The sequence below is a fragment of the Pseudonocardia sediminis genome (assembly GCF_004217185.1).
Classification (GTDB): Bacteria; Actinomycetota; Actinomycetes; order Mycobacteriales; family Pseudonocardiaceae; genus Pseudonocardia; species Pseudonocardia sediminis.
In genome coordinates this window covers 1,180,302-1,237,213 of sequence record NZ_SHKL01000001.1, presented here as the reverse complement: position 1 = coordinate 1,237,213, position 56,912 = coordinate 1,180,302, and the positions used below count along the sequence as shown (strand labels likewise).

General features: G+C 74.2%; 54 protein-coding genes, 2 tRNA genes and 1 pseudogene (2 of these 57 cut by a window edge). 26 read left to right on the top strand and 31 right to left on the bottom strand.

Features of this window, described 5'->3' with window-relative positions:
* Together EV383_RS06040 and EV383_RS06035 are read left to right on the top strand one after the other, a co-directional pair.
* Positions 1-2,024, top strand: the 3' end of a protein-coding gene (locus tag EV383_RS06040) for an ATP-binding protein (RefSeq protein WP_130288986.1). Its footprint begins 3,589 nt before the window's first position; 2,024 of the gene's 5,613 nt are visible here — the last part of the coding sequence; the start codon falls outside the window, past its left edge; the stop codon is at positions 2,022-2,024.
* Positions 2,021-2,782, top strand: coding sequence for a 3-oxoacyl-ACP reductase family protein (locus EV383_RS06035; protein ID WP_130288985.1), 762 nt, complete (start codon positions 2,021-2,023; stop codon positions 2,780-2,782). The genes EV383_RS06040 and EV383_RS06035 overlap by 4 nt, the downstream gene beginning before the upstream one ends.
* Positions 2,783-2,849: 67 nt before the next feature.
* Here the strand turns inward: EV383_RS06035 and EV383_RS06030 are convergent, their stop codons facing one another.
* Together EV383_RS06030 and EV383_RS06025 are read right to left on the bottom strand one after the other, a co-directional pair.
* Positions 2,850-4,076: a glycoside hydrolase family 3 N-terminal domain-containing protein gene (locus EV383_RS06030; protein WP_130288984.1), complete on the bottom strand. Its 1,227-nt coding sequence runs from the start codon at positions 4,074-4,076 to the stop codon at positions 2,850-2,852.
* A gap of 70 nt (positions 4,077-4,146) precedes the next feature.
* On the bottom strand, positions 4,147-5,145 hold the full coding sequence (locus EV383_RS06025; RefSeq protein WP_130288983.1) for a glutathione S-transferase family protein: 999 nt from the start codon (positions 5,143-5,145) through the stop codon (positions 4,147-4,149).
* A gap of 52 nt (positions 5,146-5,197) precedes the next feature.
* On the opposite strand from EV383_RS06025, the gene EV383_RS06020 reads away from it, so the two are divergent.
* Positions 5,198-6,379 (top strand): acetyl-CoA hydrolase/transferase C-terminal domain-containing protein, encoded by a 1,182-nt coding sequence (locus EV383_RS06020; protein WP_130288982.1) that lies wholly within the window; start codon positions 5,198-5,200, stop codon positions 6,377-6,379.
* A gap of 387 nt (positions 6,380-6,766) precedes the next feature.
* A pseudogene (locus EV383_RS33045) lies at positions 6,767-8,445 on the top strand (glycine/sarcosine N-methyltransferase).
* Positions 8,446-8,529: 84 nt separating this feature from the next.
* Here EV383_RS33045 and EV383_RS06010 read toward each other — a convergent pair.
* From EV383_RS06010 to EV383_RS05985, 6 genes are all read right to left on the bottom strand, one after another.
* Positions 8,530-8,736: a hypothetical protein gene (locus EV383_RS06010; protein WP_130288981.1), complete on the bottom strand. Its 207-nt coding sequence runs from the start codon at positions 8,734-8,736 to the stop codon at positions 8,530-8,532.
* A 67-nt stretch (positions 8,737-8,803) separates the two neighbouring features.
* A complete protein-coding gene (locus EV383_RS06005; RefSeq protein WP_130288980.1) occupies positions 8,804-9,712 on the bottom strand; it encodes an alpha/beta fold hydrolase in 909 nt (302 codons plus the stop codon).
* Position 9,713: 1 nt separating this feature from the next.
* Positions 9,714-10,238 carry a GtrA family protein gene (locus EV383_RS06000; protein WP_130288979.1) on the bottom strand — a complete coding sequence of 175 codons (525 nt, stop codon included), beginning with the start codon at positions 10,236-10,238 and terminating at the stop codon, positions 9,714-9,716.
* 195 nt (positions 10,239-10,433) lie between these two features.
* On the bottom strand, positions 10,434-11,009 hold the full coding sequence (pcaG, locus tag EV383_RS05995; RefSeq protein ID WP_130288978.1) for a protocatechuate 3,4-dioxygenase subunit alpha: 576 nt from the start codon (positions 11,007-11,009) through the stop codon (positions 10,434-10,436).
* Positions 11,006-11,737, bottom strand: a complete 732-nt coding sequence (gene pcaH, locus EV383_RS05990; protein ID WP_130288977.1) for a protocatechuate 3,4-dioxygenase subunit beta — start codon at positions 11,735-11,737, stop codon at positions 11,006-11,008. The genes pcaG and pcaH overlap by 4 nt, the downstream gene beginning before the upstream one ends.
* A gap of 11 nt (positions 11,738-11,748) precedes the next feature.
* Entirely contained in the window at positions 11,749-12,981 is a 1,233-nt protein-coding gene (locus tag EV383_RS05985; protein WP_130288976.1) for a 4-hydroxybenzoate 3-monooxygenase, read from the bottom strand.
* A gap of 69 nt (positions 12,982-13,050) precedes the next feature.
* Between EV383_RS05985 and EV383_RS05980 the strand changes: the two genes are divergently transcribed.
* Positions 13,051-13,797 carry an IclR family transcriptional regulator gene (locus EV383_RS05980; protein ID WP_130288975.1) on the top strand — a complete coding sequence of 249 codons (747 nt, stop codon included), beginning with the start codon at positions 13,051-13,053 and terminating at the stop codon, positions 13,795-13,797.
* A gap of 171 nt (positions 13,798-13,968) precedes the next feature.
* Positions 13,969-15,099: an epoxide hydrolase family protein gene (locus EV383_RS05975; RefSeq protein ID WP_130288974.1), complete on the top strand. Its 1,131-nt coding sequence runs from the start codon at positions 13,969-13,971 to the stop codon at positions 15,097-15,099.
* Between the two features lie 56 nt (positions 15,100-15,155).
* Here EV383_RS05975 and EV383_RS05970 read toward each other — a convergent pair whose 3' ends face one another.
* Positions 15,156-16,382, bottom strand: a complete 1,227-nt coding sequence (locus EV383_RS05970) for an FIST signal transduction protein (RefSeq protein WP_130288973.1) — start codon at positions 16,380-16,382, stop codon at positions 15,156-15,158.
* A 137-nt stretch (positions 16,383-16,519) separates the two neighbouring features.
* A complete protein-coding gene (locus tag EV383_RS05965; RefSeq protein ID WP_278044813.1) occupies positions 16,520-16,837 on the bottom strand; it encodes a S26 family signal peptidase in 318 nt (105 codons plus the stop codon).
* A gap of 107 nt (positions 16,838-16,944) precedes the next feature.
* Between EV383_RS05965 and sodN the strand changes: the two genes are divergently transcribed.
* From sodN to EV383_RS05950, 3 genes are all read left to right on the top strand, one after another.
* The gene (gene sodN / locus EV383_RS05960; RefSeq protein WP_130288972.1) at positions 16,945-17,355 is read left to right on the top strand and encodes a superoxide dismutase, Ni; all 411 of its coding nucleotides are present in this window, start codon (positions 16,945-16,947) and stop codon (positions 17,353-17,355) included.
* Positions 17,356-17,637: 282 nt separating this feature from the next.
* The gene (locus EV383_RS05955; protein ID WP_130288971.1) at positions 17,638-18,048 is read left to right on the top strand and encodes a GlcG/HbpS family heme-binding protein; all 411 of its coding nucleotides are present in this window, start codon (positions 17,638-17,640) and stop codon (positions 18,046-18,048) included.
* Positions 18,049-18,303: 255 nt separating this feature from the next.
* Positions 18,304-18,909, top strand: coding sequence for a superoxide dismutase (locus EV383_RS05950; protein WP_130288970.1), 606 nt, complete (start codon positions 18,304-18,306; stop codon positions 18,907-18,909).
* 76 nt (positions 18,910-18,985) lie between these two features.
* On the opposite strand, the gene EV383_RS05945 is transcribed toward EV383_RS05950, so the two are convergent.
* A complete protein-coding gene (locus EV383_RS05945; protein WP_130288969.1) occupies positions 18,986-20,299 on the bottom strand; it encodes a competence/damage-inducible protein A in 1,314 nt (437 codons plus the stop codon).
* Positions 20,300-20,337: 38 nt separating this feature from the next.
* On the bottom strand, positions 20,338-21,192 hold the full coding sequence (locus EV383_RS05940; RefSeq protein ID WP_278044812.1) for a patatin-like phospholipase family protein: 855 nt from the start codon (positions 21,190-21,192) through the stop codon (positions 20,338-20,340).
* Positions 21,193-21,473: 281 nt separating this feature from the next.
* Between EV383_RS05940 and EV383_RS05935 the strand changes: the two genes are divergently transcribed.
* Positions 21,474-22,730 (top strand): glycosyltransferase family 2 protein, encoded by a 1,257-nt coding sequence (locus tag EV383_RS05935; RefSeq protein WP_130288967.1) that lies wholly within the window; start codon positions 21,474-21,476, stop codon positions 22,728-22,730.
* Here the strand turns inward: EV383_RS05935 and EV383_RS05930 are convergent.
* Entirely contained in the window at positions 22,720-23,190 is a 471-nt protein-coding gene (locus tag EV383_RS05930; protein ID WP_130288966.1) for an acyl-CoA thioesterase, read from the bottom strand. The genes EV383_RS05935 and EV383_RS05930 overlap by 11 nt on opposite strands.
* A 239-nt stretch (positions 23,191-23,429) precedes the next feature.
* Here EV383_RS05930 and EV383_RS05925 point away from each other — a divergent pair, with 239 nt between their 5' ends.
* The 3 genes from EV383_RS05925 (at position 23,430) to EV383_RS05915 (ending at position 25,314) form a co-directional block, all read left to right on the top strand.
* Positions 23,430-23,825, top strand: coding sequence for an STAS domain-containing protein (locus tag EV383_RS05925; protein WP_165438248.1), 396 nt, complete (start codon positions 23,430-23,432; stop codon positions 23,823-23,825).
* 10 nt (positions 23,826-23,835) lie between these two features.
* Positions 23,836-23,928 (top strand) — tRNA-Sec (locus EV383_RS05920).
* A 60-nt stretch (positions 23,929-23,988) separates the two neighbouring features.
* Positions 23,989-25,314: an amidase family protein gene (locus tag EV383_RS05915; RefSeq protein ID WP_165438247.1), complete on the top strand. Its 1,326-nt coding sequence runs from the start codon at positions 23,989-23,991 to the stop codon at positions 25,312-25,314.
* Between the two features lie 3 nt (positions 25,315-25,317).
* On the opposite strand, the gene cds1 is transcribed toward EV383_RS05915, so the two are convergent.
* On the bottom strand, positions 25,318-26,361 hold the full coding sequence (gene cds1, locus EV383_RS05910; protein ID WP_130293968.1) for an L-cysteine desulfhydrase Cds1: 1,044 nt from the start codon (positions 26,359-26,361) through the stop codon (positions 25,318-25,320).
* A gap of 117 nt (positions 26,362-26,478) precedes the next feature.
* Positions 26,479-27,522: a selenide, water dikinase SelD gene (gene selD / locus EV383_RS05905; RefSeq protein ID WP_130288964.1), complete on the bottom strand. Its 1,044-nt coding sequence runs from the start codon at positions 27,520-27,522 to the stop codon at positions 26,479-26,481.
* Positions 27,523-27,629: 107 nt separating this feature from the next.
* Here selD and EV383_RS05900 point away from each other — a divergent pair, with 107 nt between their 5' ends.
* The 5 genes from EV383_RS05900 (at position 27,630) to EV383_RS05880 (ending at position 32,771) form a co-directional block, all read left to right on the top strand.
* A complete protein-coding gene (locus EV383_RS05900; protein ID WP_130288963.1) occupies positions 27,630-28,499 on the top strand; it encodes a DivIVA domain-containing protein in 870 nt (289 codons plus the stop codon).
* A gap of 22 nt (positions 28,500-28,521) precedes the next feature.
* On the top strand, positions 28,522-29,853 hold the full coding sequence (gene selA / locus EV383_RS05895; protein ID WP_130288962.1) for an L-seryl-tRNA(Sec) selenium transferase: 1,332 nt from the start codon (positions 28,522-28,524) through the stop codon (positions 29,851-29,853).
* Positions 29,854-29,855: 2 nt separating this feature from the next.
* A complete protein-coding gene (selB, locus tag EV383_RS05890) occupies positions 29,856-31,709 on the top strand; it encodes a selenocysteine-specific translation elongation factor (RefSeq protein ID WP_130288961.1) in 1,854 nt (617 codons plus the stop codon).
* Between the two features lie 76 nt (positions 31,710-31,785).
* Positions 31,786-32,211 (top strand): STAS domain-containing protein, encoded by a 426-nt coding sequence (locus EV383_RS05885; protein WP_130288960.1) that lies wholly within the window; start codon positions 31,786-31,788, stop codon positions 32,209-32,211.
* Positions 32,212-32,477: 266 nt separating this feature from the next.
* Positions 32,478-32,771, top strand: coding sequence for a WhiB family transcriptional regulator (locus tag EV383_RS05880; protein ID WP_130288959.1), 294 nt, complete (start codon positions 32,478-32,480; stop codon positions 32,769-32,771).
* 92 nt (positions 32,772-32,863) lie between these two features.
* On the opposite strand, the gene EV383_RS05875 is transcribed toward EV383_RS05880, so the two are convergent.
* Positions 32,864-33,457 (bottom strand): hypothetical protein, encoded by a 594-nt coding sequence (locus tag EV383_RS05875; protein WP_130288958.1) that lies wholly within the window; start codon positions 33,455-33,457, stop codon positions 32,864-32,866.
* Between the two features lie 212 nt (positions 33,458-33,669).
* Positions 33,670-36,027, bottom strand: a complete 2,358-nt coding sequence (locus EV383_RS05870; protein ID WP_130288957.1) for a SpoIIE family protein phosphatase — start codon at positions 36,025-36,027, stop codon at positions 33,670-33,672.
* A gap of 44 nt (positions 36,028-36,071) precedes the next feature.
* Here EV383_RS05870 and EV383_RS31040 point away from each other — a divergent pair, with 44 nt between their 5' ends.
* From EV383_RS31040 to EV383_RS05850, 4 genes are all read left to right on the top strand, one after another.
* On the top strand, positions 36,072-36,560 hold the full coding sequence (locus EV383_RS31040) for an STAS domain-containing protein (RefSeq protein ID WP_130288956.1): 489 nt from the start codon (positions 36,072-36,074) through the stop codon (positions 36,558-36,560).
* Between the two features lie 136 nt (positions 36,561-36,696).
* Entirely contained in the window at positions 36,697-37,125 is a 429-nt protein-coding gene (locus EV383_RS05860) for an ATP-binding protein (RefSeq protein ID WP_130288955.1), read from the top strand.
* A complete protein-coding gene (locus EV383_RS05855; protein ID WP_130288954.1) occupies positions 37,122-37,898 on the top strand; it encodes a SigB/SigF/SigG family RNA polymerase sigma factor in 777 nt (258 codons plus the stop codon). The genes EV383_RS05860 and EV383_RS05855 overlap by 4 nt, the downstream gene beginning before the upstream one ends.
* 38 nt (positions 37,899-37,936) lie before the next feature.
* A complete protein-coding gene (locus EV383_RS05850) occupies positions 37,937-39,142 on the top strand; it encodes an NAD(P)/FAD-dependent oxidoreductase (protein WP_130288953.1) in 1,206 nt (401 codons plus the stop codon).
* Between the two features lie 51 nt (positions 39,143-39,193).
* Here EV383_RS05850 and EV383_RS05845 read toward each other — a convergent pair whose 3' ends face one another.
* Positions 39,194-39,415: a DUF3618 domain-containing protein gene (locus tag EV383_RS05845; RefSeq protein ID WP_130288952.1), complete on the bottom strand. Its 222-nt coding sequence runs from the start codon at positions 39,413-39,415 to the stop codon at positions 39,194-39,196.
* A 122-nt stretch (positions 39,416-39,537) separates the two neighbouring features.
* Here EV383_RS05845 and bcp point away from each other — a divergent pair, with 122 nt between their 5' ends.
* Positions 39,538-40,005 (top strand): thioredoxin-dependent thiol peroxidase, encoded by a 468-nt coding sequence (gene bcp, locus EV383_RS05840; protein WP_130288951.1) that lies wholly within the window; start codon positions 39,538-39,540, stop codon positions 40,003-40,005.
* Between the two features lie 322 nt (positions 40,006-40,327).
* Positions 40,328-40,401 (top strand) — tRNA-Leu (locus EV383_RS05835).
* Between the two features lie 142 nt (positions 40,402-40,543).
* Here EV383_RS05835 and EV383_RS05830 read toward each other — a convergent pair.
* On the bottom strand, positions 40,544-41,203 hold the full coding sequence (locus EV383_RS05830; RefSeq protein ID WP_130288950.1) for a TVP38/TMEM64 family protein: 660 nt from the start codon (positions 41,201-41,203) through the stop codon (positions 40,544-40,546).
* A gap of 99 nt (positions 41,204-41,302) precedes the next feature.
* Between EV383_RS05830 and EV383_RS05825 the strand changes: the two genes are divergently transcribed.
* On the top strand, positions 41,303-41,722 hold the full coding sequence (locus tag EV383_RS05825; protein WP_130288949.1) for a carboxymuconolactone decarboxylase family protein: 420 nt from the start codon (positions 41,303-41,305) through the stop codon (positions 41,720-41,722).
* A gap of 87 nt (positions 41,723-41,809) precedes the next feature.
* Here EV383_RS05825 and EV383_RS05820 read toward each other — a convergent pair whose 3' ends face one another.
* From EV383_RS05820 to EV383_RS05790, 7 genes are read right to left on the bottom strand one after another with little or no spacing between them, the layout of a single operon-like run.
* Positions 41,810-42,454 (bottom strand): non-canonical purine NTP pyrophosphatase, encoded by a 645-nt coding sequence (locus EV383_RS05820; protein ID WP_130288948.1) that lies wholly within the window; start codon positions 42,452-42,454, stop codon positions 41,810-41,812.
* A complete protein-coding gene (gene rph, locus EV383_RS05815; protein WP_130288947.1) occupies positions 42,451-43,254 on the bottom strand; it encodes a ribonuclease PH in 804 nt (267 codons plus the stop codon). The genes EV383_RS05820 and rph overlap by 4 nt, the downstream gene beginning before the upstream one ends.
* 47 nt (positions 43,255-43,301) lie before the next feature.
* Positions 43,302-44,075, bottom strand: coding sequence for an MBL fold metallo-hydrolase (locus EV383_RS05810; RefSeq protein ID WP_130288946.1), 774 nt, complete (start codon positions 44,073-44,075; stop codon positions 43,302-43,304).
* A gap of 8 nt (positions 44,076-44,083) precedes the next feature.
* Complete coding sequence (locus EV383_RS05805) at positions 44,084-44,497, bottom strand: hypothetical protein (protein WP_165438245.1); 414 nt, start codon at positions 44,495-44,497, stop codon at positions 44,084-44,086.
* Positions 44,490-44,855 (bottom strand): hypothetical protein, encoded by a 366-nt coding sequence (locus tag EV383_RS05800; RefSeq protein ID WP_130288945.1) that lies wholly within the window; start codon positions 44,853-44,855, stop codon positions 44,490-44,492. The genes EV383_RS05805 and EV383_RS05800 overlap by 8 nt, the downstream gene beginning before the upstream one ends.
* Positions 44,856-44,889: 34 nt before the next feature.
* Positions 44,890-45,711: a glutamate racemase gene (murI, locus tag EV383_RS05795; protein ID WP_130288944.1), complete on the bottom strand. Its 822-nt coding sequence runs from the start codon at positions 45,709-45,711 to the stop codon at positions 44,890-44,892.
* Positions 45,712-45,721: 10 nt separating this feature from the next.
* Entirely contained in the window at positions 45,722-46,369 is a 648-nt protein-coding gene (locus EV383_RS05790) for a rhomboid family intramembrane serine protease (RefSeq protein WP_130288943.1), read from the bottom strand.
* A gap of 145 nt (positions 46,370-46,514) precedes the next feature.
* Between EV383_RS05790 and EV383_RS05785 the strand changes: the two genes are divergently transcribed.
* On the top strand, positions 46,515-49,211 hold the full coding sequence (locus tag EV383_RS05785; protein ID WP_130288942.1) for a helix-turn-helix transcriptional regulator: 2,697 nt from the start codon (positions 46,515-46,517) through the stop codon (positions 49,209-49,211).
* 10 nt (positions 49,212-49,221) lie between these two features.
* Here the strand turns inward: EV383_RS05785 and EV383_RS31990 are convergent, their stop codons facing one another.
* The 5 genes from EV383_RS31990 to EV383_RS05760 form a co-directional block, all read right to left on the bottom strand.
* On the bottom strand, positions 49,222-51,108 hold the full coding sequence (locus tag EV383_RS31990) for an Hsp70 family protein (protein ID WP_242622920.1): 1,887 nt from the start codon (positions 51,106-51,108) through the stop codon (positions 49,222-49,224).
* A 59-nt stretch (positions 51,109-51,167) separates the two neighbouring features.
* A complete protein-coding gene (locus EV383_RS05775) occupies positions 51,168-53,150 on the bottom strand; it encodes a hypothetical protein (protein ID WP_130288941.1) in 1,983 nt (660 codons plus the stop codon).
* Between the two features lie 31 nt (positions 53,151-53,181).
* Positions 53,182-54,750: a dynamin family protein gene (locus EV383_RS05770; protein ID WP_130288940.1), complete on the bottom strand. Its 1,569-nt coding sequence runs from the start codon at positions 54,748-54,750 to the stop codon at positions 53,182-53,184.
* Positions 54,747-56,609, bottom strand: a complete 1,863-nt coding sequence (locus EV383_RS05765; RefSeq protein ID WP_130288939.1) for a dynamin family protein — start codon at positions 56,607-56,609, stop codon at positions 54,747-54,749. Before EV383_RS05765 ends, EV383_RS05770 begins: the two co-directional genes overlap by 4 nt.
* A gap of 104 nt (positions 56,610-56,713) precedes the next feature.
* Positions 56,714-56,912, bottom strand: the final stretch of a protein-coding gene (locus EV383_RS05760; protein ID WP_130288938.1) for a glycoprotein. It continues 764 nt past the right edge of the window; only the last 199 of its 963 coding nucleotides appear in the window; the start codon falls outside the window, past its right edge; its stop codon occupies positions 56,714-56,716.

Below are 56,912 nucleotides of genomic sequence, written 5' to 3'. Positions count from 1 at the left end.
TGTCGCGGCTGTCCTGGAACCGGATCCAGCTCTACGTCTGGCCGTCGGTGGACGTGCCGCTGAACGAGCTCGACTCGGTCGTCGGGCGCCTGGCGCCGCGGACGGCGGGGCTGGGCCTGGAGCAGGCGCTGGTCGAGTTCCGCGCGGCGGACCCCGCCGCCCTGGACGGCTCGAACGAGACGCGGCCGCTGGTGCTGCGGATGTCGCGGCCGGCCGGGTCCGGGCTCAGCGTGCGGCTCACCGAGCCGCCGACCGAGCCGATGCGCGAGCTCGACGCCTACGACCAGAAGGTGCTCAAGGCCCGTCGCCGCGGCGCGGTGTACCCCTACGAGCTGGTCCCGCTGCTCACGGCGCCGATCGACGCCGGCGAGGGCACGTTCACCGAGTACGACCTCGACGACGCCGGCGCGCCGGTCCCCGTCGACCGGCCCTACGGCAACAACGCGGCGAACTTCGTCCTCGGCACCGTCACGGTCCCGACGCAGCGCTACCCCGACGGCATGACCCGCGTCGTGCTGCTCGGTGACCCGACCCGGGCGCTCGGTGCGATCGCCGAGCCCGAGTGCCGCCGGGTGATGGCCGCGCTGGAGCTGGCGCGCCGCCTGGACGCGCCGATCGAGTGGTTCGCCGTCTCGGCCGGGGCCAAGATCGCGATGGACTCCGGCACCGAGAACATGGACTGGATCTCCCGGGTGCTGCGCGGGATCATCGAGTTCACCCAGGACGGCGGGGAGCTCAACGTCGTCGTCACCGGCATCAACGTGGGCGCCCAGCCGTACTGGAACGCCGAGGCCACGATGCTGATGCACACCCGCGGCATCCTGGTGATGACCCCGGACTCGACGATGGTGCTCACCGGCAAGCAGTCCCTGGACTACTCCGGCGGCGTCTCGGCCGAGGACAACTTCGGCATCGGCGGCTACGACCGGATCATGGGGCCGAACGGCCAGGCGCAGTACTGGGCGCCGGACCTGGGCGGCGCGGTGAACGTGCTGCTGAGCCACTACGCCCACACCTGGACCGCGCCCGGCGAGCGGTTCCCGCGCCCGGCACCGACGAGCGACCCGGTCGATCGCGACATCTCGCCGTCGCCGCACTCCGGGCCGAACTGCGAGTTCACCACCCTCGGCGAGATCTTCGCGGCGGAGACGAACGGCGAGCGCAAGAAGCCGTTCGACATCCGTTCGGTGATGCGCGGCGTCGCCGACTCCGACCACCCGACCACCGAGCGCTGGGCCGACATGCACGACGCCGACTCCGTCGTCGCGCTCGACGCCCACCTGGGCGGGCAGCCGATCGCGATGATCGGCATCGAGTCCCGCCCGATCCCGCGACGCGGGACGCTGCCGGTGGACGGGCCCGCCCAGTTCACCGCGGGCACGCTGTTCCCGCGCTCGTCGCGCAAGTGCGCCCGGGCGATCAACGCGGCCAGCGGCAACCGGCCCCTGGTGGTGCTGGCGAACCTGTCCGGGTTCGACGGCTCCCCGGAGTCGCTGCGCGGACTGCAGCTGGAGTACGGCGCGGAGATCGGACGGGCGATCGTCAACTTCGACGGCCCGATCGTGTTCTGCGTGGTCTCGCGCTACCACGGCGGCGCGTTCGTGGTGTTCTCCGGGACGCTCAACGACAACATGGAGATCGCCGCCGTCACCGGCTCGTACGCCTCGGTGCTCGGTGGCGCGCCCGCCGCGGCCGTCGTGTTCGCCGGCGAGGTGAACGACCGCACCGCCAAGGACCCCCGGGTCACCGACCTGGAGGCCCGCATCGCCGAGGCGACCGACGCCGGGCGCGAGCCCGACGCGGCCTCCCTGCGCGGTGAGCTGGCCACCCTCCGGCCGGACGTCCGGTCGGAGAAGCTCGGCCAGGTCGCCGACGAGTTCGACACGAAGCACTCCATCGAGCGGGCCCAGCAGGTCGGCTCCGTGGACCGGATCGTCACCCCCGAACAGCTGCGGCCCTACCTGGCCGACGCCGTTCAGCGGGGCATGCACCGCACTCTCGACACGATCGGAGATCGTTCATGACCGCCATTACCGACACCCACCCCGACCAGAAGGTCGCCATCGTCACCGGTGGCGCCCGCGGGATCGGCGCCGCCATCACCACGGAGCTGGCCCGGGCCGGGGTGCACGTGGCGGCCGGCTACAGCTCGAACTCCAAGGCCGCCGAGGAGCTGGCCGGCAAGCTGGGCGCCGAGGGCGCCTCGGTGTCGGTACACCAGGGCAACGTCGGCGAGCCCGACGACTGCAACCGGGTGGTCTCCGAGGTGCTCGAGCAGAAGGGCCGCGTCGACTACCTGATCAACAACGCCGGCATCACGGTCGACAAGACGGTGCGCAAGCTGACCGTCGAGGACTGGCACGCGGTGCTGCGGATCAACCTCTCCGGCGCGTTCTACATGACCAAGGCCGTGCTGGACCACATGACCGGCAACGGGTTCGGCCGGATCGTCAACATCAGCTCGGTGATCGGGCAGACCGGGTCGGTCGGGCAGGCGAACTACGCCTCGTCCAAGGCCGGTCTGATCGGCTTCTCGAAGAGCCTGGCGCAGGAGGTGGCGTCCAAGGGCGTCACCGTCAACTGCGTGGCGCCCGGCTACATCGAGACCGAGATGGTCGCGGCGGTGCCGGAGAAGGTGCTGAACAAGCTCCTGGCCAACGTCCCGATGGGCCGCCTCGGCCAGGCCAGCGAGATCGCCCGCACGGTGGCGTTCCTGGTCGACGACAACGCCGGCTACATCACCGGCTCGGTCATCTCCGTCAACGGTGGCCTCGACATGTGATCGGGCTCCGCCCCGACGACGGCACCCTCGCCCACCCGGGCGGGGGTGCCGTTCTCCGTGTGACGGGTCAGGTGCGGGCGCAGAGGCCCTTGGCGGCCAGGACGCGGGCGACGGCGCGGTCGTTGTCGGCCGCGGTGATCTCGCCCTTCTCCAGGGCCTTCTCCGCGGCGTCGAGCAGCGGGGCGACCTTCGTGACGTTGGAGAACAGCGCGATGTCGGTGCCCGCCGCGAGGGCCTTCGTGGTGGACGCGGCCAACCCGAAGCGGTCGGTGATGGCCTTCATCGCCCCGAGGTCGTCGGTCATCACGACGCCGTCGAAGCGGTACTCCCCGCGCAGCAGCTCGTAGACGGCCGGCTCCAGCGAGCTGGGCACGTCCTTCGTCAGGCCGGGGACGTCGAGGTGCCCCACCATGACGCCGGTACGCCCGTCGAGGGGCCTGCCCGCGCCGACGAGGTCGCCGTACGGCAGCAGGTCGCGCTGCTTCAGCTCGGACAGCGGCGGGGTGCTGACGGCGCCCTTGTGCGAGTCGCCGCTGGAGTGCCCGTGGCCGGGGAAGTGCTTGAGCATCCCGTAGACGCCGCCGGCCTCCTGGCCCTGCGCCCAGGCCAGGGCGTAGCGGGTGACGACGGCGGGGTCGTCGGAGAACGAACGGTCGCCGATCACGTCGCTCTTCGGCTGGTCGGAGGTGTCGACGTCCGGGGCCAGGTTCCAGGTGACGCCGCGGGCGCGCAGCTTCTCGGCCCGGTCCTTCGCCAGTGCGGTGACCTGCTCCGGGGTCTTCGACGCGGCCATCGACCGGGCGCTGGGCAGCTCGCCGTCGAGGTCGTCGATGCGCTGCACACGCCCGCCCTCGTCGTCGACGGCGACGGCCAGCGGGGTGCGGCTGACCTTCTGCACGGCCTCGAGCTTCTCGTTCTGCAGCAGCGCGGTCTCGTTGCCACCGAGGAAGACGCCGCCGACCTGCGAGTCGCGCACGATCGTGACGGCACCGGCCGGGTCGGCGGCGTCGACGCCGACCATCAGACGCTGGGCGAGACGGTCGCGCGTCGACAGCGCGTTCACCATCCCGGTGCAGTCCGGGAGCCCGGGCGCGGCCTGCGGCACGGCGGCGGGGCTCGCGGGTGCGGCCGGGGCCGGCGCCGGTGACGTGGAGGCGGTCGGGCTCACCTGCGTGCCCATCGCCGTCATGCCCACCCCGGCGCCGAGTGCCCCCACCACCAGGGCGGACAGGCCGATCCCGATACGGCGACGTCGACGGCCGGTGACGGGGTGGGAGCGCAGGCGAGAGGACATCGCCGTCCATTGTGACGGCAGGTCCCCGTCGACGGGCGGTGTGGGCCGGGGGCGTGTCGCCCCCGGCCGCTCAGGCGGGCAGGGCCGGGACGCGCTCGGAGGCCGGGGGCGGGCCGGGCGGGGTGCCGTCGCCGAAGGGGCGACCGCCGAGGGACTCCCGGCCGTGCTCGGTGAGCCACCCCGAGGTGTCCGGTCCGAGCGGCACCACACCGGACGGGTTCACCGAGGAGTGCACGCCGTAGTAGTGCTGCTTGATCTGGTCGAAGTCGATGGTGTCGCCGAAGCCGGGGGTCTGGAACAGGTCCCGGGCGTAGGCCCACAGCACCGGCATCTCGGTGAGCTTCTGCCGGTTGGCCTTGAAGTGGCCGTGGTAGGCCGCGTCGAACCGGACGAGGGTGACCCAGAGCCGGACGTCGGCCGCCGTGATGGTGTCCCCCACCAGGTACCGCTGTCCCGCCAGCCGGTCGGAGAGCTCGTCGAGGCGGGCGAACAGGGCTCCGAACGCCTTCTCGTAGGCGGCCTGGGTGGTGGCGAACCCGCACTTGTAGACGCCGTTGTTGACGTCGTGGAAGATCCCCTGGCCCACGGCGTCGATCTCGTCGCGGTACTTCTCCGGGAACAGGTCCGGGGCGCCCTCGCGGTGCAGCGACGACCATTGCGTGGCCAGGTCGAACTCCAGCTCGGCGTAGGCGTTCGTGGCGACCTTGCCGGAGGCGACCTCGACCATCGCCGGGACGGTGACGCCCTTGTCGTAGCCGGGCACGGCCTTCTCGTAGGCCTCGCGCAGGTACTCGATCCCCAGCACCGGGTCCTTGTCGCCGGGGTCGAGGTGGAAGCGCCAGCTGCGCTCGTCGTGCAGCGGTCCGGCGATCCCCATCGAGATCGCGTCCTCGAGCCCGAGCAGCCGGCGGGCGATCACGACCCGGTTCGCCCACGGGCAGGCGCGCGCCGCCACGAGCCGGTAGCGCCCGGCCTCCACCGGCCACGGCGACGACCCGTCGGCGGTGATGCGCTCGGCCACCCCCAGCGCCTCGCGGACGAACTCGCCGGACTCCGCATCGGTTCCCATGCCGGGAAACCTAACGCTGCTCCCCCGCGCCCGCTCGTGATCGAATCAGCGCATGGACGACCTCGAGCGGGCACTGCGGGAACTCGTCCGGCCGGGTGATCGCGTCGCCCTGGCCGACGCGTGCGGCGCCCCCTACGCGCTCCTGGGGCCGCTCAGCCGCGTCGCGGCGGCCGCGGGCGGTGTCCGGCTGGTCCTGGGCTGGGTACCGGCCCCGCTGCCCCGCCTCGACCCGGCCGCGTTCGCCGACGTCCGCACCGTCGTCGGCGGGCCCGGCGTCCGGGCGATGCTCGACTCCGGCGCGGCGACCACCGTCCCGTGCCGTCTCTCGGCGACCCCGGCGCTGCTCACCGGGCCGCTGCGCCCGGACCTGCTGCTGGCCACCGTCGTCCGCGACGACGACGGGCTGCGCTTCGGCGCCGAGGTCTCCTGGATGCAGGCCCTCGTCGACGCCGGCGTGCCGGTCGCGGCCGTGGAGTCCCGCTCCGCGCCGCACGCGACCGGCGGCCCGACGCTGCCCGACGGCGCGGTGACGGTGCTCGGCGTCGTCGACGGGCCCGAGGGTGCACCGGCCGACGTCGCCACCCCGGCGCCCACCGCCGACGACGAGGCCATCGCGGCCCACGCGGCCGCGCTGGTGCCGTCCGGGGCCCGGATCCAGTTCGGGCCCGGGCGCCTCGCGGCGGCGCTCGTCTCGGCGCTGCAGGTGCCGGTACGGGTGGACTCCGGGCTGATGTCCGACCCGGTCGTCGACCTCGACGAGCGCGGCCTGCTGCTCGGCACGCCGACCGCGCTCGGGCTCTACGGCACGAGCCGGCTCTACGACTGGGCGCACGGGCGCGGCGTGATCCGCCGGGTCGAGTACACCCACGACATCTCCCGGCTCTCGGCCGCGGACCCGTCCCCGCTCGTCGCGTTGAACACCGCCCTGGAGATCGACGCCGACGGCCAGGTGAACGTCGAGGGCATCGGCCCCTCGGCAAACGGGATGATCGGCGGCCACCCGGACTTCGCCGCGGCCGGCGCGCGCGGGCCGGGCCTGTCCGTCATCGTGCTGGCGAGCGCCCACAAGGGCCGCCCGACGCTCGTCGAGCGCCTGTCGCGGGCCGTCACCACGCCGTCGCACGACGTGGACGTCGTCGTCACCGAACGGGGCACGGCGGACCTGCGGGGCCTCGGACGCACCGAACGCCGTGCTGCGCTGGAGACACTCTGGGGACACCCGACGGTCGCCTGATTGGCACGAACGAGTGAACCTCAGTTCGTTGTGTGATGCACTTCACAAGGATACGTTCTCGATACGGTGACGGCATTCCACGGTGACGGAGCGGTGATCTGGCCCACCGGGACCCGCCCTCGGTCCACAGGTCGCCGACCGCGCGGCACCGTCGTGTCACACGCCGATGACGGAGCAGTTCAGCGCGCACGCACGGTGATCCGTCCGGGCCGCCGCGACGTCGCGATCAGCGCCCCGCCTGTGGACAGCCACCTCCTTCTCGTTGCGTATAACACAACAAATCGTCCCGTTCCAGACCCCTCACCACAGGTCCGGACAGGACGGGCGCCCCGAACTACGGTCATCTCGACCCGCAGCGACCCGATCTTCGGAGGAGACGCGGAACAGATGACGGCCGATCACCGCACTGACAACGAGCAGCCCGAGCTCGGCAGGATGGCCCAGGAGTTCGGCGACAAGCCGCTGGACGTCCGGGAGTCGACGCACTACAAGCACGAGTACGTCCAGACGTTCGTCGACAAGTGGGATGAACTGATCGACTGGAAGGGCCGGTACGAGAGCGAAGGCAAGTTCTTCGTCGACCAGCTCCGCCAGCGCAACGTGCGCAGCGTCCTCGACGTCGCGACCGGAACCGGGTTCCACTCGGTCCGGCTGCTCGAGGAGGGCTTCGACACCGTGTCCGCCGACGGCAGCGCCGAGATGCTCGCCAAGGCGTTCGCGAACGGCATGAAGTACGGCGGGCACATCCTGCGCGTCGTGCAGGCCGACTGGCGCTGGCTCAACCGGGACGTGCACGGCGAGTACGACGCCATCATCTGCCTGGGGAACTCGTTCACCCACCTGTTCTCCGAGCGCGACCGGCGCAAGGCGCTGGCCGAGTTCTACGCGATGCTCAAGCACGACGGCGTCCTGATCCTGGACCAGCGCAACTACGACTCGATCCTGGACAACGGGTTCTCGAGCAAGCACCAGTACTACTACTGCGGCGAGGACGTCGTCGCCGAGCCGGAGCACATGGACGAGGGCCTGGCCCGGTTCAAGTACACGTTCCCGGACAAGTCCGAGTACCACCTGAACATGTTCCCGCTGCGCAAGGACTACACGCGGCGGCTCATGCACGAGGTCGGTTTCCAGCACATCGAGACCTACGGCGACTTCCAGTCGACCTACCGCGACGAGGAGCCGGACTTCTTCGTCCACATCGCGGAGAAGGCCTACCGCGAGGAGGTGGACCCCTCGTGAGCGCCCAGCAGGCGGAGGCCACCGCACGCAGCTACTACGACTCCGAGGACGCGGACACGTTCTACTCCAGCGTCTGGGGCGGCGAGGACATCCACGTCGGGCTCTACGCCACCGACGACGAGGAGATCGCGCCCGCCAGCCGCCGGACCGTCGAGCGGATGGGCGAGATCGCCGGCATCGGGAAGGGCACCGAGGTGCTCGACCTGGGCGCCGGATACGGCGGTGCCGGGCGGCAGTTGGCCAAGCGCCTCGGCGCGAAGGTCACCTGCCTGAACCTCTCGCCGGTGGAGAACGACCGCAACACCCGGCTCACCTCCGAGCAGGGGCTGAGCGACCTGGTCTCGGTCAGCACCGGCTCCTACGAGGACGTGCCGCTGCCCGACGCCTCGGTCGACGTCGTCTGGTCGCAGGACGCGTTCCTGCACTCCGGCGACCGGGACAAGGTGCTCGACGAGGCCGTGCGGGTGCTGCGCCCGGGCGGGCACGTCGTGTTCACCGACCCGATGGCCGTGGACGGGGTCGACCAGTCGGAGCTGACGCCGATCCTGGACCGCATTCAGCTCTCGACGATGGCCACGCCGGGCTTCTACACGGCGGGCCTGGAGAAGCGCGGGATGACCGGCGTGACGTTCCACGACCACGCCGCCCAGCTGCCGACGCACTACCGGCGGGTCCGCGAGGAGCTCGTCGCCCGTGAGTCGGAGCTGCGCGCCGCGATCAGCGAGCAGTACATCACCAACATGAAGGCCGGCCTGCAGCACTGGGTCGACGGCGGCAACGCCGGCAACCTGACGTGGGGCATCTTCCACGCCGTGAAGGGCTGACGGTCCCGCTCCACCCGCAACGACGAACGGCCCGCCCGGTCATCGACCGGGCGGGCCGTCTCGCGTCGTGACCGGCGTGACGGGTCAGTTGTCGTCGCCGTCGTCGTCCTGACCGTTCTGGTCGTCGTCGCCGTCCTGGTCGTCATCGTCGCCCTGCTCGTCGCCCTGCTGTTGCTGCTGGGTCGGCGCGGGCTGGGCCTCGCCGCCCCCGCAGGCGCCGGCGGTGGTGAAGACGAGCGCTCCGGCGGCCAGCGTTCCGACGACGGTGCGAGTCAGCGTGTTACGTCCCATACGTCTGATTCTTCCACGTCCGGGTGACCACGTCGCCGCAGGAGGGCACCGCCCCGGAACCCGTCGCTCAGAAGTCCAGGAACCGGCGGATCTCCTGCAGCGTCTCGTCGGGCTGCTCGTCGACGAGGAAGTGCCCGGCGCCGTCGAGCGCCCGACCGCTCACGAGCGACGGATCGGCCGCGTAGGGACGCCACACGTCGAGCGGGTCCTCCTCGCCGCCCCCGACCACCCCGGCGCCGCCCCAGAGCACCAGCAGCGGGCAGGAGACCCGCACGCCTGCACGCGCCGACTCCGCGTCGAGGCCCAGGTCCACCGAGACGGCCGCGCGGTAGTCCTCGAGCATCGCGTGCCGGATGTCGGCGTCGGCGAAGGCCCGCTCGTACTCCGCGAGGGCCTGCGGCGGGTGGATGTCCAGGCCCTTGCCGCCCCAGCCGCCGAGCAGCGAATGCAGGTAGGCGATCGGGTCGCCGGCGATCAGCCTCTCCGGCAGCGGAGACGGCTGCAGGTAGAAGAACCAGTGGTAGTAGGCGGTCGCCAGGCGCCGGTCGACGTGGGAGTACACGTGCTCGGTCGGCATGATGTCGAGGACGCCGGCCCGGGTCACGGCCGACGGGTGGTCGAGCGTCATCCGGTGTGTCACCCGGGCGCCGCGGTCGTGCCCGATCACGGCGAACTCGTCGAAGCCCAGCTGCGCCATCACCGCGACCTGGTCGGCCGCCATCGCGCGGAAGGAGTACCCGGCGTGGTCGTCGCGCTCGGCCGGTCGGCCGGAGTCGCCGTAGCCGCGCAGGTCCGGGCACACGACGGTGTGCGTGCGGGCCAGCTCCGGGCCGATCCGGTGCCACAACGCGTGCGTCTGCGGGAATCCGTGCAGCAGGAGCACCGGCGGGCCCTCGCCGCCGGTCACGCCGTGGATCCCGACGGTCTCGCCGTCGCCGGTGACGGTCAGGTCGAACGTGCGGAAGTCGTCGAACACGTCACGAGTGTGCCCGGCCCCCGCGGGCCTCGAACACCCAGTTGCGCAGCACCAGGAACCGGCCGACCCCACCGGCGATGCTGGCCACCGCGACGGCCACCGCCTCCTGCAGCGGCGACGCCGACGGCACGACGAGGTGCAGCACGAGCAGCACCGCCGAGGTGTAGCCGGCGTAGAACGCGACCGTGCCGACGTCCTGCACCCACTCGCGCAGACGGTGCGCGCGGGCCCCGCCGAACGCGAAGCGCCGGTTGGCCTCGGTACTGACCGCCGTGGTGATCACCAGTGCGACGAGGTTGGCCGGGACGGCGTCGAGCCACGGCCGCAGGGCCAGGAACAGCACCGCGGTCAGGCCGGTGCTCCCGCCGCCGATGATCGCGTAGCGGATGAGCTGGACGATCGTGCGATGGCTGCGGCGCCACTGCTGGATCCGGTCCCGCAGGGCCGGGGCCGCGGGCTCCGACGTCTGGTCCCGGGAGGGCGCCGGAAGGCAGCGACCGGCGCCCGAGGTGGGTGCGGCGTCCAACGTGCCTCCTGGTCCGGGGGTCCGTCCGGCCGGGCGGCGGACTCGGCCGCCGCCCGTGGACGTTGTTCGCAGATATACCCCATCCGGATCACCACCAACCGGGGCGCACCCGGACTCCGGGCGAGATCACACCCCCGGACCAGCGGAAACACCCGGATCGGGCATCTCGCCCACGGTAGAACCTTCAGGCAACCCTCAGCAGTCGAAGAAGACCGTCTCCCGCTCGCCCTGCAGGTGGATGTCGAACCGCAGGCGCCCCTCGCCGTCGGGTACCGCGACCAGCGTGTCGCGACGCTCCGCCGGGACCGACGTCAGCACCGGGTCCGCGGCGTTCGCCTCGGCCTGCTGCGGGAAGTACACACGGGTGACCACCCGGTCGAGCAGTCCGCGGGCGAACACCGACACGGTCAGGTGCGGGGCCTCCGTCGCGCCGTCCTCGGCGGGCAGCGCGCCGGGCTCGAGGGTGCGGATCTCCCAGCGACCCTCGGCGTCCGTCGCCGCGCGGCCGAAGCCGCGGAAGCCGGGCACCGACGGCGTGACGGCGCCGCGCGGGTCGTCGGGGTGGTCGAAGCGCCCGTCCGGATCGGCCTGCCAGGTCTCGATCATGGCGTCGGTGACGATCTCACCGGCGCCGTCGAACACCGTGCCGCCGAGCAGGACGGCGCCGGGCGTCCCGGCCGGGACGACGTCGGCGCCGTCGTCCCAGGTCAGGCCGAGCGCGAGGTACGGACCGACGGTCTGCGACGGGGTGACCCCGTAGGTCGCGCTCATGCGTGCGGCTCCTCGAAGACGCTCTGCTCCCGGCCGCGCAGCACGATGTCGAACCGGAACGCCAGGGCCCACTCCGGGCGGGTGGCGTCGAGGTCGAACGTCGACACCATCCGGTGCCGTGCGGACTCCGGGACGGAGTTGTAGATCGGGTCCTGGGCGAACAGCGGGTCGTCCGGGAAGTACATCTGGGTGACCAGGCGCTGCGGGAAGGCCTGGCCGAAGAGCGAGAAGTGGATGTGCGCGGGCCGCCAGGCGTTGTGGTGGTTGCCCCACGGGTAGGCGCCCGGCTTGATCGTGGTGAACGAGTAGTTCCCCTGGGCGTCGGTGAGCACCCGGCCGCCGCCGGAGAAGTTCGGGTCCAGCGGTGCGGGCCAGTTGTCGCGGGCGTGGCGGTAGCGCCCGGCCGCGTTGGCCTGCCAGACCTCGACGAGGGTGTCCGGCACCGCGCGTCCGTCGGAGTCCAGGACGCGGCCGAACACGACGATGCGCTGGCCCTGGGCCTCGCCCCCGCCGGGCTCGTTCGCGTGCTGGGTGGTCAGGTCGTGGTCGTTCGGTCCGATCGGGCCGGGCAGCAGCGGGCCGGTCACCTCGGTGAGCCGGTGCGGCAGCACGATCGGGGCCTGCGACGGGGCGCGCAGCCCGGTGCTGCGGTAGCCGGAGAAGGTCAGCGGCGGGTTGGTGCCGGCGGGGACCGGCGCGTACCCCGCGGGCCGTTGGGTGGTGGTCATCTCGGAGCCTCTCAGATCGAGCCGTGCGGCAGGCCGACGTAGTTCTCGGCGAGGCCGGTGGCGGCCGCGCGCGAGGTGGCGGTGTAGCGCAGCTGGGACAGCTGCAGGGCCCGGCCGAACGCGTCACCGTTCGGGTCGGTGTCGTCGAAGCGGTGCAGCATCGACGTCATCCACCAGGAGAAGTGCTCGGCCCGCCAGACCCGGCGCAGGCACGTCGCCGAGTACTCGTCCAGCCCGGTCTCGGAACCGCTGCCGAAGAAGCCCGTGAGCGCCTCGGCCAGCACCCGGACGTCGGCGATCGCGAGGTTCATGCCCTTGGCCCCGGTCGGCGGCACGATGTGCGCGGCGTCGCCGGCGAGGAAGAGGCGCCCGTGCCGCATCGGCTCGGCGACCATGCTGCGCATCCCGGTCACGCTCGGCTTCTCCAGGAACTCGCCGGTGTTCATCCTGAAGCCGTCGCAGGCCAGGCGGGTGTCGAGCTCGTCCCAGATCCGCGACGACGACCAGTCGCCGGCCTCGGTGTCCGCGGGAACCTGCAGGTACAGGCGGGTGACCTCGGGGCTGCGCATCGAGTAGAGCGCGAACCCGCGGTCGTGGTTGGCGTAGACGAGCTCGTCCTGGGTCGGCGCGGCCTTGGCCAGGACGCCGAGCCAGCCGAACGGGTAGACGCGCTCGGCGATCCTCAGCGCGCCCTCGGGGAACGCCCCGCGGCAGACGCCGTGGAAGCCGTCGCAGCCGGCGATCACGTCGCAGCGCAGGGTCCGGGCGGTGCCGTCGGCGGCGGTGTAGGTGATCGACGGGGCGTCGGTGGCGATGTCGTGCACCGCGACGTCGGAGACCTCGAACTCGACCGGCTCGGACCTCGTGTCGACGCGGTCGGCGATCAGGTCCTTCACGACCTCCTGCTGGCCGTAGACGACGATCCCGCGCCCGACCAGGTCGTCGAAGTCGATGCGGTGGTCGGTCTGCGGGGACGCGGTGTCCTCGGCGAAGCGCAGCGAGATCCCGCTGTGCGGCATGCCCTCGCGGTCCAGGCGGCCGGCGACCCCGGCCTCGCGCAGCAGCTCGACGGTCGGGGCCTCCAGCACCCCGGCCCGGACCCGCTGCTCGACGTAGGCGCGGCTGCGCGACTCCAGCACCACCGCGTCCACGCCGGCGCGGGAGAGCAGCGTGGCCAGCAGCAGGCCGGCGGGCCCGGCGCCGACGATGCCGACCTGGGTGCGGGACTCGCTGCGGTGCGTCATGGGGCTCACTCTCTCCCGGCTGCTCCCGTGCCCTCGACTCGCCTTCCGTTCTGCGGAAGACTCGATCCGGTGAGCCCCCGATCAGTGGTGACCGCGCGGGTGCTCGACGTGCTCGGAGCGTTCAGCGAGGACTCCCCCGAGCTGGGCCTGACCGAGATCTCCCGGCGCACCGGGCTGCCGCTGACCACGGTGCACCGGATCGCCGGGGAGCTGACCGCGGGCGGGGCGCTGGACCGCGGCGACGACGGCCGGTTCCGGATCGGGCTGCGGCTCTGGGAGATCGCGGTGCTGGCCCCGGCGAGCACGGTCCTGCGCGAGCAGGCGATGCCGTTCCTGGAGGACCTGCACGAGGTGACCCGGGAGAACGTCGCGCTCGCGGTGCTCGACGGCGCCGAGGTCGTCTACGTCGAGCGGCTCTCCGCCCGGGACGCGGTGTCGATCGTGTCGCGGTCCGGGTCGCGGCTGCCGGTGCACGCGACCGGCGTCGGGCTGGTGCTGCTCGCGCACGCCGCACCGGACGTCGTCGAGCAGGTGCTGTCGCGGCCGCTGCGCCGGTTCACCGAGTACACGGTGTGCGACCCGGCGCGGGTGCGGGCGGCCCTCGGCGAGGCCCGCAACTGCGGCTTCGTGATCAGCGACCGGCAGATCGAGGACGTCTCGCTCTCGGTCGCGGCGCCGGTGCGCGACCGGTCGGGGCGGGTCGTCGCCGCGTTGTCGGTGGTCGTCCGCGCCGACGGGACGAACCCGCACACCTACGTCCCCGCCGTCCGCGCCGCCGCCCGCGGCATCAGCCGCGCCCTGGGCGCCCCGAGCTGACCCGCGCCGGCATGCGTCCCGCAACGAGTGTGGCCTCCGTGGCGCGTGACGCGACGGAGGGCGCGCTCGTGCGACGGCCCCCGGGCGTACGACGGGGTGGGCGAAGATCGTGATCGATCCGATGCGGTGGTGCGGTCGGCGGTGCGGGCCCGGCCGTGCCACCGTGTCGCCGTGCGTGATTTCCGGATCGACATCCCCGACGCCGACCTCGACGACCTGCGCGAGCGACTGGCCCGGACCCGATGGCCGGAGCCGGCCACGGTCGACGGCTGGATCCAGGGCGTCCCGCTGGACTACGCGCAGGAGCTCTGCGAGTACTGGCGCACCCGCTACGACTGGCGGCGGGTCGAGGCCGAGATCAACGCCTGGCCGCAGTTCCGCACCGGCCTCGACGGCGGCGGGGACGACTCGGTGGAGATCCACGTCGTGCACGCGCGGTCGAAGCACGAGAACGCGCTTCCGCTGCTGCTCACCCACGGCTGGCCCGGGTCGATCGTCGAGTTCCTGGACCTGCTGCCCGCGCTGACCGACCCGGAGGACCCGGCGGACGCGTTCCACGTCGTCCTCCCGACGCTGCCCGGGTACGGGTTCAGCGGCAAGCCGGCGGTGTCCGGCTGGGGCGTCGAGCGGATCGCGGTGGCCTGGGCGCAGCTGATGGACCGGCTGGGCTACGAGCGCTACGTCGCCCAGGGCGGCGACTGGGGCTCGATGGTCACCTCGGCGCTGGGCACCGCCGACCCCGAGCACATCGCCGGCATCCACCTGACGATGGCGCTGGCCGAACGCCCCGAGGACGACGACCAGCCGCTGTCGAAGGACGAGAAGGAGGCGAAGAAGTTCGCCGAGAGCTTCCGCCGGTTCGGGCAGGGGTACTCGGCCGAGCAGTCCACCCGGCCGCAGACGATCGGCTACGGGCTCCTGGACTCCCCCAGCGCGCAGTGCACCTGGATCATGGAGAAGTTCTGGGACTGGACCGACTGCGCCGGGCACCCGGAGAACGCGATCGGACGCGACCGGCTGCTGGACAACGTGATGATGTACTGGCTCGGCGGCGCCGGCGCGTCCTCGGCCCGGCTGTACTGGGAGAGCTTCGCCCGCCGCCGGATGGACGAGGTCACGGTGCCGACCGCGGTGGCGCAGTTCCCGCACGAGATGGTGCGCCTGCCCCGGCACTGGCTGGAGCGCCGCTTCACCGACCTGCGCTCGCTCACCACACCCCCGGCGGGCGGGCACTTCGCCTCGCTGGAGCAGCCCGAGACGTTCGTCGACGAGCTGCGCGCGTTCTTCCGGACGGTGCGCTGAACGGGTCGTGCGCGGATATCGCTGCCCTGGCATCGATATCCGCGCACGGGGTGTGATCAGTCGAAGACCAGCACCGACGCGGTGAAGCCGTGCAGGTGGTTGCGCCCTCCGACCGGGCCGATCTCGCCGGCGGCGAAGAACCCGGCCACGGCCTGGTCGGGGTTCGACGCCCGCACCACGCGGACGTCGTGGTCGGCCCCACCGGACTCGGGGCCGAACATGCTCGCGCCGCGGCCGTTGCAGGAGAACAGCAGCGCGCCCTGCGCCGGTCCGCTGCGCACCGCGCGGGCGAGCAGCTCGGTGAGGTTCTGCTCGGCGCCGGCGGCGTCGCGGACCTGGAAGCGCACGGTCTGCCCGACCTCCAGGACGTCGCCGACGACGACGGCGTCGCGCTCCTGCTCGACGCCGAGGACGGCGCGGATCAGGAAGTCGCCGCGGCCGTGGTCGTCGGCGTACTCGTCCATCGCGATGCCCAGGTGCAGCCCGCGCAGCGCCAGCTTCTGCTCCGCGGCCGGCAACGCCCCGACGATCTCGCGCAGCCGGGCCAGGGCGGGCCGGCCGGCGAGCTCCAGGAGGAGGTTCTGCTCGGTACGGGTGACGACCATCGGCGGCCCGATCGGGCGGCAGCCCTGGCTGACCACGGTCCGGGCCTGGGCCTGGCCGCCGAACAGGATGCCGACCGCACCTGTGGGCAGGACCTCGCCGTCGGCGAACAGGCGGTTGCCGCCGGGCCCGCCCGGCGCGCTGGCCAGGCCCCCGACCAGCGGGAACCCCGGGTGCGCCGTGTTCATCCGCTCCAGCAGCCCGCCGACCGGGAACGAGTACGGGTCGGCCAGGAGCATCGCCACCGTCGCGTCCGCACCCGGGGTGGACATGCCGCGCACCGAGAGCGTCCCGTCCTCGGCGGCCTGGGCCGTGAGGCGCATCGGGGTGATCGACGTGCCGGGCAGGGTCGCCGCCCAGACCGCCACCGACGCGGTCTGCTCCACGCCCCGGCCGTCGCCGATGACGCCGTGCGCCGTCGCTCCGACGGCGGCACGGGCGCCGGCCAGCTCCATCACCCGGGCCCCGGCCCGTTCGGCCTGCTCGAGGTCGCCGTCCCCGCCCGGACAGACGAAGAACACGAGGAGGTCCGGGCGGATGCCGTCGAGCGGCGCGAGTGCCTGGGCCACCGCGACCTCGGCCGCGCCGACCAGGTCGGGGCCGACCGCGAGACCGTCGCCGAACCGGCGGGTGGCCACACCGGTGACGCCGGTGGGTGCCGCGTCGTCCGTGTCCCTCATGATCCCTCCTCCGCGGCGCTGCGTCCCTCGTCCGCCGATCCGCCGCCCCCGGGAAGCTACGCAGCCCGATCGGGCCCCGCCACGCGACGATGGGCCGAACGGAGCAGTGACGGGCCCGGATCTCAGGCGTGCCGTTCTCAGGCGTGCCGGTGGGTCTCGGCGGGCAGCCGGCGGGGCCGGGGCCAGAGCCGGGCGCGCACCACGGCCACGACGTCGGCGGGGCCGAGGGCGCGGGAGTCGGTGGAGCCGAACGGGTTGTCCCCGCGCACCCACCAGGCGTCGTCGACGGGGTGCTCCGCCCGTTTCACCGACAGCTGCTCCGGACGCGCCGGCCACCGCACCAGCACGACGTCACCGGCGCGCACGGCGCCCCCGAACCGGACCAGCACGACGTCGCCGTCGGCCAGCGTCGGGGACATCGACGGGCCCCGCACCGCGACCCTGCGCCAGCGCACGGGGACTCCTTCCGTCGGTCCGTCCACACGGGCGTCGGATGCTGCCGCGGCCCGCCCCCGAGGGTAGGGTCGTACGCGCCAGAACGATCATCCATCAGGGAGGACCCATGCGGATGCTGTCCCGCATCATCCACCCGCAGCTGGAGGCCACCGCACACTGCGACCTCCCCTGCGGCGTGTACGACCCGGCCCAGGCCCGTATCGAGGCCGAGTCCGTCAAGGCCATCCAGGAGAAGTACCAGGGCAACGACGACGCGGACTTCCGCGCGCGCGCCATCGAGATCAAGGAGCAGCGCTCCGACCTGGTCAAGCACCACCTGTGGGTGCTGTGGACCGACTACTTCAAGCCGCCGCACTTCGAGAAGTACCCGGAGCTGCACGAGCTGTTCAACAAGGCCACCAAGGCCGCCGGTGCCGCCGGCACCAAGGGCTCGAACGACCCGAAGACGGGCCAGGAGCTGCTCGACCACATCGCCCAGATCGACAAGATCTTCTGGGAGACCAAGCAGGCCGCCTGACCCAGGTGACACGAAGCGGCGCCGGCCGGCGGGAACCCACTCCCGCCGTCCGGCGCCGCTGTCGTCGTACGGACGGTCTGCGGACGAACCGGTGGTGACGCCCCGAACGTGACCTGAGCGGGCCCCGCCCGGTGCTACCGTCGGCCCGGCTCCCGACCCCGGCCACCTGTGTCACGGCATCCGCCGGCACCGCCCGATCAGGGAGTCTCCGCCTCGGCCACGTCCCGGATCGCACCTGGAGTCGCGTCGGGCCCGGAGCTCCTCAGACCTCACGGAGCACCCATGCACACTGTCGAGACCGTCAGCCTGGACGACGCCCGCCGCGTCATCGCCGCCGGAGAGGAGGCGGCCCTGGCCGAGGGCCAGCCGGTCAACATCGCGGTCGTCGACGTCGGGGGCAACCTCGTCGCCCACATCCGTCAGGACGGTGCCTGGCTGGGCAGCGTCGACATCGCGATCAACAAGGCCTACACGGCCCGGGCGTTCGACCTCTCGACCGCCGACCTCGCGAAGAGCTCGAAGCCCGGAGGGCAGTTCTACGGCATCCAGGAGTCCAACCACGGCCAGGTCATGATCTTCGGCGGTGGTGTCCCCCTGCTCTCCGGCGAGACGGTCGTCGGCGGGGTCGGCGTCAGCGGCGGCACCGGCGAGCAGGACGAGACCATCGCCGCGGCCGCTGCGCAGGCTCTCTGATCGGACATGCACGGTGACGCCGTCGCCCGGACCCACCCCGGCGATGGCGTCACCTCGTGCTGTCGGCCTCCGGCGTCGAGCTGCCAGAACGATCATCGGGGACCGGTTCCACAGGTTGCTGCAAGCAACTTGCATCAGAGTACGTCTCGCAACGCGGGACGTCCATGCATGATGACCATCTTTCGCGGGTATCCCGCTCTTGCGAGATAGTGGCTGTTGAGTCCACTTCCCCGAAACCCAGGAGGTCACCACCCGATGGCCGAGTACACGCTTCCGGATCTCCCGTACGACTACAACGCACTGGCGCCGCACATCGCGCCGGAGATCATGGAGCTGCACCACTCCAAGCACCACAACACCTACGTGCAGGGCCTCAACGGGACCCTGGACAAGCTGGCCGACGCGCGCGAGAAGAACGACTTCGGCGCCATCGTGGGGCTCGAGAAGACCCTGGCGTTCAACCTCGGTGGTCACGTCAACCACTCGATCTTCTGGAACAACCTCTCCCCGAACGGCGGCGACAAGCCCACCGGCGAGCTCTCCGCCGCGATCGACCAGGACTTCGGGTCCTTCGACGCGTTCCAGGCGCACTTCACCGCCGCCGCGACGACGATCCAGGGCTCCGGCTGGGCGATCCTCGGCTGGGACGCCCTCGGCTCCCGGCTGCTGATCCACCAGCTCTACGACCAGCAGTCGCAGCTGCCGGCCGGGCAGGTCCCGATCGTCATGCTCGACATGTGGGAGCACGCCTTCTACCTGCAGTACAAGAACGTGAAGCCGGACTACGTCAAGGCCTGGTGGAACGTCGTCAACTGGGCCGACGCCGAGCAGCGTCTCGCCGCCGCCCGCAAGGGCGTCTGAGCACCCTCGCGACACGCGAGAGCCCCGCTCCGGATCCTCTCCGGGCGGGGCTCTCGTCGTTCCTGGACGATGGTGCTCAGCCCCGGGGCAGCCCGCCCGCGGCGCGCAGCAGCAGGTGCATGCCGAGGTCGACCGAGCGTTCGCGGACGTCGGAGCGGCTGCCCGGCAGCTGCGGGTCGCGCGCGATCACGCCGCCGTCGGCCGTCGTCACACAGAAGCAGACGTAGCCGACGGGCTTGGCCTCGGTGCCGCCGTCCGGGCCCGCGACGCCGGTGATGCCGATGCCGACGTCGGCGCCGAAGCGCTCGCGGGCGCCGTCGGCCAGGGCGCGGGCGACCTCCGGCGACACCGCGCCGTGCGTCTCGATCATCTCCGCCGGCACGCCGAGCAGCGAGGACTTCGCCTCGTTGGAGTAGGCGACCACTCCCCCGGACACGTACGACGACGAACCCGGGCGGTCGACGAGGCGCCCGGCGAGCAGGCCGCCGGTGCAGGACTCCCCGGTGGCCACGGTCAGGCCGTGCTCGCCGAGGGCGCGGGCCAGCAGCTCGTCGGTGGTCGTGCCGTCGGCGCTGACCAGGTTGCGCCGGTGCACCTCGACGATCCTGTCGGCCAGGGCCTCGGCGGTCGGCTCCGCGCCGGGCAGCGGGTGCAGGTCCACCTCCAGCTCGGAGCGGCGCAGGCAGGTCGTGACCTCCACGCGGGCCAGCTCCGGGAACTCCCCGGAGGTCTCGATCTCGCGCAGCGTCGCGGCGATCTCGGACTCGGGCAGGCCGAAGAACCGCAGCAGGCGGGGCTCGGCGTGCGGGACGCCGGCGAGCAGCTCGGCCATCGGCGGCGAGGACAGGGCCGAGGGCCACATGCCCTGCAGCTCCCGCGGCGGCCCGGGCAGCACGACGACCAGCGGTCCCGTCGCACCGCGCAGCACCAGGCCGGGCGCGGTGCCGACCGGGTCCAGCACCGACGCGCCCTCGGGCACCATCGCCTGCTTGCGGGTGGCCTCGTCGAGGGCGGCCCCGTCGAAACCGCTGCGCGAGGCCCAGCGCGCGATCTTGGCGTTGATCACCTCGCGGACGTCGTCGTCGAGGTGGGACTCCACGCCGCAGAACCCGGCGACGACCTCGGCGGTCAGGTCGTCCGCGGTCGGGCCGAGCCCGCCGCTGGTGACCACCAGCTCGATGCCGTTGCCGGAGACGAAGTCCAGGGCCGAACGCAGGTCCTCGGGACGGTCACCGACCAGCATCAGCTCGGAGACCTCGAACCCCAGCCCGCCCAGCTCGCGGGCCACGAACGGGCCGTTCGCGTCCTGCACCAGACCGGTCAGCAGCTCGCTGCCGGTGACCAGCACGGCGGCCTTGGGACGGGTGGTGGCGGCGGGATCATCGGACATGGGCCGAACCTACCCGCGCGATCCGGCGGTCGCCGAGGTCAGCGGTGCGGCAGCGCGTCCGACCCCAGGGCCGCGAGCGCCGACTCCCGGCCCACCCGGACGGCGTCGCCGACCGGGCCCGGGTCGACGGTCAGCGCGCCCATGCCGGTCCCGGTGGACGGCTCGATCGCGGCCACCCGCGCGCCGCGCAGGCCCGGGTGCGCCGGATCGGTGACGAGCGCGAGGTCGGCGCCGTAGCGGGCCTCGCCCTGGGTCAGCGTGCCCAGGCCCGGCGTGAACCGGTCCAGCAGCCGGGCCCACCAGGGGATCCGGACGTCCGGGTCGAGGCGCAGGTCCGCGGTCGGGCGCGAGAGCAGTACGAGGACGTGCGTGGCGCCGCCGCGCACCGCCCGGGCCAGCGCCAGCGGCTCCCCGATCGACCCGTCCACCCAGCGGCGGCCCTCGTGTTCCACGGCCGGCCCGGCGATCACCGGGATCGCCGCGCTGGCGCGCAGGCCGCGCCGCCACGCGTCCGGGTCGGTGAGCCCGCCGAGCACGCGCGGTCGCAGGTCGTCCACCGCCGTCGCGACGAGCCGGACCCGCATCGGGCTCGCCAACAGCGCGTCCCAGGGCATCGGCTTGGTCCCGCCGAGGACACCGTACAGGAGGTGGTCGAGCGAGAGCACCGGGCGCCGGCTCGCGAACCGGCGCAGATCGACGAACGCCCGCGACGCCAGATCCTCCGGGAACGACGCCGCCGCACCGGCCGCGTGACCGGCCGCGAAACACGCGGCGAGGAAGGAACCGGACGAAGCACCGTAGATCTCGTCGACGGCGTCGCGTAACCCGATCGAGTCCAGCGCATCCAGCATTCCCGCTGGATAGGCCCCCCGCATGCCTCCGCCCCCGACCACCAGCGCCACCCGATGGGGGTCCCGACGCGCCGAAGGACGGCTCCCCTCGGCGTGTCGTCGCCGGAGGAGTGACACCACATCGGGGTCGCCGAGCAGGGTCCGGGCCCGCGGCCGATCACTCACCTGATCAGCCTAGGCCGCTGATCAGCTCGGACGGACCGTGTTCCGGTGCACACCCACCGACCGGGTGACGAAACGGAAGAGCATCACGCAAAGCGACGCTGAGCACGTTTTCAGCGACTCTCAGTGTCCCCACAGCCGTCGTGCGGACACTTACGCCTATGGCACAGAACGAACCGACCTGGGTGGGCGAGCTCGACCGGCTCGCTCCGCTGCACGACCTCCAGGTCGGCACGGGCTACCGCGCGGCCCGTCTCCTGGTCACCGTCGCCGGCACCCCGCAGGGCCAGGTGACCGTCCCGATGCGGGACGGCCGGGCCACCGCCGCCGACCTCGCCGCCGCCGTCGCACCGCTCGGCCCGCCGGCCGCGGTCCGGGGCGCACCGACGTCGACCGAGCCGATCACCGTCGTGATCGCCACCCGCAACCGCGCGGAGAGCCTGGGCCGCTGCCTGCGCAGCGTGCTCGCCTCCGACCACCCGGCGCTGCAGGTCGTCGTCGTCGACAACGACCCCGTCGACGAGAGCACCGCCCGGATCGTCGACACCTTCGCCAGCCCGCGGGTGTGCTACGTGCGTGAGGCCCGCCGCGGCGCGTCGGTCGGGCGCAACCGCGGTCTCGCCGAGGCCCGCACCGAGGTCGTCGCGTTCACCGACGACGACACCGAGGTCGACCGCTCCTGGGCCTCGCGGATCTCGGGCGCGTTCGCCGCGGACCCGGCCCTGGCGTGCCTGTCCGGCCCGGTCCTGGCCGCGCGCCTGGGCACGCCGGAGGAGAGGGCCGCCGACGTCGCGCTGGCCTGGAACAAGGGCTTCGTGCCGCGCACCTTCTCGATGGCCGCACCGCCGTCGGACTCCCCGATCTTCCCGTTCTCCCCCGGCCTGTTCGGCATCGGCGCGAACCTGGCCGTGCGTGCGGCGCAGGCCCGCGCCGTCGGCGGGTTCGACGAGGCGATGGGCCCCGGTACCCCGACCCACGGGGGCGAGGACTGCGAGTTCATGGTCCGGATGGTGCTGGCCGGGCACACGCTGGGCTACGTCCCCGGCGCCTACGTCTGGCACCACCACCGCGTCGACCAGGCCGCGCTGCGCGTGCAGCTCGAGGGCTACGCGGTCGGGCTGGGCAGCTTCCTGGCCAAGGTCGCGCTGAGCCCGCAGGGCCGCGCGGCGGCGATGCGCCGGCTCCCGGCCGCGATCGCGCGGCTGCGCCACATCTCCGACCGCGAGGCCGGTGCCGGCGACGCGATGCCGGCCGACGCCGACCAGACCCGCACCCGCGGCCTGCTCGCCGGGCCCGGCGCCTACCTGCGCTCGCGCCGCGCGGTGCGCCGCGCCGGCGGCACCGTGCCGGCGCTGATGCCCGCTTGCAGCGACGCGCCGACCGCCGCGCTGCACCGCGACGAGGTCCTCACCCCCTGACGGGCCCGGGGAGGATCTCGGGCCGCTTCGCCGCGGCCGCGAGCAGCTCCCGCGGACCGGTCACCAGACGGCGCTGCGACAGGTCCATCAGCCCGAGCGTGCACTCCACGTCCGCGGCGAGGGTCGCCTCGACGGGTGAACCGTCGACGTCGTGGTCGCGCACGATCCGGTGACTCATGGTGAAGGACCGGCCCTCGCCGAACGCGATGTCGGAGTCCACCTCGATCTCCTCGCCGGCCCGCAGCTCGGCCCGGAACGCCACCGTCGTCGCGAGGAGGACGACGGTGACGCCGTGCTCGCCGAGAGCGGCCTGCGACAGCCCCGCCACGCGGAAGTGCTCCATCCGGGCGTGCTCGGCGTACTGGTGGTAGACGGCGTGGTTGACGTGGCCGTTCACGTCGACCTCGTAGCTGCGGACACCGATCCGGACCCGGAACTCCCCGGGCGTGGCAGACGTCATGCAGCACAGGATCTCAGGCCCGTCGCCGTCGTGGATCACCCGTTCGCCCCGGCCGGGTGGTGTTGTTGTGTGTCACACCCCGCGCCCTTAGGGTTGATCCCGAGCCTGACTAGGCTGTTGCGGGGACGGCACGGAACATCGATCCAGCGTCCGAGTCGATGCGTCACCGAGAGTGACGATCCACTCAACCGGTCCGACCCGTCCCGGACCCGGTGACCTGTCGAGGGAGCACGGTGCACATGAGCAGTGAGACGCCCACCGGTGTGGGGGACGGGACGACCCCCGACGTCGGCGAGGTCGTCCGCTTCGAGGTCGTCGCGCACGGGAAGGACGCCGTCGTCGTCCACGTGCACGGCGAGCTCGACACGATGACGGCGCCGGTGCTGCGCGAGCAGCTCTCCGGCCAGATGCCCTCGGCCGACCTGCTGGTGGTCGACCTGTCGCGGGTGACGTTCCTCGGTTCCGCCGGCCTCGCCGCGCTGGTCGCGGTGAAGGACGAGGCCGACGGCTCCGGGCACCGCCTGCGGCTGGTCTGCGGCTCGCACACGGTGACCCGCGCGCTCGAGGCGACCGGGCTGCTGTCGATGTTCGACGTCGCCGACGGCGTCCCGGAGGCCCTGCACAAGGCGGGCTGACGCGGGGCATGGAGGCGTATGGGTGCCTGGTGGCCCCCGCGGTCTTCAAAACCGACGTGGCCGAGCATCTCGGCCAGGCGGGTTCGATTCCCGTCCGCCTCCGCCGGCCCGCTCTCCGGCGGGCCGTCCCCGCCGCCGACGCATGACCTGCGACGATGTCGCGATGACGGTTGCCGATCGGGGTGTGCGCACTCCCGCGGACCCGGTCGGTATCGCGGGCGCGGTCCGCGCCGGGCGGCGCACCGCGTCCGACGTCGCGGAGAGCGTCCTGTCCCGGGTCCGTGCGCGTGACATCGCACCCGCGCTGTTCGCCGGCGTCGACGCCGAGCGGCTCCGGGCCGAGGCCACCGCGCTGGACACCCGCGCCGACCGGTTCGCGCTCCCGCTGGCCGGGGTGCCGGTCGCCGTCGAGGACGGCATCGACGTGGCCGGGCGCGCCACCCGTCACGGTTCCACCGCCACCGCCGACACCCCCGTGCGTCGTGACGACGTCCTGGTCCGGCGCCTGCGCGCGGCCGGTGCGCTGGTGGTCGGCACGACCATCGCCCCCGAGCTCGGTCTGGGCCGCGACGGCGCACCGGGCGGGCGCGCCACCGCCGCCGCGACGGGTGAGGGCCTGGCCGCGCTGAGCATCGGCATCGACGGCGACGGCGCGCTGCGGGCCGCCGCCGCGGCGCACGGGCTCCTCGCGCTCACCCCCGGACGCCGGGAGCTCCCGCTGCCCGGCGGCGCTCCGCGCCTGTGGTCCGGCCTGGCGGGGACGACCGTGCTCGCCGCCGACGTCGACGGCGTACGGGTGGCCTTCGAGGTCCTGCGCGCCTCCCGCGCGGGGGCGGTGCCCCGGCAGGGCACGGCGCCGGGCTGGGCCTCCCCCGGCGGCGCTCTGTTCCCGCCCGGGAGGGCGCCCCGCCCGGTGACCGTCACCGACGGCGTCGAGGACCTGCCCGCGCCGCGGGCGGTGGCCTGCTCGCTGCGCTCCGGTCGCGGGCTCTGGGCCGACCCGCGGTCCTGCGGTGCGGTGCACGCCGCGGCCCGGCGGCTCGCCGAGTCCGACGTCGCGGTCTCCGCCGACGACCCGCCGTACCGCGCGTGGCTCCCGGCGCAGGTGTCGCGACGCCGGGACGCGGGCGTGGCCCGGCGTGTCGACGAGCTCGGCCTCGACCCCGACCTCCTCGGACCGGACGTCCGCGCCGCACTGCGCCGCGACCGGCAGGTCCGGCGTCTCGGAGGGCCGCGCCCGGCCAGCCCCGGCCGGTGGCGTCAGCGGGCCGTCGCCCTGTTCGACGACGGCGGCTACGACGTGCTGCTGCTGCCCGCCCCCGCGGATGGGGAGCCACCGGCGTGCCTGAGCGCGTGGAACCTGGCCGGGCTGCCGTCGCTGGTCGCGCCCGTGCGGTGGGGCGACGAGCGCCGCCCGGTGCAGCTGGTCGGCCGGGCCGGGTCCGAACGCCTGCTCCTGGGCACGGCCGCGCTGCTCGAGGAGCGGTAGCGATCAGGCGGGCGGGTCCCAGTGGCCCGAGGCCAGGAACGTGTCCAGGGTCTTCCGGTAGGGGGCGAGGTCCATGCCCTGGGCGGCGACCCAGTCGTCGTCGTAGTAGCTGTGCCGGTAGCGCTCGCCACCGTCGCAGATCAGCGTGACGACGCTGCCCGAGCGCCCGTCGCGCAGCATCTGCGCCACGAGCTGCCACACGCCCCACAGGTTCGTGCCGGTCGAGCCCCCGGCCCAGCGCCCGGTGACGTCGTGCAGGTGCCGGGCCGCGGCGACGCTGGCCGCGTCCGGCACCGGGAACATCCGGTCGATCACGCTGGGGACGAAGCTCGGCTCCATCCGCGGGCGGCCGATCCCCTCGATCCGCGACGGGGTCCCGGTCCGGTACTCCGTGGCGCCGCTCGCCCAGCCCGGGAAGAACGCCGAGCCCTCCGGGTCGACGACGGCCAGGCGGGTGGGCAGCCGGCGGTAGCGCAGGTAGCGCCCGATCGTCGCCGACGTGCCGCCGGTGCCCGCACCGACGACGACCCACTCCGGCACCGGGTACGGCTCGTGCGACATCTGCGCGAGCATCGACTCGGCGATGTTGTTGTTGCCGCGCCAGTCGGTGGCCCGCTCGGCGTAGGTGAACTGGTCCAGGTAGTGCCCGCCGCTCTCCCGGGCCAGCTGCTCGGCCTCGGCGTAGACGGCGCCGGCGTCGTCGACGAAGTGGCAGCGCCCGCCCTGCCGCTCGATCAGCAGGACCTTCTCCGGGCTCGTCGTCCGCGGCATCACCGCGACGAACGGGACACCGATCAGCCGGGCGAAGTAGGCCTCGGACACCGCGGTGGACCCGGAGCTGGCCTCGACCACCGTCGTCCCCTCGACGATCCAGCCGTTGGCCAGGCCGTAGAGGAACAGCGAACGCGCCAGCCGGTGCTTGAGGCTGCCGGTCGGGTGCACCGACTCGTCCTTGAGGTAGACCTGCACGCCCCACTCCGGCGGCAGGCCGAACACGTGCAGGTGGGTGTCCGCGGACCGGTTCGCATCCGCCTGCACCCGTCGCATCGCCTCGTCCACCCAGGCCCGGGTGCGGGCGCAGGAACGGTCCACCGGCAGGTTCTCGTCGATGCGCCCGACCCTAGTGGCGGGGCCGGCCCCGGCGGGCCGGGTGCGTCGCGCCTCTCAGTGCAGGTGGACCCGGCCCGCGCCGGACTCGACGGTGCCGATCCGGGCGGCGCCGTGGCCCTGCGCGCGCAGCGCGGCGACCGCGGCGTCGGCGCGGTCCGGGGCGGCGCCGAACAGCAGGCCGCCGGAGGTCTGGGCGTCGGCCAGCAGCAGGGCCTCGTTCTCGCCGAAGGCACCCTGCACGAGCCGGTCGGCCACCCACTCGCGGTTGCGGCGGGTCCCGCCCGGCACGACGCCGTCGGCGATCAGCTCCCGCACGCCGTCGATCACCGGGACCGAGGCGACGTCGAGGTGCGCGTCCACCCCCGAGGCGACGACCATCTTCGTCAGGTGCCCGAGCAGGCCGTAGCCGGTGACGTCGGTGCAGCCGGTCGCACCGGAGTCCACCGCGGCGCGCGAGGCGTCGGCGTTGGCCGTGGTCATCAGCGTGATCGCCTGCTCGACCAGCGCCGGGTCGGCCTTGCCGGTCTTGATCGCGGTCGAGACGACGCCGACGCCGAGCGGCTTGGTCAGCACCAGCGCGTCGCCCGGGCGCAGGCCGGCGTTGGTCAGGACGCGGTCCGGGTGCACCTCACCGACGACGGCCAGGCCGTACTTGGGCTCCGGGTCGTCCACGGTGTGCCCGCCGACCACGGCGAACCCGCAGGCCCGTCCGACGCTCGCGCCGCCGTCGAGGACCTCGGCGAGCACCGAGCCGGGCAGCTCCTCGGACGGCCAGCAGACCAGGTTGAGCGCGAACAGCGGCGTGCCGCCCATCGCGTAGACGTCGGAGACGGCATTGGTCGCCGAGATGGCGCCCCAGGTGCGCGGGTCGTCGACGATCGGGGTGAAGAAGTCGGTCGTCGCGACCAGCGCACGGTCCGCCGAGAGCCGCCAGACGGCGGCGTCGTCACCGGTCTCGGTGCCGACGATCAGGTCGGGGTGGGTGATCGGGGTCAGCCCCGCGAGCACCTCGGCCAGCGCGCCGGGACCGAGCTTGCACCCGCATCCGGCACCGTGGCTGAACTCGGTCAGACGACGCGTCGTCGTGTTGCCGCTCACCGCGACGACGGTACCCCCGTCCTCCGGTGCGCCGCCGGACGCGACGGTCCGGCCGTCCGTCGACACGCTCTACAGCATCACCCTGTCGGAAACGCATGCTTCACAGCGTGATGGGAACGAAGCGCTCCGCAGCCGACGAGCACGACTCCGGTGACTCGACGGTGGAGCCGGTGCCCGCGTTCGACACCGTGCGTAAGGGCTACCGGCCGGAGCAGGTCGACACCGCGGTGCGCGAGCTGCAGTGGCGCCTGGAGATGGCCGAGCGCTCCCAGCAGGAGGCCGAGGAACGCGTCGCCGCCCTCACCGCGTCCCTGGAGGCCGCCCGCGCCACCACGCCGGACACGTTCGGCATGCGCGCCGAGAAGATCCTGCGGATGGCCGAGCACGACGCGGCCCAGCGCCGCGAGCGGGCCGTCTACGACGCCGACCGGATCATCGACGCCGCCCACGACGAGGCCGAGCGCCTGATCGCGGCGGCCCGGGCCGAGGGCGAGCGGGCCCGCACCGACGCCGTCGCCGCCGTCGCGCAGGTGCACGCCGACGCGGCCGCCGCGCGCCGGGAGACCGACCTGTGCGCCGACACGGCCGCCGCCATGCACGAGCACGTGGTCGGCCTGCGCGGTGCCGTGCGCGGCGAGCTGGCCCGCCTGCACGCCGCGATGGGCGCCGAGCTGCGGATCCTCGACGAGATGGTCGCGACCCCGCCCGCGCCCGCCCCGGCCGCCACGACCACTCCGGCCCCCGAGCCGGCGACGGGCCGCGACCCGGCGACCCGGCCCTCCCCCGCGCCCACCGCACCGGTCGCGGTGACGCCCCGGACGACGGCCACCACCGAGGACATCCCGGCGGCGGGCACGGCCCCGTCCGCGACGCCGACCGTCGCCCTGCCCGAACAGCGTCCGCAGCCGTCGCGGGAGACGACCGCGGACGCCCCGGCCACGACGACCGGCGCGCGGACCGAACCTGCCGGGGCCTGACCGCCGGGGATACCGTGCGGGGATGACCACCCCCGATCCTCGCCGACGGGTACCGCGGACCGACCACCTGCTGGCCGAGCCCGCCCTCGCCGCCGCGGCGCGGAGGCTGGGGCGTGATCGGGTCAAGCAGGCGGTGACCGGTGCCCAGCAGCGCGCCCGGTCCGGGGAGATCGCCCCGGAGGCCGTGGCCGACGCCGCACTGGCCGCGCTCCCCCGGTCGGTGACCGGGCTGCGGCGGGTGCTCAACGCCAGCGGCGTGCTCGTGCACACCAACATCGGCCGAGCGCCGCTCTCCGACGCCGCCCGCGAGGCCGTCGCGCTCGCGTCCGGGACCTGCGACGTCGAGCTGGACCTGGCCACCGGAGCCCGCGGCAAGCGGGGCACCGGCGCCCTGGACGCCCTGCGCGCCGCCGTCCCGGGGGCCGGCGACGTCCACGTGGCCAACAACGGCGCGGCCGCGCTCGCCCTGGTCGCCAGCGCCCTGGCGTTCGGCCGGGAGATCGTGGTCTCGCGTGGCGAGCTGGTCGAGATCGGCGACGGGTTCCGGATCCCGGAGCTGATCGAGTCCACCGGGGCCCGGCTGCGCCCGGTCGGCGCGACGAACCGGACCCATCCCCGCGACTACGCCGAGGCGATCGGGCCGGACACCGGGTTCGTGCTGAAGGTGCACCCGTCGAACTTCGTGGTCACCGGCTTCACCCGATCGGTCGGAGTCGGGGAGCTCGGCGGACTGACCCGCCCGGACGGCAGCGCGGTGCCCGTCGTCGACGACATCGGCTCCGGCCTGCTCGCGCCGCACCCCCGACTGCCCGGCGAGCCGGACGTGACGAGCACGCTCGCCGCCGGCGCCACGCTCGTCACCGCGTCCGGGGACAAGCTGCTCGGCGGCCCGCAGGCCGGGCTGGTGTTCGGCGGGCCCGGGCTCGGGGCCGAGCTCGTGCAGCGGGTCCGCCGCCACCCGCTGGCGCGCGCGATGCGGGTGGACAAGCTGACCCTGGCCGCGCTGGAGGCCTCGGTCGCCGGGCCGCCGACACCCGTCCGCCTCGGGCTCGACGCGACCGCCGACGCGCTCCGGGACCGGGCGGAGAAGCTCGCCGCGACGCTCGCCGGGGACGGCATCGACGCGGCCGCGACCGGGTCGGTGTCGACGATCGGCGGCGGCGGGGCGCCCGGCGTCGAGCTCGACAGCGCCGCGGTGTCGCTGCCGGAGTCCTTCGCCGCGGACCTGCGCGCCGGCGACCCGGCCGTCCTCGGACGCCTGGAGTACGGGCGCTGCCTGCTCGACCTGCGCGCGCTCGCCCCCGCCGACGACGACGAGCTCGCCGCGGCCGTCCGCCGCGCCGCGCGGGAGTAGCCGTGCACGTGGTGTGCACGGCCGGGCACGTCGACCACGGCAAGTCGACGCTGGTCCGCGCCCTGACCGGGATGGAGCCCGACCGCTTCGCCGAGGAGCGCCGTCGCGGGATGACGATCGACCTGGGCTTCGCCTGGACGACGCTGCCGGGCGGGCGGACCGTCGCGTTCGTCGACGTCCCGGGCCACGAGCGGTTCGTGACGACGATGCTCGCCGGCGCGGGCCCGGTGCCGGCCGTGCTGTTCGTGGTGGCCGCCGACGAGGGCTGGATGCCGCAGTCGGCCGAGCACGCCGACGCCCTGGAGGCGATCGGCGTCCGGCACGGGCTGCTCGTCGTCACCCGCAGCGATCTGCTCGAACCCGAGCTGGCCCGGGATGAAGCTCTCGCCGAGCTCGCCGCGCGCGGGCTCGGCGACTGGGGCTGCGTGTGCGTCTCGGGCGCCACCGGCGAGGGACTCGACGCGCTGCGGACGGCGCTGGACGATCTCGTCGCCGCTCTGCCGGTGCCCGATCCGGACGCCGACGTCCGGCTCTGGGTTGACCGGGCGTTCACGATCCGCGGCGCCGGCACGGTCGTCACCGGGACGCTGCCGGCCGGGACCGTCGCGGCGGGCCGCGACCTCGCGCTCGACACCGACGGCGGGCGCATCCCGGTCGGGGTCCGGGGCCTGCAGGCGCTCGGCGAGACGGTGTCCGGCGCGCAGGGCCCGGCGCGGGTCGCGGTGAACCTGCGCGGGGTGACGCTCGAGCAGGTCGGCCGCGGGGACGTGCTGCTCACCCCGGGCGCGTGGCCCCGTGCCACGGAGACCGACGTACGGCTGCACGGGATCCGGGGGCTGGGCGTCGACGCGTCCGCGCTGCCGCTGGAGCTGACCCTGCACGCCGGGTCGGCGGCGGTGCGGGTCCGGGTGCGGCCGCTGCTGCCGTCGGCGGACGGGGAGGACGGGAGCGGGGGCGACGTGGTGCGGCTGCGGCCGGACCGTCCGCTGCCGCTGCGGATCGGCGACCGGGCCGTCCTGCGCGACCCCGGCAGCCGCCGGATCGTGGCCGGGGTGACCGTGCTCGACGTGGACCCGCCCGTCCTGCGTCGCCGGGGTGCCGCGGCCCGGCGGGCGGCCGAGCTCGCGACCGTCACCGGGACGCCGGACGCCGCCGGGGAGCTGGCGCGGCGCGGCGCCGTCCGGGCGTCGGACCTGCGGGCGATGGGCGTGCCCGCCGCCGACGTCGACGCGCTGGGCGCCCGCGTCCCGGGTGCGGCCGGATGGCTGCTCGACCCGGACCGCGCCGCCCGCGCCGCCACCGATCTCGTCGCGGCGGTGACCGCGCACGACGCGGCCGACCCCCTGGACCCGGGGCTGCCGGCGGCGACCGCGCGCCGGGCCGCGGGGCTGCCCGACGTCGCGCTCGTCGAGGTGGTGCTCGCCGACGCGGCACGGCGCGGCTCCGACGGGCTCGTGCTCGACGGCGGGCGGGTGCGGGCCGCGCGGCCGACCGGTCTGCCCGGCCCGGTGCGGGAGGCGATGTCCGTGCTGCGCACCGAGCTCGAGGCCGCGCCGTTCGCCGCGCCGGACGCCGGGCGACTCGCCGAGCTCGGCCTCGGGTCGCGGGCGCTGGCGTCGCTGGAACGGGCCGGCGAGCTGCTGCGCGTCACCTCCGACGTGGTCCTGCTGCCCGACGCGCAGGACCGCGCGCTGGAGCTCCTGCGCGGGCTCGGCGACGAGTTCACGCTCAGCGAGGCCCGGCAGGCTCTGGACACCACCCGGCGGGTCGCGGTGCCGCTGCTGGAGCTCCTCGGGCGGCGCGGGCACACCGAGCGCACGCCGGACGGCGGCCACCGGCTGCGGGGATCGTCCTGAGCCGCAGCTGCTCCGTTCGCCGAGCGGGACCCCCTCCGAGTGGCGGGGTCCGCAGGTGGGTCCTACCGTCGTCGCAATGACCGACACCAGCCGCGCCGGCGATCACTCGGCCGACCCGCGCGGCACCACGTCCTCGGACACGGCGTCGGACACGTCGATCGACGGCATGGACCTGACCGTGCGCACCCCGGACGAGGGCCGACTCGTCGTCGAGGTCCAGGGCGAGCTGGACATGCTGACCGCGCCGCAGCTGCGGCGCGAGGTGATCGACCGCCTGCCCGACTCCTCCGCCGTCGTCCTGGCGCTGGACGGGGTCACGTTCCTCGGCACCAGTGGCCTCGCCGCGCTGATCGAGCTGCGCGAGCACGCGCAGAAGTCCGGGACCCATCTCGCCCTGGCGTGTACCGAGCGCCGGGTCCTGCGGCCGCTGGGCATCGCGGGCCTGCACCACCTGTTCGACATCCACGACTCGGTCGACGAGGCGCTGTCCGCCGCCCTGTGACACACGTCACTCTCGATGCTCCGACGGCGCATCGACTCTCGGCACGTTCGCCTTCATGATCGGTTCACGTGGGTCCTGACCTGGGCGGACCGTTGCGGGCGCAAACGCCGTCGTCCCCCGCATCACCCGGGGAACTCCGCAGAGAGGCGCCCCGTAGCACTCCCGGACCGATCCCGCAGGTTTGATCAGTGAGCCCCTCGGGAACTGAACCTCGACGGCCCCAAACCGGCGATGCAGCCGGCTCGACGGAGCAACGAGGTGACGGCGTGAGTGATGTATCCCGGCTTCCCGGACCGATGGACGACGTGTGGCAGTGGCAGCGTCTGGGATCCTGCCGAGGTATGGACAGTGCCGTGTTCTTCCACCCGGACGGTGAGCGCAACCCGTCCCGCGGACGGCGTACCGACCGGGCCAAGCAGGTGTGCCACAGCTGCCCGGTGATCCAGGAGTGCCGCCGTTTCGCGCTCGCCAGCCGCGAGCCGTTCGGCGTGTGGGGCGGGCTCGGCGAGTCCGAGCGTCGCGCGATCCTCGACCGTCAGGACCTGGCTGCGGCCGGATAGCTTTCCCGCGAATCCAGCCCGCCTTCCTGTCCTCGGAAGGCGGGCTGTGTCATGTTCGGAGGCCGCCGTGCGGCGCCGGGACGGCCGGCGGCTCAGGAGCCGCAGGCGAGCGGGGGCGCGGGCATCTCGACGGGCGGGCCGTCCTCGTCGGAGACGCGGCGGTACTGCAGCACCGGCAGCCCGTAGACCCGGGCCACCCGGCGGACCGCGCGCCGCACGACCGTCACCTCCGGGTCGGCGACCGCGCCCGGCCAGCTCGCCGGGGCGAGCAGGAACACCCGGTCGTCGGGGTCGAACCCGACCAGCTCGCACATCGCCGCCACCAGGTCCGGCTCGTCGCGGTCCTGGACCGTCCACCGCAGACCGAGCCGGTGCAGCCGTGCCCCCGCCGGGGCGTCGTCCCCCGTGCCGTCCGGGCCGGGGTCGGCCCGCAGGACGTCTCCGCCGATGCCGAGACCGTCGATGTCGAGGTCGTCGTCCGGGTAGTCCTCGGCGTCCATCGGCGACGTGCCCGCGAGGGGCCCCGGCGGGTCCTGCCGGGCGATCAGGACGTCGACCCCGGTCGCGGCGACGGCGACATGACGCAGGTCCGAGTCGTCGCGGACCACGTCGGCGTCGGTCAGGGCGACGGCCACCAGCCGTCGCGCACTCCCCGGAGCGACACTCCCGGCGTCCGGAGTGATCATGGCGTCGGCCCCCTCGACACGCAGCGTGCTGTACCCCTGAAGTACATCGGAACGGCGGTCGCCGCGCTTTACGGAAAGGGGTGCGGTCCGTCGAGTGGAGCTGATCGGTCCGCGAGCGGGCCGGGGACGGCACGACCGCCCACCGACTGGCCGCTGCCCGCGTCACGACGACCGGCCGACGGCCGGTTTGCTAGGCCATTCGGTGGTTGTCGCTAGCCCATAAGGCGGATGGCCAGCAACGCGATGTCGTCGCCGAGCTGGTCCGGCAGGCAGACCTCGAGCGTCCGTTCGACGACGGTCTCCGGGTCCGCGTCCCGCGGCAGCGCCGCCACCGTCCGCTCGATCAGCAGCGTCCGCTCGTCGGCGTCCTCGCCGACGATGTCGGTCAGGCCGTCGGTGTAGAACACCAGCAGCGACCCCGGCTCACAGGTCACCGTCGCCTCATCGCGCCGCGCGCCCGAGGCCACCCCGAACTCCGGGACCGCGCCCAGCATCGGCGAGCTGTGCGCGTCGAGGCGGACCAGCTCGCCGCCGGGACGGCGCAGCAGCGGCACCGGGTGACCGGCGTTGGAGTAGCGCAGCACCCGGCTGCCGTCCGCACCGGCCGGTTCGAGCCGGGCGTAGACCGCCGTCGCCATCGCCGCGATGTCGAGCCCCTGCACCAGCTGGTCGCAGCGGTCGAGCACCGGCCCGGGGCGGTCGCCGCCCCAGGCGTAGGAGCGCAGCACACCGCGCAGCTGCCCCATCGCCGCGGCGGCGGAGAGGTCGTGCCCGACGACGTCGCCCACCGCGGCGCCGACCGAGCCGCCGGGCAACGGGAGCACGTCGTACCAGTCGCCGCCGACCTGGTTGCCGTCCGCGCCGACGAGGTAGCGGGCCGCGATCTGCAGGCCCGGCACCTCCGGCACCGCCGGCAGCAGGCTGTGCTGCAGGGTCGACGCGGCGGCCCGCTCGACCTCGTAGAGCCGCGCGTTGTCCACCGCGAGCCCGGCCCGTCCGGCCAGGTCGGAGGCCAGGTGCAGGTCGCGCTGACCGTAGCGGCGCCCGTACGGGAACTGGGTGTAGAGCGTGACCGTGCCCAGCACCCGTCCGCGGCCGCGCAGCGGGACCACGATCGCCGAACGCAGCCGCAGCTGCTCGTAGACCTCGGCCGCGTCGGGGTCGGCGGGGTACTGCTCGGCGCCGGACTCGGGCAGGTCCGAGATCAGGTAGGGCCGTCCGGCGTTCACCGCGCGCGCGGCCTGCTCGTCGATCCGCGACGTGCTCAGGGCGCCGAAGCGGCCCAGCAGCGCCTCGTCGTCGGTCTCCCGGGCGGCCACCGCCATCCGCTGGCGGGTGTGCCCGCCCGGCGCGTCGAGCAGGTCGACGGTGCACAGGTCGGCCAGCTCCGGGACGGTGATCCTCGCGAGCCGGGTGCAGGCGTCGGCGGTGTCCAGCGCCGCCGTCATCTGGGTGGTGGCCTCGGCGAGGAGCCGGAGCTGGGCCCGCGCGGCCTCGGCGTCGGCCAGCGCGGCGCGCCGCTCCTGCTCGACGATCACCCGCTCGGTCACGTCGCTCTGCACGCCGACGAAGTTGACCAGCTCGCCGTCGCCGTCGTGCACCGGGGAGATCGAGATCTGGTTCCAGAACGCGGTGCCGTCGCGGCGGTAGTTGAGCAGCACCTCGGTGATCGGCCTGCGGTCCTTCAGCGCCTCGCGCATCCGCCGCACCGAGCCGCGGTCGGTGTTCGGGCCCTGCAGGAACCGGCAGTTGTTGCCGACGGCCTCCTCCAGGCTGTACCCGGTCAGCCGGACGAACGAGGGGTTCACCCAGGCCAGAGGGTCGTCCTCGCGCTGCGGGTCGGAGATCGTGAACGACATCTCGGTGGCCAGCACGGCCCGGTCGCGCAGGAACTCCATCCGGCGCCGGTCGACCTGGTCGGAGTCGGCCAGGGGCAGCAGCACCGCGAGCGCCCGCGACCCGCCCATCCCGGCCGAGCGCGCTCCCTCGTTGCCCCGCCCGGACAGGTGGTCCGCGCTCTCGGCGCGGCCGTTCGACCCGGCGTCGGCCGGCGCGCCGCCCCCGGAGCCGCCGTCGATCCCGCTGCTCGACTCGGTGAGCACCGAGGCGGTCGGGTCGGCGAGGGCGAAACCGGTGACCCACACCAGGGTGCTGGTCCCGTCCTCGTGCCTCGCGGCGTCGCCGAACTGCCCGTCCGCGTGCAGGGCGACCGGCTCCCCGGTCACCGACTCGCCGGCCGCGATCCGGACCAGGGGCGACGTGTCGTCCGGGAACGGGTGCTGCTCGAGGTCGGTCAGGCCGGCCGCGTCGCTCCACTCCCGCACCCCGACCGGCAGCCGTACCGTGCCCCCGGTCAGCTCGATCGCGGTGGCGTTCGCGTAGACGATCTGCCGCTCCGCGATGTCGATCATCAGAACGGCGACGGCGGAGCCGTGCAGCACGTGCGGCATGGCGGCGGTGCTCGGCTGCTCACCCAGTGACTCGGTGGAGGTCGCGACCGCCTGGTCGACGGCCCGGTCCACCGCGTCGCCGGGAGGGCCGGCGGTGCCGCCCATCGGGTCCCAGGACACGGGAGAAAGCCTAATGGGTCACAGTCGGGCGGCCCACGTGACCGGTGGCGGAGTCGCCCCGGAGGGCCTGCGGGACGGCCGGTATCGTCGCATGCGTCCCGTCCGTCTCCCCGAACCCGGAGGTGATCACCCTGCTCGGATCAGCCTCGGCGCACCAGCCCGACGAACCGGGTGACGTCGGAGCGGCCCTGTCCGTTCCCCGGGACGGGCTGACGCTGCTCACGGTGAGCGGAGAGGTCGACACGCTGACGTCCCCGCAGCTGAGCACGGCGTTGGACGACCTGCTCGCGGTGGAGACCGGGGATCTGGCCATCGACCTCGACGGTGTCACGTTCCTCGCCTCGAGCGGACTCGGGGTGCTGATCAACGCCGCGCGCAGGGCCTCGCGCGGGCGCCGGACGCTGCACGTCGTCGCGAGCAGCCGGGCCGTGCTGCGGCCGCTCGAGGTCACCGGTTCCGCGCAGCTGTTCACCGTGGTGCGGAGCCTCGACGAGGTCCCGCGCTGCGAGGTCCCGTCGTCCGCGGTGGACTGACCCACCGAACGAGGGGTACCGCTCACCCCGACGGGCCTCCCCCGTGCGTCCCGCCGCAGTTCACGACATGATCGCCGTGGCTCCCACCACCCCCTGCACCCGAACCCGGTGCGAGCCGAGAAGGAAGGATCCGCGCGTGCCCCAGGAGGACATCCCGAGTGAACCCGTGACCACGGGCTCCTCCACCGTCGAGATCCGCACCGCCGCCAGCCCGTCGCTGATCCCGACCGTCCGCGCCGTCGCGTCCGACCTGGCCGCGCGCGCCGACTTCGACCTCGACGCCATCTCCGACCTGCGGATGGCCGTCGACGAGGCCTGCGCGACGCTCGTCGGCCTGGCGACGGCCGGCTCCGCGCTGCTCTGCACGTTCGACGTGCACGGCGAGCGGATCGACGTCTCCGCCGAGGTGCACACCGCCGCCGGCGCCACCCTGCCCACCGACAGCTTCGGCTGGCGCGTGCTGCAGACCCTCGCCGACCAGGTCTCGATCGAGACGCCGGAGACCACCGACGGCTCCACCGCACTGCGTATCCGGCTGCACAAACTCGCCGGACCCGCCCTGTGAGTTCGGATCCGCAGTACGAGCACCTCACGCCGGTGCTCGAGGAGTACTCCGGCCTCGCCGAGGACGACCCCCGCCGCGACCGGATGCGCGACCAGCTGGTCCGCGGGTACCTGCCGGTGGCCCAGCACATCGCCCGCCGCTTCGCCCATCGCGGCGAGCCCCTCGACGACCTGACGCAGGTCGCCACGGTCGGGCTGATCAACGCGATCGACCGGTTCTCCCCGGAGAAGGGCGGCGAGTTCTTCTCCTTCGCCGTCCCGACCATCTCCGGTGAGGTGCGCCGGCACTTCCGCGACCAGAGCTGGTCGATGCGGGTGCCGCGCCGCCTCAAGGACATGCACGTCTCGATCAACAGCGCGGTCTCCGAGCTGTCCCAGCAGCTCGGCCGGTCGCCGCGGCCCACCGAGATCGCCGAGCGGCTCGACCTGCCGGTCAGCGAGGTGCTGGAGGGTCTCGAGGCCTCCGAGGCCTACCGCAGCTCGTCGCTGGACGAGATGCTCTCCTCCGAGGACGGCAGCGCGACCGTCGGCGAGCTCGTCGGAGAGGCCGACGCGGAGCTCGACCGGGTGGACTACCGCGAGGCCCTGCGCCCGCTGCTGGCCGACCTGGCCGAGCGCGAGCGCACGATCGTGATGCTGCGGTTCTTCGGCAACCTCACGCAGACCCAGATCGCGAACGAGGTCGGCATCTCGCAGATGCATGTGTCCCGGCTGCTGGCCCAGACGCTGGGACGCCTGCGCGGACGTCTGGACCCGGACGGCGCGCCGGACTGAGAACGTCGTAGTACACGGAGATCGGATCGGGGAGAGCGATGAGCACAACGGTGGTGCCCGAGCACGTTCTGGTCGTGGGAGCCGGTCTGGGCGGTGTCCGCACCGTCGAGGGCCTGCGCTCCGCCGGTTACGAGGGGCGGATCAGCCTGGTCGGCGGCGAGGAACACCTCCCCTACGACCGGCCCCCGCTGTCCAAGCAGTTCCTCGCCGGGACCTGGGAGCGCGAGAAGATCGACCTCACCGGCACCGAGAAGCTCGCCGACCTCGGCGTCCGCACCCACCTCGGCCTGCGTGCGGTCGCGCTGCGCCCGGGCGAGGTGGAACTCTCCGACGGCTCCACGCTGCACGCCGACGCCATCGTGCTCGCCCCGGGCGTCACGTCGCGGATGCTCGACGGGCAGCCGGAGTCGGCGCACGTCCTGCGGGACGTCGACGAGTCCTTGGCGCTGCGCGAGGCCCTGGAGAGGGGCGGCTCGCTGCTCGTCGTCGGGGCCGGGTTCATCGGCGCCGAGGTCGCGAGCACGGCGCACGACCGCGGGCTCGACGTCACCGTGGTCGAGGCCGCGCCGGTGCCGATGGCCCGCGTGCTCGGCGAGGAGGTCGGCGCGCTGGCCGGGCGGCTGATCTCCGAGTCCGGGGTGACGCTGCGCTGCGGGTCGGCGATCACGTCGCTGGACGGCGACGGGGCGACCCTGGAGGACGGGACGACGATCTCCGCCGACGCCGTCGTCGTCGGGGTGGGCGGGCAGCTCGACCTGGACTGGCTCTCCGGCGCCGGGGTCGACGTGTCCGGCGGCATCCCCTGCGACGAGCGCGGGCGGGTGCAGGGCCTGGACGGGGTCTGGGCCGTCGGGGACGCGGCGGCCTGGACCGACCCGCGCCACGGCGACCGCACCCGTCACGAGCACTGGACGTCGGCGACCGACCAGGCCGCGGTGGTCTCGCGCGACATCGCCGGGGCGGACCTGCCGCCGGAGACGGTGCCCTACTTCTGGTCCGACCAGTTCGGGCTCAAGATCCAGCTGATCGGGCGGCCGGACGTCGCCGACTCGATCCTGCCGCTGCACGGCGAGGGCCTCGACGGCGGCCCGGTCAAGGGCACGGCCGTCGGGTACCTGCGCGGCGACGAGCTGGTGGCCGTCGTCGGGTTCGGCGCGGCGCGGCGGATCGCCAAGTACCGCAAGCCGCTCAGCGAGCGCGTCGAGCGGGCGGCGCTGCTGGAGTTCCGCGACTCCCTGGGCTGAGCCCGCCGTCCGCCGCCGGCGGGGCGCCACGCCCCGCCGGAGCGGCACGCTCTAGCGGAACAGCGACTTGAGGACGAGCAGGCCGATGACGGCGCCGGCCGCGATCAGGCTGTACTTGACCTTGGGGTCGGCGAGCTTCTCGGCGAACTGCTCCTTGCCGCCCTCGATCAGGTTCTTCGGGTTGGCGCGCTCGGCCAGCGCGTCCAGGCTGTCGGCCAGCTGGTCCCGGGTCTTCTCGATCTCGCTCTGGATGTTCTCGGGGTCGCGGGCCACGACGTCTCCCTCGTTGTTCTGCAGCTACTGGGGCAAGCTCGGTGGGAACACCGTAGTCACCGTGCTCACCGGGTGCGCGAGCCGGGCGTGGCGCGTCGGTGTGGCGGTGGGAGGCTGGGGCCATGAGCACCCGGCTGACCGCGGGCGACCCCGCACCCGACTTCACCCTCGACGACGCCGACGGCAAGCCCGTCTCGCTGTCCGACCTCCGCGGACGCAAGGTCGTCGTCTACTTCTACCCGGCCGCCAGCACGCCCGGCTGCACGAAGGAGGCCTGCGACTTCCGGGACAACCTGGGCGAGCTCAACGGCGCCGGGATCGACGTCCTGGGCATCTCCCCGGACAAGCCGGCCAAGCTCGCGAAGTTCCGCGACGCCGAGGAGCTGACGTTCCCGCTCCTGTCCGACCCGGACAAGGAGGTCCTCACCGCCTGGGGCGCCTTCGGTGAGAAGCAGATGTACGGCAAGACCGTCACCGGCGTCATCCGCTCGACCTTCCTGGTCGACGAGGAGGGCACGATCGCCGACGCGCAGTACAACGTCCGCGCGACCGGTCACGTCGCCAAGCTCCGCCGCGACTGGAAGGTCTGAGCCCTCCCCCGGCGTGCGCCCCGGTCGAGCGAATGGAGCTCTCGTCCGGCCGGGTCGTGCGAACGGGGCTCTCGTCCTCCGGGGCGTGAGCGGTCCGGGCCGCGCGTCCCCGACGGCGGCCGACGTGGACGCGCGGTGATCCGGAGTCTGCGCGCGTCACGGAGTTCGCGCGTGTCCGGGCGCGCGCGTTCTCCGGTTCGACGCGCGGACTGCGGATCATGGTGACGGTGGCGCGGCACATCGATGTGCGGCCCGGTCCGCTCGGTACGCTGTGCCCGAACTGCCACGCACTCACGGACACGTGGTGCGGCCGAAAGAACTAGCCGGTGTAGCCCAGTTGGCAGAGGCACGGTCTTTAGGTGGCCGACAGTGCGGGTTCGAGTCCCGTCACCGGCACGCACTCCCGATGATTCGACCGCCCGCTCACGAGCGGGCCCGCGCCGTCACAACCCGTCGAGTGTCCCGCAGGGCCCCCTCGCTCACTTGGCGGCCTCGAAGGGTCCCCTCGTGGGGCTGTAGCGGGGACGGGACGGGTGGGTCAGGCCTCGTCCGGGAGGGGCCGGCGGGCGGCGACGACCACGCCGGCCAGGCCCACGACCGCGCAGACGATCGACGTCGTCAGCAGCTCCGGCGGGACCTCGCCGGTCACCGCGTCGCCCAGCACCACGATCGCGACGGTGCCCGGGATGGAGCCCAGGACGGTGCCGGTCAGGTAGGGCATGAATCGGACCGCGGAGAGCCCGGAGAGGTAGTTCAGGGCCGCGAACGGGACCATCGGGATCAGGCGCAGCGACGTGACCGCGAGCGTGCCGTGGTGGTCCAGCCGTCGTCGCACCCAGACGGCCTTGGGGTGCTCGGCGTAGCGGCGTACCAGGCGGGCGCCGGTGTAGCGGACCAGCAGGAACGCCAGCACGGCCGCGATCGAGGTGCCCAGCAGCGTCAGGAACAGGCCCCAGACCGAGCCGAACAGCACCCCGGCCGCGACGGTGAACACGGTGCGCGGGAACGGCGGCACGTTGAGCAGGACCTGCAGCGCGACGAACACGACCGGCGCCCACGGCCCGGTCTCGGCCACCACGCGACGCAGGTCGTCGAGGTGCGGGACCACGCCGATCCCGTGCGCGCGGGCGAACATCACCGCGAGCACGGCGACGAGCACCACTCCGAGTCCGGCCAGAGCCGGTCGCCACCACCGCACGACCCGACCGTACCGGCGCCGGGATCGGGGCTCCCCGCGCGGGGCCCGCTTCACTCCCTACAGCTCAGGCGGGGTTCGCCCGGCGTTTACCGTGACGGGGTGAGCGGTGACGACGACACGACCGGCAACCCCGACAGCTCCCCGCACGGCCTCGACCCGGACGGCCTCGCGGTGCGCCGCGAGGTGCTGGGCCACGACTACGTCCAGGCGGCGATCGACAAGATCGACGACACGACCGAGGAGTTCCAGCGGCTGATCACCCGCTACGCCTGGAACGAGATCTGGACCCGCCCCGGGCTCGACCGGCGGATGCGCAGCGCGGTGACGCTGACCGCGCTCGTCGCGCACGGGCACTGGGAGGAGCTGGAGCTGCACCTGCGCGGTGCCCTGCGCAACGGCCTGAGCCCGGCCGAGATCGTCGAGATCCTGATGCAGACCGCGATCTACTGCGGGGTCCCGGCCGCGAACTCGGCGTTCCGGATCGCGAAGCGGGTACTGGCCGAGGACGCACCCGCCTGAGCGACGCACCCGCCTGAGCGACGCACCGAGGCGCCCGGACCGGCTCCGGAGCGCCGTGGTGCGTCACCCGGCGAGGCGGCGGCGTGGTCAGCGGCCGGTGAGCGCGAGGACGTGCGGGACGAGTGCCCGCAGTGCGGTCCCGCGGTGCGACAGTGCGTCCTTCTCCTCGGCGGCGAGCTCGGCCGAGGACCGCGTCTCGCCGTCGGGGACGAAGATCGGGTCGTAGCCGAACCCGTTGGTGCCGCGGGGCGCGCGCAGGAGCGTCCCGCGCCAGGTCCCGTGCACGACGGTCTGTCCCGGGACGGTGCCGTCGGCGTCCGGCGCGGCGGCGTCGCCGGAGCCCGGGACGACCAACGCCGCGGCGCACACGAACGCCGCGCCGCGCCGCTCGTCGGGGACGTCGGCGAGCTGGCCCAGGAGCAGGTTCAGGTTCGCCACGTCGTCACCGTGGTGACCGCACCAGCGCGCGGAGAGCACGCCGGGCATCCCGTTGAGCGCGTCGGTGGTCAGACCGGAGTCGTCGGCGACGGCGGTCAGGCCGGTCGCGTTCGCGGCGTCCCGGGCCTTGGCCAGGGCGTTCTCGGCGAACGTCGCGCCGGTCTCCGGGGCCTCCGGGAACTCGGGGACGTCGGCGAGACCCAGGACCTCGACCCCGTCGAGCCCCGCCCCCTCCATGATCCGCCGCAGCTCGACGAGCTTGGAGGCGTTGCGGGTCGCGAGCAGGAGCTTCACCTCGCCTCCTCGTCCGGCCCCGCCGTCTCCGCGGCGGCGGTCTCGCGCGGGTGCGGCGCGGCGAGGGCCTCGTTCTGGATCGTCGCGAGGCGGCTGATCCCGGCCAGGGCGGAGTCCAGCATCGCGTCGAGGGTGGAGCGGGAGAAGGTGGCGCCCTCGCCGGTGCCCTGGACCTCGATCAGCGTTCCGGTCTCGGTGGCGACGACGTTCGTGTCCACCTCGGCGCGCGAGTCCTCCTCGTAGGGGAGGTCGAGCCGCACCCGCCCGTCGACGACGCCGACGGAGATCGCGGCGACCTGGGCGTGGATCGGCTTCGGGTCGGCCAGCTTGCCGCGCTCCCCCAGCCACGCCACGGCGTCGACCAGCGCCACGTAGGCGCCGGTGATGGCCGCGGTGCGGGTGCCGCCGTCGGCCTGGAGCACGTCGCAGTCCAGCGCGATCGTGTTCTCGCCGAGGGCCTTGAGGTCGATGCAGGCGCGCAGCGAGCGACCGATCAGGCGGCTGATCTCGTGCGTGCGCCCGCCGACGCGGCCCTTGACCGACTCGCGGTCGGAACGGGTGTTCGTCGCCGAGGGCAGCATCGCGTACTCGGCGGTCAGCCAGCCGAGCCCGGACCCCTTGCGCCAGCGCGGGACGCCCTCGGTCACGCTCGCCGCGCACAGCACCTTCGTGTCGCCGAACTCGACGAGCACGGAGCCCGCGGGGTGCTTCTGGAAGCCGCGGGTGATCGTCACCGGGCGCAGCTCGTCGTCGGTCCGGCCGTCTGCCCTGGTGTCTTTCCTGCCGTCTGGTCGCGTCACCGCGCCATCGTAGGAAGACCTGCTCCGGCGGCTCCGCCCGGCCGGGCTCAGATGTCGAAGGCCTCGTCCGGGTGCACGAGGTCGATCGGGCCGTCGAACACGGCCTTGGCCTCGGCGAGCAGCTCCTGCGGGTCGCACCAGGCCGGGACGTGGGTGAGCAGCAGACGTCCCACCCCGGCCGCGGCCGCATGCTCGCCGGCCTGGCGCCCGGACAGGTGCACGCCGGCCGGCGCGTCGTCGCTGTGCGGCCAGCTGGCCTCGCAGAGCAGCACGTCGGCGCCCCGGGCCGCGGTGACCAGGCCGTCGCACGGCCCGGTGTCGCCGCTGTAGACGAGCGTCCGGCCCTCGTGCTCGACGCGCAGCGCGTAGGTCTCGCACGGGTGGTCGACGGGGGTGGCGCTCAGGCGCGCGTCACCGATCGACGAGGTGCTCCCGGGCGTCAGGGCGTGGAACGTGAACACGTCGGTCAGGTCGGTCCCGGCGCGTTCGGCGGCCGAGGGCGCGTAGGCGGCGGCGAACCGGTCCGGGGCCTCACCGGGGGCGTGCACGGCCAGCTTCGACGCGGTCGCGTCGTAGGGCGGGCGCGGGTGGTAGCGGCGGTGCACGACCAGGGACGCGAAGTCCGAGCAGTGGTCGGCGTGCAGGTGGCTGAACGCGACGGCGTCGAGCGCCCACGGATCGAGGTGGCGCTGCAGGGCGCCGAACGTGCCGTTGCCGAGGTCCAGGGTGAACCGCGCGTCACCGGCCTCCACGAGATAGCCCGACGCCGGTGACCCGGGCCCGGGGCCGCTGCCGGAACACCCGAGCACGATCAGCCGCATGTCACACGCTAACCCGCGCGCCCCGTCCGGCGCAGCCACCAGAGCCCGACGAACGGCAGCACGAGCGGGATGAACCCGTACCCGATCCCGAAGTCCGACCAGACCGTCTGGTCCGGGAAGTCGCCGGGATCCAGGAGGGTGAACAGTCCGACCGACAGCACCCCGACCAGCTCGAACGTCACCGAGGCCCAGGCCAGGCGGCGGAAGCCCGGCCCGTTCCCGGCCAGGCCGATCGTGGCCAGGATGTAGACGACCCCGGCCAGCCCGGACAGCGTGTAGGCGATCGGCGCCTCGCCGAACTGGCCGGCGATCTGGACGCCCGCCCGCGCCGTCGCGGACAGCGCGAAGATCCCGTAGACGGCGATCAGCACCCGTCCCGGACCGGTCGCGGTGGCGCGGGGGTGACGCGCCGGCTCAGACACCGCCGGCCGCCCAGAGTCCCTGCAGGCGCAGCACCGCCACGGCCGTGCCGACGGCGCCGATCGCGATCACCGCGCCGCCCCAGCGGGTCGGCTCGGCGGTGGCGAACTGCAGCGCGATCGGCATCACGCAGATGCTCACCACGAGGTAGATGAGGAACGTGCTCTGTTCGGGCAGCGTCACGCCGCCGAACACCCGGAACGCCGCGATGGCGGCCTGCCCGACGAGCAGCACCTCGCAGATCCCGACCGCGATCCGGTGGACCTGGTCGGGCGGGCGGTTGAACGCGGTCGTGACCAGGCCGAACAGGGCCGTCGCGACCGTGGCCACGAGAATCACGAGCACCAGCAGGCCGATCACGTCCGCGACGCTACTCCAGCCGGGGCATCGGCCGTCACGGCACCGGTGTGACGCCGGCCCGCCCCACGACCGGCCCGATCTCCGGGCCGAGGAAGCGTCGGCCCAGGCGCCGGAAGGGCTCCGGGTCGCCGGTGGCGAGGAACCGGTGCGGCTCGGCGGGCTCGGTGGCGTCGCGGAGCAGGTCGCGGGAGTGCAGCGTGCGCACGACGTCCTTGGCCGTCTCGTCGGCGCTGGAGACGAGCGTGACGTCGGGACCGAGCACGATCTGCAGCACCCCGGCCAGCAGCGGGTAGTGCGTGCACCCGAGGACGACGGTGTCGCAGCGGGCCCGCTGCAGCGGCTCCAGGTAGCTCTGGGCCAGACCGAGGATCTGCCGCCCGCTGGTGGTGCCGCGCTCGACGAAGTCGACGAACCGCGGGCAGGCCACCGAGGTGACCTCGACGTCGCGGGCGGCGTCGAACGCGTCGGCGTAGGCGCCGGAGGCGATCGTGGCCTTCGTCCCGATCACGCCGATCTTGCCGGTCCGGGTGGCGGCGACGGCCCGTCGCACGGCCGGGCGCAGCACCTCCACGACCGGCACCGGGTAGCGCTCCCGGGCGTCGGCCAGGCAGGCCGCGGACGCCGTGTTGCACGCGATGACCAGGGCCTTCACCCCGCGTTCGACGAGGTCGTCGCCGATCGCGAGAGCGTGCCGCCGGATGTCGGCGATCCGCAGCGGGCCGTACGGGCCGTTCGCGGTGTCGCCGACGTAGACGATCTGCTCGGCGGGCAGCTGGTCGATCACCGCGCGGGCCACGGTGAGACCACCGACGCCGGAGTCGAAGATGCCGATCGGGGCGTCGCGAGGGTCACTCACGGGACCGATGCTAGGCGCCGAGCCCACCACCGTTGAGAACGGGCGGGGGCGGCCCGGCGACCCGCCGGTCGGCCTTCGCGACGATCGACGCCGCGAGCAGCCCGCCGAGCGCGCCGAACAGGTGCGCCTGCCACGAGACCATCGGGTTGCTGGGCAGCACGCCCCAGAGGATCCCGCCGTAGATCGCGAACAGCACCACGGCCACCAGGATCTGCCGGAGGCTGCGGGCGAAGAACCCGCGGGCCAGCAGGAACAGGAACCATCCGAAGATCACCCCGGAGACGCCGAGCACCGGCGCGGGCGAGATCAGCCAGACGCCGATCCCGCTGGTCACCCAGATCAGCGCGGTGACCATGAACCACTGCGCGGTGCCCCCGGCCATGGCCAGGAAGCCGAAGACCAGGAACGGCAGGGTGTTGCTGATCAGGTGGTCCCAGCTGCCGTGCAGCAGCGGCGCGGTGATGATGCCGGTCAGCCCGTCCACCGAGCGCGGGACGATCACCCCGGCGTAGTCGAGCGCGTTGCCCGAGGCCTGGTCGACGACCTCGGCCAGGTAGAGGAACGCGGTGAACAGCAGCATGATCGCCGCGGCCGTGCGCGGCGACGGCGGCAGCACGCGCGCGATCGGTCGGCGGGGCGTGGATGCGGGTGCGGCCATACCGTCGACGGTACCGACCGCGCGTGCCGCCGAACGGGGGAAATCCCCTGGTCGGGCCGAAACGTTCGATCCTCTGAGGACGAGTCCCCACCGACAGGCGGGGAGGATCCGACATGGCGGAGCACCGTTCCTCCGCCCGATCGCGGTGACCGGGGGATGGCCGCTGGTCGGGCGGTCCGCCACGCTGCGCGCGATCGTCGCGACCGCGCGCTCCGGACGCCGGACCGGGGCGGTGCTGGTCGGCCCGCCCGGGGTGGGCCGCACCCGGCTCGCCCGCGCCGCGCTGGCGGCCGTCTGCGGCGCCGAGGCCCCCCGCACCGGTGCCGGGGCCCGCGGTTCCGGCGGTGGTGCGCCCGCCCGGTGGGCGCCGTGCTGGGTGATGGCCGGCAGCTCGACGGCGTCGATCCCGCTCGGCGCGATGGCGCACCTGTTCCCGGACCTGGACCCGGTCGGCTCCCCGACCGCCCGCCTGCTGCGCGAGGCCCGGCACCGCCTGCTCGCCCACGCCGGCGACGCACGGCTGGTGCTGGCCGTCGACGACGCGCACGTGCTGGACGAGACGTCGGCGATCCTGCTGCAGCAGCTGGCCGTCTCCGGCGACGCGTTCGTGATCGTCACCGTGCCGTCCGGGGTGGTGGTCCCCTCGCCGGTGTTCGCGCTGTGGAAGGAGGGCCTCACCGAGCGGATCGACATCGCCGAGCTCGACCGCGGGCAGAGTGACCGGCTGGTGGTGCACGCGCTCTGCGACGACGAGCCGGGCACGATCGTCGACGGCGGCGCGCTGGCGCACCTGTGGCGCCTGGCCCGGGGCAACCCGCTGTTCCTGCGCGAGCTCGTCGACGGCGGGCGGGCCGGTGGAGCGCTGCGCCGGGTCGGCGCGGTGTGGCGGTGGGAGGGCCCGTTCCCCGGCACCCCGCGCCTGGTCGAGATGGTGGCCGCGCAGACCGGCGTGCTCGACGACGCCGAGCAGGACCTGATGCGGGTGCTCGCGTTCGGGCAGCCGCTCGACAGCGAGGTCGCGGCCGACCTGTTCGACCCCGACGCGCTCGCCTCCGCCGAGAGCCGCGGCCTGCTCGCGTCGTCCCGCGTCGGGAACCGGGTGGACCTGCACCTGGCGCACCCGCTGCACACCGAGATCCTGCGCGGGCGGGTCACCCCGCTGCAGGAGCGCGAGATCTACCGGCGGCTCTCCGAGGCCGTCGTCTCCGGCGGCGGGCTCCGCGACGAGGACCGCTGGCGCACGGTGTCCTGGCAGGTCGCGCAGGGTCTGCCGACCGACCCGCGGGAGCTCCTCCGGGCCGCGACCGAGCTGCGTGCCCGCCACCCCGAGCTGGCCGGGCGGCTGCTCGCCGCGGCCGTCGAGCAGAACGGTGACGCGCCGGGACGGCTGGCGCTGGCCGGTGGGCTGATCCGGCTCGGGCACGTCGAGCAGGCCGAGTCGGTGCTCGCCGAGCTCGACGCCCGGGCCGGTGCCGGGGAGCCGGGCGCGGCCGGGGTGCGGCTCGACGCCGCCGTCGTCCGGGTGCACAACCTCTACTGGGGCCTGCGCGCGTTCGGCCGCGTCGACGAGGTCCTGCGGGCGATCCCGGGGACCGGGCCGGACGAGGGGGACGGCGACGAACCGGCCGCGCTGACGGTGCTGCGGGCGTTCCGGGCGTTGCTCGGCGGGCAGCCGGTCGAGGCCGCACGGATCGTCGCCCCCGTCGCCGACGACGACACGGCCGGGCTGCCCGCGCTCGCGGTGGCCGCGATGGCCTCGGCGAAGTCCGGGCGCTACGGCGCGACCGTCGGCTACGCCAAGCGGGCCGACCCGATGGCACCGGGTCTCGAGGACGGCGGCTGGCTGCGGTTCCAGGTGCTCGCGGCGTGGTGGTATGCGCTCGTGCAGTCCGGGGACCTCGACGCCGCGGACGCGCTCGCCCTGCCCTGTCACCGCGCCGCCGTGGACCGGGAGCTGGACCGCTACTCCGCGCTGTTCGCGACCTGGCTGGGGATCGTGGCCGGTCGCCGCGGGCGCGTGGCGACGGCGTCGCACTGGCTGCTGGAGGCCGCCGCGGCGGTGCCGGCCGACGGTTTCTCGTTCACGATGCCGCTGGTCGGCGAGCTGGCGGTCGCGATGGCGAGCTCCGGCCGGGTCGCCCGGGCGAAGGCGGTGCTGGCCGAGGGCGAGCGCGTCCCCGGGGACATGCTGCTCACCGGATGGGCGCACCCGGCGCGGGTGTTCGTCGCCGGGATCGAGGGGCGGACCTCGCACGCGGCGACGATCGCGCTCGCCGCCGCCGACGGCGCCGAGACCCACGGGCACCGGCTGCAGGCGCTGCACACCGCCGTCCGGGCCGGACTGACCGGCGAGGTGACCGACCGCCTGACCGTGCTGGCCGCCGATGCCGAGGGCCCGCTGGAACGGGCCTACGGCGCGCACGCGGCCGCGCTCGCCGGGACCGACGCGGACGGTCTGGACCGGGTGGCGGTGCGCTTCGCCGACCTGGGGTTCGTGCTGCTGGCCGCGGAGGCGGCGGCGCAGGCCGCGCACGCCCACCGCGCGGCCGGCCGGACCGGGTCGTCGGCGGCCTCGGCGTCACGCGCCCGGGCGTGGGCCCAGGACTGCGAGGGCGCGCACACCCCGGCGCTGGGGCTGCTGGAGGGGTCCAGCGACCTCACCCCGCGCGAGCACGAGATCGCCGCCCTGGCCGCCACCGGGATGACCAGCAAGGCCATCGCCGGTGAGCTGGTCGTGTCGGTACGCACCGTGGACAACGTGCTGCGCTCGGTCTACGCCAAGCTCGGGGTGTCCGGTCGGGGCGACCTGACCCAGGTCGCCGGGATCCGTCCCGGCGCCTGAGCCCGTCCGCCTACCCCGAGTGCCCGGACGTGGAGCAGCAGTCCGGCTCCGTGGTCGCGGTGGACGTCTCGGTGGACTTCGGGGTCGACGTCGCCGTGTGGGTCTTCGACGGGTGCGTGTCGGTCTTCGGCCTCGTCGTCGGCTTCCTCACCACCGGGTCCGGGGCGGGAGCCACCGCCGGGGCCGGGTCCGGCGCCACCGCCGCGGCGCCCGCGCCGTCGTCGGGGGCGGGCTCCTCGGCCGTCGGCTCGTCGGTGACCTGCACCGGTGACTCCGGCTCGACCGGCTCCGGCGGGGCGGTGGTGGCGACGACCGGCGTCGCGGACGGGGTCACGACCACCGGCCCCTCCGGGGCGGACCCGGACGCGGCGCCGTAGAACAGCGCGGCGGCCACCGCGGCCGCGGCGACGAGGACGCCCCCACCCACGGCGATCCCGATCCGGCGGCGGCGCTTCGGCCCGGCCGGTGCCGCCAGTGACGGCGGCGGCGCCCCGGCCGCGAGCGCGCCCGGTCCGGACACCGCGGACGCCGGCATCGTCTGCTCCGGCTCGTCCGCGGCGTACCCCGCCATGGCGGCGGTCGCGGTGTCGGGACCGGCCGCGGCTCCCGCGAGTCCGGCGCTCGCGAACGCGGCCGGGACGGCGTAGGCGCCGGTCCCGACCGGCGCCCCGGGGTTGACGGGCGCACCGGGGCCGATCGGCACCCCGGCGCCCGGCCCGGGGCCGACGACCGGGATCCCGCCGGGCGGGGTCGGGGTGTCGTCGCCCGGGACGTCGTCCCAGGCACCGGCCACACCCACCGCGGCGGCCTCGGTGGGCGTGGCGGTCCGGCCGGAGACGGCGGCCGCACCGAGGGCGATCGCGTGCTTGGGGTGGGCGTCCACCGACGTCGGGCGGCCCAGCTCGGACGACACCGTCCGCGCCACGGCCGGGATCCGCGACGACCCGCCGACCAGCAGAACGGTATGGAGCTCGTCGGCCGTCACCCCGGCCGAGGCCAGGGCGCGGCGCATCGACTCGACGGTCGCCGCGACCGAGGGCCGGATCATGTCCTCCAGCTCGCCGCGGGTCAGCCGTACCTCGGTCTGGATCGCCGGGAGCAGCACCGGGATCGTCGTCTCGGTGTCCGCCGAGAGCGCCTCCTTGGCCAGCACGCACTCCTGCCGCAGCCGGATCGCCGCACCGGTGGCGCGCACGTCGGCGGGGTCGAGCGCGGACACCGCGCCGTCGAGGACGCGGTCGACGTGGGCGAACACGGCCTCGTCGAAGTCGATGCCGCCGAGGCCCTCGATGCCCTCCGGCGTGCCGAGGATCTCGAAGCCCCCGGCCCGGCGCCCGGCGGGGTCGACGCGCAGCACGGTCGCGTCGAACGTGCCGCCGCCCAGGTCGTAGACGGCGACGACCGCGCCGTCGGGCACCCGCTCGGTGGAGGCGTAGTGCGCGGCCGCCGCCTCGGGCTCGGTCAGCATTCGGACGTCGGCCAGGCCGGCACGCACCGGGATCTGCCCGAACAGCTCGCGCTTGTAGGGGCCCCAGTTGGCCGGGTGGGTGAGCGTCACCGTGTCCGCCGGGCCGCCCTCCCGCTCGGCGACGGCACGGACGACGTCGCGCAGCTGCATCGCCATCAGCTCCTGGACCGGCTGCGGCGTCCCGCCCAGGATCACCGGCATCGGGTCGCCGAGGCGGCGTTTGACCTCGCGGGCGACCCGGTCCGGCTCGGTGGACGCACGCCGGTCGGCGGCGTCTCCGGTGAGCACGGTGCCGTCGGCCCGCAGCAGCACCACCGACGGGACGGCGGCCGTCCGGTCCCCGAGCGTGGCCATCTCGACACGACCGTCGCGCTCGACCGCCGCCGCCGTGAACGTGGTGCCGAGGTCGACACCCAGCCCGTATCCCATCGCCGTCTCCCCCTTCGAGTCCGACCGGCGCGGTGCGCCGGTCCGGTGTGCTGCCGTGCTCAGGACACGAGCGCGTCGTGTGCGCCCGCGTCGTCGGTGCTGCTGCCGTGGTCGGTGACGTCGTGGTCCGGGGTGCCGAGCGGCCCGGTCGGGTGCTCGTGCCCGGCGTCGGTCCCGGTGGTGGTCCCGCCGGTCGCGGTGCCGGTCGGGTCCGACGGGTCGGTGGCCGGGTCCGGGTGGGTCCCGGTGGACGGGTCCGGCCCGGACGCGGGATCGGGCACCGGGTGCTCGTCCGTGCCCGGGGTGGTCGGGAACGTCTCGGTCCCCGGCCGCGGGTCCGTGCCCGACGTCGTCGGCGAGCCCGGCGTGCCGGGCTGGGTTGTGCCGGGCTGGGTCGTGCCGGCCTCGGGCGCCGGCTCGAACGGCCCCGGCCCGGTGGGGGCCGCCGGTGCACCGGAAAAGTGCCCCGCGCCCGGATCGCCGGGCTCGGTCCGGGGCGTCTCCCCCGGCGGCGGTGAGGGCTCCGGTGCCTGCAGCGGGGACGCCTGCTCGTTCCCCGGACCGGAGCCCGCGGCCTCCACCGGGGCGGGCTCGACGATCCGGATGTCGGCCTGTGACGTCTCGACCTGGACGGCCGCGGCGGCCGCCGGGGCGCCGAGCGTGCTCGTGAGCGGCGCCGGCTCGACCGGTCGTGCCGCCGTCCCTGCCCCCGCGCCCGACCCGCCGGAGGTCCCGGCCGGCGACGACGGGGACGACGGGGTGATCGTCGTCTGCGGGCCCGTCCCGCGGTCCGCGGGCTCCTCCCCGAACGGCGACGACGGGTCCGGCCCGGTGCCGGGGTCCTCGGGGGCCGGCGCGTCCGGATCGACGACGACCCCGTCCGAGCCGGTGCCGGTGCCCGTACCGGTGCCGGTGCCGGTGCCGGTGCCGGTGCCGGTGGGGACCGTCGTCGGGGTCGTCCCGACCGGTGCGAACGGGCCGCTCTCGCTCGAGGGAACCCCGTCGGTCCCCTCCTTCCACGGTGTCTCCGGCAGGTCGTCGCGGTCGGTGAGGACCTGGCCCTGCTTGATCGTCGTGGTGGCCTCGTCGCCGAGGTCGTCGCTGGTGGAGGTGGCCTTCTCGGACAGGTCGACCGTCACGTCGGAGCCGTCGTGACCGTCCTTGTCGGTCACCTGCACGCGCTCGGACTGGGTGATCGCGACCTCGTCCTTGCCGTCGCCGTCGTTGCCGACCAGGACGTCGATGCCGTAGTCGGCGGTGGCCACGGAGAAGCTGCCGTCCGGGTTCTCGATCACGTGCACGTGCCCGCGCTCGTGGATCACCAGGTCGGTCTCCTCGCCCGGCGGGTCCGGGACGACCACCTGGTAGTGCTCCTTGAACACGTACTCCTGGCCGTCGTCGTCGCGGATCACGATGTACTGGTAGGCGTCGACGACGAACATGCCGTCGGCGGTCTCGGTGACGGTGACGCTCTGGAACATCTGGACGGTGAGCCACTCGCCGCCGGCCTCCGGGCCGCCGTCGCTCTGCACGTGCCAGGTGCTGCCGAGGCCGGACGCGACGTCACCGGTGCCGGTGGTCTCCGACGTGGCGTACCCGCCGCCGTGCCCGTCGGACCCGCCGTACGTCCCGCCGTCGGGGTCACCGCCCGAGCCCGCGGAGCCGCCGCCGTGGCCGGCCGAGTGGTAGGACGGGCCGTGGTCGGCGGAGCCGGGCATGGGCGGGGCCGGGTCGAGCCCGTTGTCCTCCCCTCCGGTGCCGTCCAGCGGCGCGGAGTTCCCGGCGAGGTCGACCGGGATGCCCTCGGCGGCGTCGGCGAAACCGCCCACCGAGACCAGTGCGGCCGCGGCACCCATGGCGGCGCCGGTGGCGGCGATCCGGGCGGCGATCCGCCGGACGCCGGCGGGTGCGTTCGCCCCGTTCGCGACGGCACCCCGCACGCGCTCGGGGACGGACAGGCGGACATCGGACTTCGCCAGCTCCCAGAGGTGCGGCGGCATACCCGCCGGTCCGCTGCGCGGCGGTGGTGTCGTCGTGGTCATGGCATGAGACTCCCGTCGCGGACGCCCCCGGTCATGAGCAGTCCGCTACTCGACCGGGGCCGGTGGCTACTCCCCCGTTGCTCACGAACCCGGTGTTCGGCACCGCCCGTTGCAGGGGGAGGCCGTTCTCCAGCACGCCCAGCAGCAGCCCCTCGCAGGTGCGCACCAGCACCCGGCAGGCCTCCCGGACGTCGCGCCCGGACGACGGGTGCTCGGCCCGGCGCTGCCACTGCACCAGCGCCGCCTGCGCGACCTGCAGCGTCTCCTCCCGGGTGCTGCCCGGCGGCGGGCCCAGCCGTGTCCCCGGCGCCACGCCCTCGCCGCCGAGGAGCCGTTCGGCGGTGGCCCGCTCGGCGTCGGTGAGCATCAGCGCGCCGGTGCGCAGCGTGTCCAGCAGCCGGATCTCGGCGAACTCGTGCGCGCCCGCGGTCACCAGCTCCAGCTCGTGCATCAGCGCCGCCGCGGCCGGCACCGGATAGCGGCGCAGCACCGACTCGGTCGCGCGCAGCGCGGAGCGTGCCTTGAGCACCTCGGCCCGGCCGGCGAAGCGGCTGGTCAGCGCCTCCCGGAACGGGGACAGGCCGCTGCGGTGCAGCAGTTCGCGCGACAGCGCACCGGCCGTCGTCGCGACGCCGGAGTCGATCAGCTGCACCGACAGCCGCACCCCGAACAGCCCGAACCGCTCGAGCAGCGCCGCCCGCCGCGCCGGGCCCAGGTCGAGCTCGGTCCCGGCGGCGACGAACCGGTTCGCCGTCAGCAGCAGCTTGTCCGCGACGCCGTCGTCCGCGGCGGCGAGCAGCCCGAGGGCGCGGAACTCGTCCTCGCGCAGGGTCGCCGCGGTCGCGGCGAGCAGCCCGGCGACCGGCAGCACGGTCTGGCACAGCGCCCGCACCCGCGGGTCCTCGCGGTAGCGCCCGGCGACCCGCGCCGCGCTGTCCAGCGCGCCCGGGCGGCCGTGCCCGACCTCGTCGGCGCGGGCCAGCACGCCGATCGTGTTGATCGGGCGGCGTTCGGCCGGGTCGTCGCGGAAGGCCTCCAGGAACGAGACGTCGGTGGCGTGCATGTGCCGCATCAGGTAGACGACGGCGTCGACGGCGCCCGGTCCCTCGTCGTCATCCGGGGTCAGGGTGGACGTCGTGCGCCCGGACAGCTCGGTGGTCAGCGAGTCCATGCCGGGGGTGTCGATCAGCGTCATCTCGCGCAGCGCCGGGGACGGCCAGTCGACCATCAGGTGGTCGATCTCGTCGGCGGAGAGGCCCTGCAGGTCCGGGGCCCCTCCGGTGGGCCCGGGCGGCAGGCCGAGACGCCGCCCGGAACGCAGCTGGGCGCCGACGCGGTAGGTGTGCCCGTCGCGGTACCAGGTGACGACGCGGGTGCACTCCCCCGCGTCGGTGGCCGCCAGCTCCTGACCGACGAGCGCGTTGAGCAGCGTGGACTTGCCGGCCTTGATCCGTCCGGCGATCGCGACCCGCAACGGCTCGTCGAGGCGCGCGGCCGCGGCGAGCAGGTCCGGCATGGCCGGGCCCCCGCCGTAGACGCTGCACGCCCGGTGCACGAGCCCGCGGACGCGGTTGACCAGCGTCGGGGGTGCCGGGGTCATCGCGGCGCGCCCTCTCCTGCGGTCACCGGCTCGCCGCGCACCCGCTCCAGGTGCCCGGCCAGGTCGTCGAGGCGGGCGCGCAGCATCGCCAGCGACGCCAGGTCGTTCGCGATCCGCTCCCGCGCCCCGACGTCGGACTCACCGGTGCGCGCGGACTCCTGCGCGGCGGCCAGCCCGGCCGCCGCGGAGCGCTGCAGCTCCGAGACCCGCTCGGTCCACGCGGTCCGCAGCTCGCGCTGGACGTGCCGGATCGCGTCGCGGGAGTCCTTGCCGACCTGCATCTGGAACTCGTCGACGAACCGGCGCACGGCCGCCTTCGCCTCGCTGCGGCGTTTCTCCAGCTGACGCCGCCGCTCGTCCTTGAGCCCGGCGCGTCCCATCAGGGCACCGGTGATCAGGCCGAACGGCGCCGGAATGGCGAGTGCCGCCATGTGCGTGAGCATGGTGAACATCAGGAAACCGCCGTAGGCCTTCTGGAACGCGGCCATCCCGGCGCCCTTGGCCTTCTTCTCCACGAACGCGGAGTCGACGGTGAACGTGTCCAGCAGCTCGACCGGGGCGGACACCTCGCGGGCGGTGACGATCTCGGACTCGGCCAGGTCGAAGTGCTCGCCGACGGTGTTGGCGACCTCCTTGGCCCGGCGCACGAACAGCGCGTAGTTCTCCAGCGCCTCACCGGCCAGGCGCTGGCGGAACCACTGCTCGAACTCCTCCCAGTTCTTCGCCGGGTCGCCCTCGTCGATCGCGGCCTCCGCCTCGTGCATCGCGCGGCGGGCGCGGTCGCGCAGGTCGAAGTCGACGTCCGAGGCGATGTCGGCGAACCCGTCGTTGAGCAGCAGCTGCCACTTCGACGACCGTTCGCGCAGCGCGTCGGCGCTCTCCTTCGCCGCGGTGAGCGTCGCGACCAGCTCGGCCGCGTTCTCCGGGTCGAGCAGGGCGTCGCGACGGGCCGTCGCGGCGACCTCCATCTGGCCCAGCGCCGAGCCCAGGTGCGTGACGACGGAGTCGACGGCGATCCGCTCGGAGCCGGCGAGCACGTCGTTGATCCGGCGGACCAGCTCCGGGAAGCCGGACTCGTTGTTCAGCTCCTGGTCCGCGTCCTTCGCGGCGAGCGCCCGGATCTCCGACGACACCGCGACCGCGTCGACCGTGATCCCCTTCCGGCGCAGGTGGCCCTGGTCGAGGTCGAGGATCCGCTGCCACTGCGGGTAGAGGTCGGTCTTGGTCAGCACGAGCAGCAACGTCGGGCACAGCTCGCGCACGGTGCGCAGGAACCGCAGCTCCGCCGCCGTCAGCTCCTGGGAGGCGTCGGTCACGAACAGCACCGCGTGCGACTGGGGCAGCGAGCTCATCGCCGTCGCGTTGGCGGTGGAGCCGAGACCGCCGACGCCGGGGGTGTCGATCAGGACGAGCCCGGTGGAGAGCAGCTGGCGCGAGATCCCGACGGTGACCGAGCGCAGACGACGGGTGTTGCCCGGGTTGCCCGACTCCGAGGCGTAGGCGGCGATGTCCGACGGCGAGATCGCCTCGGTCCACCCCGGGCCGCCGGATCCGGGCGCGGACTCGAAGCTGGCGCTCGCGGCCAGCTCGGCGGCGTAGCGGACCTCGGTCGGGACGGCGGTGGCGATGTCGTCGTCGACCGGGCAGACGGGCGCCGTGAGCAGCGCGTTCACCAGGGAGCTCTTGCCCTGCTTGAACTCCCCGACGACGTGCACGGTGACGGTCGCGGCCTCGAGCAGCCTGCGCGCGGCGCGGAGGCGGTCGGCCAGGTCCTCGCGGTCGTAGGCACGGGCGCCCTTGACGGTCATGTCGAGGGTCTCGAGCGCGTGCTTCGCGGCGGCACTCGGGGTTGCGGGCATCTGGAGTCGTCTCCCCTCGCACGTGTGAGCAGGTGCCCGGACTCGGCGTCCGGGCACCTGCTCACTCGTTCCGGCCCCGCGGTTCGCTACGGGGCGTCGTCGACTCAGCCGTCGTGGCTCATCGCGGCCGCGTGGTCCCCGGAACCGTCCGAGCCGCCGCTGTCGTGGCTCTCGGCCTCGAAGCTGCGCTCCTCGTACGCCGGGGCGAACGTCGGCTCCTCGGTGTGGTGGGCGACGGTCTCGACGGGGGCGTCATCGTGGTCGCTCCCTTCGGACTTGGCCTGCTGGTTGAAGTTGCTGCCC

Coding starts and splice junctions, on each gene's coding strand:
- sodN (WP_130288972.1), top strand. CDS start 16,945: ATGCGGATGCTGTCCCGCATCATCCACCCGCAGCTGGAGGCCACCGCA.
- selA (WP_130288962.1), top strand. CDS start 28,522: ATGACCACCCCCGATCCTCGCCGACGGGTACCGCGGACCGACCACCTG.
- EV383_RS06010 (WP_130288981.1), bottom strand. CDS start 8,736: ATGGGACGTAACACGCTGACTCGCACCGTCGTCGGAACGCTGGCCGCC.
- EV383_RS05810 (WP_130288946.1), bottom strand. CDS start 44,075: ATGCGGCTGATCGTGCTCGGGTGTTCCGGCAGCGGCCCCGGGCCCGGG.
- pcaG (WP_130288978.1), bottom strand. CDS start 11,009: ATGAGCGCGACCTACGGGGTCACCCCGTCGCAGACCGTCGGTCCGTAC.
- EV383_RS05770 (WP_130288940.1), bottom strand. CDS start 54,750: ATGACCCCGGCACCCCCGACGCTGGTCAACCGCGTCCGCGGGCTCGTG.
- EV383_RS05850 (WP_130288953.1), top strand. CDS start 37,937: ATGAGCACAACGGTGGTGCCCGAGCACGTTCTGGTCGTGGGAGCCGGT.
- EV383_RS05765 (WP_130288939.1), bottom strand. CDS start 56,609: ATGCCCGCAACCCCGAGTGCCGCCGCGAAGCACGCGCTCGAGACCCTC.
- bcp (WP_130288951.1), top strand. CDS start 39,538: ATGAGCACCCGGCTGACCGCGGGCGACCCCGCACCCGACTTCACCCTC.
- EV383_RS05935 (WP_130288967.1), top strand. CDS start 21,474: ATGGCACAGAACGAACCGACCTGGGTGGGCGAGCTCGACCGGCTCGCT.
- EV383_RS05955 (WP_130288971.1), top strand. CDS start 17,638: ATGCACACTGTCGAGACCGTCAGCCTGGACGACGCCCGCCGCGTCATC.
- EV383_RS05915 (WP_165438247.1), top strand. CDS start 23,989: ATGACGGTTGCCGATCGGGGTGTGCGCACTCCCGCGGACCCGGTCGGT.
- EV383_RS05875 (WP_130288958.1), bottom strand. CDS start 33,457: ATGATCACTCCGGACGCCGGGAGTGTCGCTCCGGGGAGTGCGCGACGG.
- EV383_RS31990 (WP_242622920.1), bottom strand. CDS start 51,108: ATGGGATACGGGCTGGGTGTCGACCTCGGCACCACGTTCACGGCGGCG.
- EV383_RS06025 (WP_130288983.1), bottom strand. CDS start 5,145: ATGGGAACCGATGCGGAGTCCGGCGAGTTCGTCCGCGAGGCGCTGGGG.
- pcaH (WP_130288977.1), bottom strand. CDS start 11,737: ATGACCACCACCCAACGGCCCGCGGGGTACGCGCCGGTCCCCGCCGGC.
- EV383_RS05925 (WP_165438248.1), top strand. CDS start 23,430: ATGAGCAGTGAGACGCCCACCGGTGTGGGGGACGGGACGACCCCCGAC.
- EV383_RS05930 (WP_130288966.1), bottom strand. CDS start 23,190: ATGACGTCTGCCACGCCCGGGGAGTTCCGGGTCCGGATCGGTGTCCGC.
- EV383_RS06030 (WP_130288984.1), bottom strand. CDS start 4,076: ATGTCCTCTCGCCTGCGCTCCCACCCCGTCACCGGCCGTCGACGTCGC.
- EV383_RS05945 (WP_130288969.1), bottom strand. CDS start 20,299: ATGTCCGATGATCCCGCCGCCACCACCCGTCCCAAGGCCGCCGTGCTG.
- EV383_RS05775 (WP_130288941.1), bottom strand. CDS start 53,150: ATGACCACGACGACACCACCGCCGCGCAGCGGACCGGCGGGTATGCCG.
- EV383_RS05970 (WP_130288973.1), bottom strand. CDS start 16,382: ATGAGGGACACGGACGACGCGGCACCCACCGGCGTCACCGGTGTGGCC.
- EV383_RS05985 (WP_130288976.1), bottom strand. CDS start 12,981: ATGACGCACCGCAGCGAGTCCCGCACCCAGGTCGGCATCGTCGGCGCC.
- EV383_RS06020 (WP_130288982.1), top strand. CDS start 5,198: ATGGACGACCTCGAGCGGGCACTGCGGGAACTCGTCCGGCCGGGTGAT.
- EV383_RS06035 (WP_130288985.1), top strand. CDS start 2,021: ATGACCGCCATTACCGACACCCACCCCGACCAGAAGGTCGCCATCGTC.
- EV383_RS05790 (WP_130288943.1), bottom strand. CDS start 46,369: ATGGCCGCACCCGCATCCACGCCCCGCCGACCGATCGCGCGCGTGCTG.
- EV383_RS05950 (WP_130288970.1), top strand. CDS start 18,304: ATGGCCGAGTACACGCTTCCGGATCTCCCGTACGACTACAACGCACTG.
- cds1 (WP_130293968.1), bottom strand. CDS start 26,361: ATGCGACGGGTGCAGGCGGATGCGAACCGGTCCGCGGACACCCACCTG.
- EV383_RS05885 (WP_130288960.1), top strand. CDS start 31,786: ATGACCGACACCAGCCGCGCCGGCGATCACTCGGCCGACCCGCGCGGC.